The organism is Plantactinospora sp. B5E13 (assembly GCF_039871775.1).
In the GTDB taxonomy this organism is placed as follows: Bacteria; Actinomycetota; Actinomycetes; order Mycobacteriales; family Micromonosporaceae; genus Plantactinospora.
This window is the reverse complement of the sequence record NZ_JBDPLT010000037.1, coordinates 1-56,718: the sequence shown is the minus strand read 5'-3', so window position 1 is coordinate 56,718 and position 56,718 is coordinate 1. Positions and strand designations below refer to the sequence as shown.

The following is a 56,718-nucleotide window of genomic DNA, read 5'->3' as shown; positions in this document are numbered from 1 at the left end:
AGGTCGCCGGCACCGGCACCAAGATCGAGCTGATTCTGGAGAACCGGCTCATCACCGACCTGGCGATCATCAAGGTCACCAACTGATCCGGTAGTCACCGGTCGGTACCCGGGGCCGGGAGCGCCTCGCGCTCCCGGCCCCGGTCTCGTCAGAGCCGCAGATGGTGCAGAGCCGCGCTGGAGCCGGGTCAGCAGAGCCGCGGCGGGACCGGGCTCAGAACTCCAGGTCCAGCCACCCGTAGTCGTGCGCGCAGGGCGGACCGGCGGCGATCCCGAACCGCCGCTCGTCCAGGTCGAGCAGGACGGAGTAGACCGTCTCGGAACGCTCCGCCGGCGGATACCGCTCGTCGGTGTGCCGGCAGATGCTCTGCGGCCGGCTGGCGTGGTCCCGGAACAGCCTGATCAGGTCGTCCGCGCCGATCCTGCCGTCGGCCAGTTTCGCGGTCAGCAGCCGCCGGGCCCGCGCCGACCGGAACAGCGACGAGCCACCCCAGTCCTTCATCGTGTCGTAGACCGGCAGCCCGGTCTCCAGGTGATTGGCGTGGGTGATCAGCCCGTCGACCGGATGCGACCAGCCCGCGTCCCCGGGCACCAGCTCCAGGTCGACCAGTTCGCCGCCGGCCTCCGCCGCCTGCCCGACCAGCAGGTTGATCGAACTGTTCCGGGTGCCCCGGCAGGCCGCCTTCAACGCCTCCGCCAGGCTGTCGCCCTCCAACGCCGCCCGCAGCAGCACGTGGTACGGCACCCCGGGCGCGGCGCCGTCGCCGGGCAGTCCGTCCCGGTCGCAGCCGAGCATGTTCACGCAGACCCCGACCCCGGCCGAGTTCAACCCGGTCTTGGCCACCATGCCGGCCTCGGTGAGGGTCAGCACCGTCAGCCCCCGCTCGTCCCGGGTGGCGAGCAGCAGCATCACGTCCCGCTGGTCGGGGTGCCAGTCCCAGTTCTGGCCGAGCAGCAGGTGGCCGTTGGTGGTGTGGGTACCGAGCACCCCGACCGAGGTGCATCCGCCGACGTCCGGGGCCGACTCCGGCGAGGGACGCGCCGCAGTCGCCGGCCCGGCCGAGGGCTGCCCAGACGCGGTCTGACCGGTCTCCCGGTGGTTGCCGTAGATCAGTTCGGTCCGGGCGTTGAGCGCGTAGATCTCGTCGACCCGGGCGCCGGCCCCCTCCGCGACCCCGTCCAGCAGGTCGGCGACCCGGGGATGGTGCCGGACGGTGGCCTCCCGGAACGCCGCACCGGCGGACCGGACCGCCGCGCTGTCCAGCCCGCCCTCGTCGGAGAACCGGCGCAGGTAGAAGTCGAGGTTGGCGCCGACCAGGTCCCGCGCCACGGCGCCGTACCCGATGCCGCACTCCCCTGGTGGCCCCTGCACCCGGATCAGCGGTACCGGCAGGTCGGGGTGGGTGATCCGGCGGGCGGCAGTCATGGCAGCACCGTAGTCAACCGGCCCACGGGCCGTCATCCCCGTTACCTGACCGCCGGCTCAGCCCTGGAGCCGTGGTTGGTGCCCACCCGTCTTCCCTCAGCTCAGCAGTTCCCGGGCCAGCGCCCCACCCCACCACTGCTCGACACGATCCGGGGCCCAGCCGCGCTCGGCGGTCAGGACGGCGTAGACGTCCATGCTGCAGACCGCCGCGTATATGTCCACGGCGGTCGGTACGTCCAGGCCGGGGCGGAGCACCCCGGGCGACCACGACGAGAAGACCCGTACCCGGGTCTCGTCACCCCGTCTGCGGCCATCGAGGTAGGTGGTGGCCAACTCGGGCTCGGTACGACCCGCTTCGCGGACCAGCGTGATGACGTCGCCCGAACGTTCGAACAGCCGTCGGTCGTAACCGGCCATCGCGGCGAGTTGTCGCTCCGGCGTCGCCGTCGGGGCCTCCAGCTCGGCAAGCATCCGCGCCGCGTCAGCCGACAGGTCGGCCGCGTCGGCCAGCGCCCGGGCCAGGCCGGATTTGTTCCCGTACGCCGCATACACCGTCGGGACCGAGACGCCGGCCTCGCGGGCCACCTCGCGGACGGTCGTACCCGCCCAACCGTGGGCGACGAAGAGTCGACGGGCAGCCTGGGCGATTTCGGCGCGCGTCTGCTGGGCCTGCGTCGTGCGGCGTACGGACTCGTAGCGCCGCCGGCCGGGCTCGGCGGTCATGCTCGCCTCCTATCACTTTACGTTGGTTATAGTGAATACATGTCAAGTAAAGCCAAGTTCGCAGTACCGTCGAGCATCGGCTTCCACCGGCTCAGCGGCATCGCCGCGATCGGCTTCGCCACCATGATCGTGGTGGCCAACCTGATCGCCGTACCCGCGGGCCTACCACAGACCGGTGCCGGCATCGACGAGGTCGACGCGTTCTTCAGCGACCGGACCCACATCGTGGGTCTCACCACCGCCCTCACCCCCGCCGCATGGATCATGGCCACGCTCTTCGGCGCGGGTGCGGTAACCGTGCTGTGGCAGTCGGAGCGTGACCGGGGCGAGGCCTGGTCACTGCTCGGATTCGCCGGTCTGGTGCTGCAGAACGCCACCTTCGCCGCGGTTGTGGCCATCCGTCTCGCGCTGACGTCCTCGACCACCGATGACGCCGGTACGACAGGGCTGCTGTGGTCGCTACACGACTGTCTGTTCACCCTCAACGGTACGTTCCTGGCCCTCGCCCTGATCGGGCTCTCCATCGCCGGCCGGCGCGCCAACCTCATCCGGCGGTGGCACGGCACGTTGGGGCTGCTGTCCGCGGCACTGCTGTTCACGTCGGCCACCCTCGCGCCACTCGTCGTCGACCGAGCGGGTCCGCTCGGCCTTTTCGGCCTGGTCGGCTGGCTGCTGTGGGTGGTGTGGATCGTCACCTACGGCACCGTCCTGATCCGCCCGAACAAGGTCCCACGATCTCGGCGGGTGGATCCCCGACCGGCGACCGGATGACTCGGAAGTCCCTTCCGTGAACGCACCTCCAAGGACCGAACAAACAACGCCGTACCCCCGGAGAGGGTGACCTGATGGATCAATACGGACAACTGCCGTTCCCGCGCACCGATGTCGCGGCAAGCACGCTTCGCTTCGTCCGGAGCATCGAAGACCCGGCCATCTTCAACCACAGCATGCGCACCTACCTCTACGGACGATTTCTCGGCGAACAGCAGGGTCTGCGACCCGACCGCGACTACGACGACGAACTACTCTTCGTCGGCTGCCTGCTGCACGACGCCGGACTCAGCCGCGATGGCAACGGCGACCAGCCCTTCGACCTCGACGGCGCCGACCTGGCCGCCCGCTTCCTCACCGAGCAGGGGCTGGCACAAGAGAAGGTGGCAGTCGTCTGGGACGCGATCGCACTGCACACGCACTACGACATCGCCATCCGGAAGCGTCCGGAGATCGCACTGGTGAGCGCCGGCGCCGGATTCGACCTCGGCCCCGACGGGTCGTATCCCCTACCCGCCGGCTACGCCGACCGCATCCACGCCGTACTCCCCCGGCTGCACGCCGCCGCCGTCCTCCACGACACGATCGTCGGCCAGGCGCTCGACAAGCCACAGAAAGCCCCGCCGTTCAGCATGCCGGGCGAACTCGTTCGCCAAGAGACCAGGGCGATCTGGCCGAGCTGGGAAGAACTGATGACCCAGTCCCCACATTGGAACGACTACGACGGGTACCAGCGGGACGCCGATCGTCACCTGTCACGGTAGCCGCGCCGTAACCGACTTCGCGAGGACCTCGAGGTCGCGGAAATGGTCCGGCCGGGGCCGGAGGGACCCGGCCGGATCGTTCCCCCCGGCCAGGTGGCACCGATCTCGCCGGCCGGTGACCGGCGGCGCAGACATCGACGTGGGAGCCGCGCGAACCCTGGCCCGACCGCCCCGACCTGGGGTGAATTCCCCGACGATTCCCTGAACCATCGGTCACACCGGCGGCGTCGACCAGGGTTGGGCCTAGGCTGTCGAACATGAGCGAGCGGAGCACGGGTGGCCGGAAGCGGGTGGTGGACGAGTCCTGCGTACTGGTCGAGGGACCGTGGACCCACCGCTTCGTCGGGGCGAACGGCAGTCGGTTCCACGTCGTCGAGGTCGGTACCGGGCCGCTGGTGCTGTTCCTGCACGGCTTCCCGGAGCACTGGTGGGCCTGGCACGAGATGCTGCCGGCGGTCGCCGACGCCGGCTACCGGGCCGTCGCGGTCGACCTGCGGGGGTACGGCGCCAGCGACAAGCCACCCCGGGGGTACGACGGCTACACGCTCGCCGCCGACGTCGCCGGCCTGATCCGGGCCCTCGGCGAGCGGTCGGCCGTACTGGTCGGCTCGGGAGCCGGTGGCATGATCGGCTGGACCGCCGCAGCCTTCCACCCGAGCCTGGTACGGCGCCTGGTGGTGCTCGCCGCACCACATCCGCTGCGGCTGCGGGCCGGGATCTTCGCCGACCCGCGCGGTCAGTTCGCCGCCGCGACCCCGGCGCTCAAGTTCCAGATCCCCCGGTACGAACACGTGCTGACCCGGGACGACGCGGCGCTGGTCGGCTACTTCCTGCGCCGCTGGGGCGGCCCGCGCTGGGTCGACAGCCCGGGATTCGAGGCGTACGCGGAACGCTGCCGGGAGGCGATGCAGATCCCGCAGGCGGCCTTCTGTGCGATGGAGGGCTACCGGTGGGCGTTCCGTTCGGTGCTGCGGCTGCACGGCTACCGGTTCGTCAAGTTGATGCAGCAGCCGCTGGTCACCCCGACCCTGCAGCTGCACGGCGCGCTCGACCAGGCGTCGCTGCCGCGTACCGCCCAGGGTTCCAGCCGCTACGTCTCGGCGCAGTACGAGTGGCGACTGCTCGACGACGTCGGCCACTTCCCGCACGTCGAGGCGACCGACCTGGTGCTCGGCGAGGTGCTCCGCTGGGCCAAGTCGTGACCGGCCGCCCGCCGCCGGCTCAGGCGCGGTGTTCGCGCAGGTCGGTGACCTCCGCCGCCGGCGCCCAGCCCTGGTAGACGCCGAAGTCGAACTGCTCCAGACCCATCGCCTCGGCGACCGGCCACCGTCCGCCGGTGTACTCGACACGTAGCCAGTTCTCGTGTCGGGCCAGCACGATGAACGGCTGCCCCTGCCAGGTGCACCGGGTCCGGACGTACGCCAGGTCGTCGACCTCGGCGGCCGGCACCACCCGGACGAAGCGGCCCGCCCGGACCTCGCTGAACCCCTCGCCCGGCTCGGCCTGGTAGACCCGTACGTCGTCGCCGTCCGGGCTGGCCTCGTACTCCCGTCCCCGCCACTGGGCGACGTAGCCGTCCCGCATCAGTCCTCCCCGGCCCGACGCCAGCGCGGCTGGTCACAGTCGAGGGTGGCGACGAGGCGTTCGGTGCCGTCCGCGCCGACCCGCCACAGTTCGGCACCGTGCGGCAGTCGGACGCTGTCCACCTTGAACTCGGCCACCACATCGCTGCTCTCGCCGGGGGCGAAACCGTTGCCCCGGAACGGGGGCCGTTCGATGACCCAGCCCTCCATCGCCCGCATCGCCGCCTCGTTCTGCCCGCCGTACGGGATCCGGTAGAGGCTGGGCCGGTGCGCCGGCCAGCGCAGCACGTACACCTCGTCGGCGTCCCGGGAGAACGGCGAGTTGGGGTACCCGAGACCGAGCGCGGCGTACAGCTTGGTCGGGGTACGCAGGTGGGCGACCTCGTTGGCCCGGTGTACGAAGCCGGAGACCCGGTCGTAGCCCCGGTCGAGGTAGTAGGCGAGCTGGCTTGGGGCGATCGCCTTCTGCATCATGGTCGGGCGTCCCGGATCCTCCCGGGCCGGCGCGTACGTCGACCGGGGCGTCTCCTCCTCGGCCGGTGCCGTCGCCGTCGACTCGGCCGCCTCGGGGTCGTCGCCGAGCCCGACCTCGGCGGCCCAGTTCGCCAGGGCGACGATCTCGCTGCCCGGCAGCTTGGCCCCGACCGGTGTCCCCGGGTTGACGGCGAACGACCACGCCTCGTCCGGCCAACGCCGGATGAGCTGGACGAACTTCACCTCGACCGTCTGGGTCGGGGTCGGTAGGTGGTCTACGAGCCGCTCGGGCGAGGTGAAGACCACCACGTACGACTCACCGTCGAGCGTCTCGGTACGCCACTCGAACCCGTCGTCGCCGGGTCGGCTGCCGTCCGCCGACGTGTAGGCGACCGGGAGCAGCACCTTGGCGAGCAGCAGGGTGGAGAGGAACGTGTCGGTGCTGCCGCCGCCCGCCGCGTCGAGCAGGCTCCGCTCGACGTCGTTGGCAGGCACGAAGTCGACGGGCAGCCGACGGGCCGACGGCGCCTCCGGGGCGGTCGCGCCGCCGCTCGGCGGGTCCGCGGGATCCGGCCCGGCGGCTGCCGGGTGTCCGGTCTCCGACGCTGGCAGCACCGTGCCGTTCGCCGCCGGCACCAGGCTCGGTCCCGCCACCGGTCCCGCCACCGGGCTCGCCGCCGGCGCGGGGCTCGGCTCTGCCATGGGGCTCGGCGGGACCGCCGGTGGGTCGGCGGCCGACCACGGCTGCGTCGCCTGCTCGGTCTCCCCGATCGACCAGGCCTGGGTGAGCTGCTCCGACCGGGCGGTGGACCACTCCGGGACGGCCTGCTCCACGCCGCCGACCGACCAGGCCTGGGTGAGCTGCTCCGCACCGCTGGCCGGCCACGCCTGGTCGGGCTGCTCCGCACCGCTGTCCGGTCGTGCCTGGGCGGACCGGGCCGGGTCGACGTCCTCGACGGGCCGCCGGGAGACCGGAGTGAAGAGTGACAGGTCGGGCGACCGCTCCGGTGCCGCCGTCGGTTCGCCGACCTGCTCGGCGGAACCGGCGAACGTGACAGCGGGAGACGACTCGAACGGCGTCGGGGTCGGCGGGGGCGGCGTCGGTACGCCGTCTCCGGCACCTGCCGGTTCGGTGGGGTGGGGACGACGCACCGGCGTCATCCAGCCGACCGTGGGTTCCGCCGGACTCTGCGGGCTGCTCCAGTCGCCGGAATCCGTCCTCGGGGCGATCACCGGCACGGTGGTGGGCTGCTGGGTCGCGGCTGTGGAGGCCGGGTCGACCAGGGTCGGTGCCGGATCCGGCCGGCGGAACGACCGCGGCACCGCCGGTGGACCGAACGACTGCGACGGCGCCTCCGACGGCGGCGGGGCGTACAGCGACTCCGCCGGACCGAACGACTGCGGCGGCGCCTCCGACGGCGGCGGGGAGGGCGGCACCTCCGCTGGGCGGAACGGCCGCCGCGGCGCGGGCCGGGCGTGCGGCACCTCCGCCGGACGGAACGGCCGCTGCGGCTCCGACGCCCGGAGTGGCTGCGTGGACTGGGGCGGTTCCGGGAACGGGTTGGCCGGACCGACCGGGCGATCCGCGACCGTCGGCCCGCCACCGGGCGTACGCCGGGGGACCGACGCGGTGGCCCGGGCGCGGGCGACCCGCTCGACCTGCTCCAGCCGGGCCCGGGTCCGGCCCGGCAGCCGGACGTCCCCGCGGCCGAGCTGGGAGACGAACCAGGCGGGCAGGTATCCCTCGATCGGCAGCCCCGGGTTGACGGCCAGCCACCATTCCGGGTTCGGCCAACCACCCGCCAACTCCGGATATGCCAACCGTCGGAACGATCCGGCACTCTCGGCCAGACACGTCTGCAACGAGGTGGCCGAGGTGAAGGCAAGTACGTGCGTACGGCCACCGGTGGTCCAGGTCCCCCACCCCATCGGGGCCCGACCGGCGAGCGCGTCGGCGGAGACCGGCAGCAGCAGCTCGGTCCGGGCGAGCATCCGAAAGTAGAGCTCCTGGTCACCTGCCCGGAGCGCGTCCCGCATCGCGGCCTCGGTATCGGTGGCCGCCTCCCATTCCGTCACGGCCACCTCCACTTCGCCGAACAGGCCATCAGCGTCGCGTACAACCTACAAGGTAGGTACATGATCACAATGGTTGGCTGGCGGTGGATCCCGCGCTCGGCGATCCACCGATAGCATCCGGTGGGCGGACCCGAACCGACGGCGTACCGACCCAGTGGCGGACCGAACCGATTCGGAGGCAAGTGATGCCTGGCCGGAGAATACGACTCACCCTGGTGGGCGCTGTCATCGCGGTGTCGGTACCGCTGCTCTCCGCCGGGCCGGCCGTCGCGGCCCCCCTGCCCCCGACGGCGCTACGCACCCTGCCGGGCTGTGACGGCAACGAGCAGCCGCCCCGGCCGAGCAGCGTCGTGCCCTGGGCCCAGAAACGCTACTCGCCGGAACGCCTGGCCCCGCTGGCCACCGGCCGAGGGGTCACGGTCGCGGTGATGGACTCCGGGGTCGACAAGACGAATCCCCAGCTGCGGGGCAGGGTCGAGGTGGGCCGGGACTATCTGGTCCCCGGCCTCGACGGCAGCCGGGACTGTGTGGGGCACGGCACCGGCGTGGCGAGCATCATCGCGGCGAAGCCGACCGACGGGATGGGCCTGCGGGGCCTCGCTCCGGACGTCGACATCCTTCCGGTACGGGTCAGCGAACGACGCCAGGTCGACGGCGAGGAGAGAGGCGAGACGGCCACCCCGGCCGAGTTCGCCGCCGCCATCGGATGGGCGGTGCAGAACGGCGCTGACGTGATCAACCTCTCGGTCACCTTCCACCGTGACGACCCGCTGATCCGCGCCGCGATCGCGTCCGCGCTGGAGAACGACGTGGTGGTGGTGGCCGCCGCCGGCAACGACTTCGACAAGGGCAACCCCCGTCCGTATCCGGCTGCCTACGACGGGGTGATCGGCGTCGGGTCGATCGGCGAGGACGGCCAGATCTCGCCCTTCTCGCAGCGTGGTGACTGGGTCGATCTCGTCGCCCCGGGTGGCAACGTGATCGTGGCGACACCGGAACGCGGCCACAAGATCGACAACGGCACCAGCTTCGCCACCCCGTACGTGGCGGCCACCGCCGCGCTGGTCCGGGAGTACCTGCCGAACCTCACCGCCAAGCAGGTCGCCGAGCGGCTGGTGGCGACGGCGGACCCGGCGGGTGGCGACCGGGACACCTTCGGCGCGGGGGTACTGAACCCGTACCGGGCGGTCACCGACACCCCGCCGCCGGCCGCGCGACCGGTGGCCGCCGGGCTGCCTCCGCACCAAGAGGACCCGGCCGAGGTGGCCCGGGCACAGCGACGGTCGGTCGCCCAGGAGCGGGCGCTCTGGGTCGCCGGACTGGCCGGCACGGTCGCCGGATTGGCGCTGTTGCTGGCGGTGGTGGTGCCGCGGGGCATCCGCCGTGGTTGGCGGCCGGCCGACCCGGCGCAACCCGCCGACGCCGCGGCGTCGGCCGACCCTGCGTAGCTGGCCGGCATCGGCCGAACCCGCGTAGCTCGCGGAGCCCGGGGGGCCGGCCGGGGTGCCGTCCGGCCACCCGGCTTCGTCCGCCGGGTCGGTCGGCCGGTCCGGGCGTCGCTTCCGGGCCCTGGCACAAGCTTCCGGTCCGGGCGTCGCTTTCCGGCCCTGGAACAAGCTTCCGGACCCCGGAACAACAGGTGCCCCGGGGGTGCGGCGCTGGACGTGCGCCCCCGGGGCATCCTCGGACGGTTCGTACCGCCGCTGTCCCTTACTGGAACAGGCTGGTGTTCTTCTTCTCGGTGCTCAGGTAGTCCTGCGCGGACTCGTCGAGCGCCATCTTGATGTCGCGCAGCATGCTGGACAGCTCCTGCTGCGACTGGCGCCACTTGGCCTGGCGCACCTGGTACGCCTGCTGCGCCTCACCCTCCCAGGTGGAGACGAGCGGCGCCGCGTCGCTCTCCAGCTGGTCGAGCTGCGAGTCGAGCGTGTTGATCGCCTTCTGGATGTCCGCGCTTGCCTGCTGCAACGCGGGGAATTGGACGACAAGTACGCCGTCATTCATCGGAATCATCCCTCCCCAGTGAGATCAGAGCGGCAGCGTGATGCCGGAGTTGGTGGCGGACATCCGGCTGGACGCCTCGCTGTCCGACGCGTCGTACTGCTGGCCGGACGTACGGATCGCGCCCGCGGTTTCGCGAAGCGCACGGTGCATCTGTTCCTGGTGCTGCGCCCACTGCTGCTTGACCTGCTCGAACGAGCGGCCACCAGCACCGCGCCACGCGCTGTTCAGCACCTCGAGCTGGTTCATCAGACCGCTGAGCATGCTCTGCAGCGACTGGTCCACCTGCTCGAACTTCTGGGCGGTCTGCTGCATCACTGCGGCTTCTGCCTGCGTCTGGGACACCCCCGACGTCACCCCGCTCCCTTGACTCGTTTCCTCTTCCGAGGAGTCCACTGCGGACCCTCCGGCTCATGCCCACCCGGTCCGGCGTCCGGCCCGGGCACGGCACTCAGTTCTGTAGCTGACGGTAGCGGGCGGGAGCAACTCTTGGGTACCCCTTCGGGCCCACCGGGTGAACAACCCGTGCCGTCACGCTGCTCGATCCCGCCGACATCGTCGCTGAACAGCCTATTCGAGCACCATCGTTTATTGCTGCCCCGGCGTGTTACGGGCCGCCTCCGGGTTCAGCGCGGGACCGGTCGGCACCAGCGAAACCAGACTCGCCGGCATCCGCACCGGCCGGACACCGCCGTACCCCAGACTGCCCAGCACGTCCGCGTTCGCCACCGCGTGCCGCTGTCCCAGGTCGGTGACGACCGAGATGGCGCCACCGGTCGCGCCCGGCGAGGCGGCCGCCTCGACCACCACACCGCTGCCCGGCGTCACCAGGACGTGGTCGGCGAGTCCGGCGCCCTGCGGCGACCGGGCGGTGGTCTCGGTCGTGTTCGCCAGGTCCGGCAGATCGGCACCGACCCTGACCTGCTTGACCCCGCTGTCGTCCTGGACGTCGGCACAGACCACGCTGCTCTCCGACGCCACGATCTTCGGAATCGTGGCCGGTGGCGCGCCCTCGTCGGGCGGGAGCAGGTCGTCGGACTTGGTGGTGTTCGCGTACGTGCCCTGGGACATCCGCTCCGGGTCACCCTGCTGCCCGAGCCCGGCGACCAGCAGGCTGGACTGCAGCTCGGTGATGGTGGCCAGACCGTCGGCCTTGACCACCATGTACTGCCGGACACCACCCGGCGGCTCGACGTAGAAGACGTCCCCGACCCGGGCGTCCGCCACCACCTGGGACGGCTGACCGGCGCCGGCGACCGACACCTGGGCCAGGTCCGCCCCGGCGGGCAACGCGTTGAGCAGGGCCGGCGCCACCGGCACCTGCCGGTGGCCGTTCAGGCCGAGCGCACTGACGACCAACTGCTTGTCCCGGATCAGGTGCCGGCGGTTGTGCCAGACGAGATAGAGGGATCCACTGGGGTGCAGGGCCAGCAGGGCGTCGTCGCCCATCGGCGTACCGCCGGGCGCGGTCCTGCCGATCAGTAGCGCCGACTGTGCCGCCTGGGCGCCGGACCGCGGCCCGGAGCAGACCGTCCACTCCTTCGTGATCAGCCGGTTCCGGGGAGCGAGCGAGTCGGGGGCGTTGGGGATGCCGACCGGGGCACCCCGGGTCGCGCCCTCCAACGACTTGCGCGACACCGACACCGTCTTGGCCTGGCTGCCCTTGCCGACGATCAGCAGTGCGGAGGTGTAGTTGACCACCGGCCGCAGTTTGCCGTCGAGGTAGACGTACTGGGCGCCCGACTCCTTCTCGACGATGACCACGTTCGGTTCTTTCCACTTGGTGGCCCCACCGCCGACGAACAGGCCGTACAGCACGGCGCCACCGACCGCGATCAGCGCGACCAGCATGCTGGCCAGGGTGGCACCGGCCGCCCGCCGGAACGGCGACTGCGCGGGATCAGTCTCGCGCATCACCAGCGCGCCCACCACCCGCTGGACCATGAACTGGTACGAGTGCAACTGGTCCTGCCGTGACGGCATGCGGGCCCCCTCTCCGGTTGTCCGGCCCATACGATAGGCCCCTGAGCGAATCGCGGGGGGCACGCCCACCGGCGACGCCCATCCAGGGGAGGCTATCGCGGTGACGGTAACTGCGGCAGACAACAGGACCCGGCCGGCCGGCGGCAACCGGCTGGACCGGTCGGCACCGGCACCGCTACCGGCGGCGTCCACTCCGACCCGGTCCGGCCCGCTCGGCGTACGGGCCGGGCAGATCGTCACGTTGCAGGTCGCGGCGGCCCTGGTCATCGCCGCTGTCGGCCACGGGGCGCTGGCGGTCACCGGTGCTGTCCTGGTCGCCCTCGTCCTGGTGCTGCTGACCTGGATCCGGCTGCGCCGCCGCTGGCTGTTCGAGTGGATCGGCATCGGTCTGCGCTACTCCGGCCGCCAGCGCACCCTCCGGGCGTCGGCTCCGCCGGAGGCACTGCTCGACCTGGTCAGTCCCGGTGCCACGGTGGTCCCCGCCGAACTGGCCGGGGACGCCGCCGCCATCGTCAGTGACGCCTACGGCCTGACCGCCGTACTGGAGCTCGGCGACCAGGTCGGGATGCTGACCGACACCCCGCAGACGCTGCTCTCTCCGGCCAGCCTGCTGCCGGCGGCCAGCCCGGAGACCCCGCCGACCCGGATCCAGCTGCTGATCGCCGGGGCGCCCGCACCGACGCTGAGCGCCGGCGGAGGCACCCCGGCGAACTCGTACCGGCAGCTCACCGACGGACGGCTCCTCGGCCACGAGCGGGTCCTGCTGGCGGTCCGGGTGCTGCGCGCCGACGGCTGGTCCGACGAGGACCTGCGACGCGCCCTGTCCAGCGCGGTCCGCAAGGTGAGTCGCCGGCTCAAGCCGGTGCCGAGCCGGGCGCTGGGCGAACGGGCGGCACTCGACGTACTCGCCGAACTGTCCCACCACGACGGCGTGCAGGCCGGCCGGGAGAGCTGGCAGGGCGTGCAGCTCGGTGGTCTGGTGCAGACCACCTTCCGGCTGCGCCGCTGGCCCGACCTGCGGACCGAGACCGGACGCCGGTTCATTCCCCAGCTGATGGCCCTGCCGGCCACCGCGACCACGGTCTCGGTCAGCGCCGGCCCGTGGGTGGGCGGCGGCTCCGAGACGGTCCGGGTGGACGTGACGGTACGACTCGCCGCCACCACCGCCCCGGCGTTGGCGACCGCCGTCCAGGGGCTGCGTCGGCTGCTCCAGACCCAGCACGCCCGCGCCCGCCGGCTGGACGGGGAACAGCTCGACGGCGTCGCCGCCACCCTGCCGCTGGGTGTGCTCGGGGCCGGGCCGATGGCGACGAACCCGGACACCACGATGGCGGCGTCCGCTGTGGACGCCCTGGAGCTGCCGATCGGTCTGGCCGGCCTGATGATCGGTGCCAACCGGCACGGGTCGGCGGTGCTCGCCCGGCTGTTCCGCGCCGAGACCACCCGGGTGGTGCTGATCGGCGGGGTACGCGCCGCGCAGCTCATCGCGTTGCGGGCGATGGCGCTCGGTGCCCGGATCGTCGTGCAGACCGCCCGGCCGCGGGCCTGGGAGCCGTTCGTCCGGGGAGCCAGCGGACCGGGGTCGCCGATCGCGCTGATCCCGCCGGGGCGGCCGGTCGGCGGCCCGCCCGGCAGTCAACTCCAGCCACTGCTGGTCGTCGTCGACGTCGGGCCGGTCGCCGCCGACTCCCAGCCCGGGCCGGGCTGGCAGGCCAGTCTGGTGGTACGCGACGAACTGGCCCCGGTCGACGTGGACGCGGTGTCCCGGGCCGACCTGGTGGTGCTGCAACCGCTACGGCCGCACGAGGCCCAGTTGGCCGGTCTGGCGCTCGGGCTCGGCGACTCGGCGAGCTGGTTGACCCGGATCCAGGCCGACATGGTCGGGGTGATCAACCGGCGGGTGCTGCGCTGGGCGCTGCTCTCCGCCACCCCGATCGAACAGCAGCTCATCGGCCCACCCTCCCGGTTCTGAGCCGGTACGGGCCCGGGTCGCGTGACCTGCCGTTCTACCGCTCCCTGCCCAGACTGCTCTACCGGCCCGGCGACGAGCCACCGGAGGCCGGAGAGCCGGACGAGCGTGGCCGCGACTGGCTCGTACTGTGCACCACACGGGGTGCCCCGGCGGCGAGTCGAACCGCGCCCGGACGGACGGACCAGCCATTCGACCGACTCGTCCGATAGGGGGATTTCGTGACACCATCGCCCGCATGGATTTTCTGAAGGGTCCTCTGATCCGGCTGGTCAGCACCGCCGTGGCCTTCTGGCTGGCGACGCTGATCATCCCGGGCATCACCCTGGACACCGACTCGATCTCCGGCGCGGTCGGCACGCTGCTCCTGGTGGCGGTCATCTTCGGCGTCGTCAACGCGATCCTGCAGCCGATCATCAAGACCCTCGGCTGCGGCCTGTACGTGCTGACCCTGGGCCTGATCGCGCTGGTGGTGAACGCGCTGCTGTTCATGCTCACCGGGTGGATCGCCGGGCAGCTCGGGCTGCCGTTCGAGGTGGACGGGTTCTGGCCGGCGGCGGTGCTCGGCGCGCTCTTCGTCAGCCTGGTCACCTGGCTGCTCGGCCTGGTCCTCGACCGCGACTGATCCACCGGGCCGCCCGGCGGATTGGCGTGGCCAGCGCCGAGCCGCCGGGCGCCGACCACTGGTCGGGAATTGGCCCGGGGCGGCCGGGCAGGTCGACGTTACCGTCGCTGACGTGCTGAACCTGACCCGCGACGACGGTTACCAACTCTGCGACGACCCGGGCCGGCTCGACGTCGACCGGGTGCACCACTGGCTCGCCACCGACGCGTACTGGGCGATCGGCCGGCCGCGGGACGTGACGCTCAGGGCGGTCGAGGGATCCCGGGTGTACGGGGTGTACCGCCCCGGCGACGGCGTCCAGGTGGCGTTCGGCCGGGTGGTCACCGACGGCGCCACCTTCGCCTGGCTCTGCGACGTCTACGTGGACCGGGCAGAGCGGGGGCGTGGGCTGGCCCGCTGGTTGGTCGGCACGGCCCGGGACGAGTTGACCGGGCTGGGGCTGCGCCGGATCCTGCTCGCCACCAACGACGCGCACGGGGTGTACGCGCCGCTCGGCTTCCAACCGCTGGTCAACCCCGAGCGGTGGATGGAGTGTTTCCCCCAGCAGGTGACACCCCTCACCGGAAAGGGCTCCAATCCCACCGAGCCCCTTACGGTGGACCGGTGAACCAGGCACGACGCGGCTATCTCTACGGGCTCGGGGCGTACACCCTGTGGGGGTTCTTCCCGCTCTACATCCGGCTGCTCAAGCCGGCCGGCCCGATCGAGATCCTGGCCCACCGGGTCGTCTGGTCGGTGCTCTTCGTCGCCCTGCTGCTGGCCGCCGCCCGCAACTGGCGCTTCCTGCTCGGCCTGCGCCGCCGGCCGGCCGCGTTCGCCGGCATCGTGCTCGCCGCCGCCCTGATCGGGATCAACTGGGGCACCTACATCTACGGCGTCAACTCCGAGCGAGTGGTGGAGACCGCACTCGGCTACTTCATCAACCCGCTGGTCGTGGTCCTGCTCGGGGTTTTCGCCCTCGGTGAGCGGCTGCGGGCCGCACAGTGGGCCGCGCTCGGCATCGGCGGCGGCGCGGTCGTGGTGCTGACCGTCGACTACGGCCGGCCGCCGTACCTGGCGTTGACCCTGGCCGCGAGCTTCGGCGGATACAGCCTGGTGAAGAAGCGGCTCGGGCTGCCGGCCGCCGAGGGGATGTTCGTCGAGTCGGCCGTCCTGGCGCTGCCCGCGCTCGGCTACCTCGGCTGGCTGGTCTGGCACGCCGAGTCCACCTTCGGGCACGTCTCGGCCGGGCACACCGTACTGCTGATGCTGGCCGGGGCGGCGACCGCGATCCCGCTGCTGCTCTTCGCCGGGGCGGCGAACCGGCTCACCCTGACCTCGCTCGGGATCCTGCAGTACCTCGCCCCGGTCATCCAGCTGATCTTCGGCGTACTCGTCTTCCACGAGCCGATGCCACCGGCCCGGCTGGCCGGCTTCGCCCTGGTCTGGCTCGCCCTGGTGGTCTTCACGGTGGACGGGATCCGGCAGGTCCGGCGGTCCCGCGCCGCGCTGCTCGCCGCCACCCCGGAGCCGGCCGCCGCCACCGCCGCCCGCTGACCCGGCCGGCTCCGGTCCGCGCCGCTACCGCACCGGCGGGTGGACCATCCAGACGTTCGGCTCCCAGTACGACCCGACGCCGGTCTCCCGGTCGATCGACACCGGGGCCAGGCACTCCGGGAAGACGTAGTCGCCGGAGTCCGGGAAGACCAGCCCGGTCCAGGACTCCCAGTCGGCGATCGGGGCGGTGATCCCGAACGACTCCGGCAGCGGGCCGGCGACCCGGGCACCGAGCCGCTCATGCACCCGCATCCACGGGTCGAGCAGTTGCCCGTCCTCGCGACGCCACTGGACGTACCGCTCGATCGGGGTGAGCGGGTAGCGCTCCTTCCAGGAGGGGCGGACCGGTGCGACCAGGTGGGTGAGCCCCTGCCGCTGCGCGATGGTCCGCATCCCGGCCAGCAGTTCGGCCGCCAGACCACGGCTGCGGTTGCCGCGCGGGATTTCGGCGGCCAGCGCGCAGAGGGTGTTCACCGGCACGCCGGACCGGCGCTCGGCGAAGATCAGTTCAAGCGCCGGGTCGAAGCCGGCCGGCAACGTGCTGTCGTCGCCGTCCCAGCCGAACGGCCCGGTGTGCCCCTCGGCCAGCACCTCGTCGGTCTCGTCGTCGTGCAGCACGAACTGGAAGTCGGCGAGCTCCTTGTCGAGATGGTCCCAGTACACGTCGGCCACGTTGCCGTGCATGTTGTACTCCGGCCACACCTCCCGGGAGTTGATCCCACGCGCCCAGAGGTCCGGCCGCTCCACGGCGGTGTACATCCTGATCATCACATTCTCCCAGCTGAACCACGTCCACGACCCGGACCGGGCCGCAGATGCAGGTGTCTACCGGGCGCCGAGTCGACCGGTCAACCGGATAACCGCCACCGGGACGCTCAGCGCCGGTCGAGGCCGGCCGCGGAGCGGCTGCCCAGGCTGTCGTACAGCTCCTCGAGGCGGGCGGTCTGGGTGGCCAGGTCGAAGTGCGCCACCACGTGCCGGCGGGCCTGCTCGCCCAGCCGGGTCCGCAACTCGTCGTCGGCGAGCAGCCGCCGGAGGTTGGCGGCCAACGCCGGCCGGTCCCCCTCCGGCCCGAGCAGGCCGGTCTCCTCGTGCCGCACCGCCTCCGGAATCCCGCTGTGGTACGTCGACACGACCGGCACGCCGAGGCTCGCCGCCTCCAGGATCGTCGTCGGCAGTCCCTCCGACTCGCCGTTCGGTGCGGTCTTCGAGGGCGAGACGAAGATCTTCGACTCGGTCATGTGGCGGCGTACCTCCGCCGGGGTCTGGGCGCCGAGGAAGGTGGCGTCCAGCCCGAGCGCGGCGGCCCGCTCCCGGATCGGCTGCTCCAGCGGCCCGGTGCCGACGAACAACAGCCGGGGTCGGGGTACGTCGAGCCGGGCCGCCGCCTCGACCAGGTCGTCGATGCCCTTCTTCGCCACGAACCGGCCGACGAAGAGCAGGTCCCACCGCTTCGCCGTCGGTGCCGGTGGTGGCGGGACCGGAACGCCGGTGTGGTGTACCCGTACCTTCGCCGGGTCGGCGCCGAGCGCGACCGCCCGCTCCCGGATGTGTCCGGAGACGGCGAGGACGACGCTGGCCCGGTCGAACATCTGCCGCAGGTTCCGCCGGTAGCGGGCACCCCGCCAGCCGGGCTCGCCGGGCAGCCGGGTCACGTCGTACCCGTGCAGGGTGACCACCAGCGGCACGCCGAGCCGGCCGGCGGATCCGCTGACCAGCCAGCCGTCGTTGCCGAAGTGGGCGTGCACCACGGCGGGACGCAGCGCGGCCAGCCGGTGCCGCAGTCGCGGCGACTCACCGGTCAGCTTGAGCTGGAGAAAAGCCCCCCGGTCCCGCACCCGGTCCGGGTAGACGAGAACGTCGCTGTCGGCGGCGACCGCCGAGTCGACCCGGACCGCGCCCAGGTAGACCGGGCGCCACCGGGTCAACGCGGCACCGTGGTTGCGGACGAAGGTCTCGGAGCCGGCGAGCAGGTGACTCCGCCAGATCACCAGGGTCCGGTCAGCGGACATCACGCTCCGCTCCGCCCACCGGACGCCAGTCACCCGCCCTCGGTTCCGTGCCGGCGGTCGAGGTGCCGACCGCGGCGGTCTCCCCGGCGGTGCGACGACGGTCGAGCACCAGGTCCCGCAGGGTACGCCGCAGCTGCGGCGGGATCATCCAGATCTGCGCGAAGGTCAGGTAGTCGATGAGCCCCGGGCGGCCGTGCCGGCGGGCCTCGCCGAGCAGGGTCCGGAACGCCTTCGGGCTGCGGGTCGGCGCCGCCATCGAACTGATCACGCTCATCGTGAGCGCAGCGTACGCCTTCGGCGTCAGCAGTGGCCGGGTGCGGCGCAGCCACTCCAGCTGGTGCTCCCAGGAGAGTCCGTCGCTGATCCGTGGCCGGTTCTCGTCCTGGTACCAGACGACCAGCGGTTCGGCGGCGATGACCAGGTCGACGTCGGGGTGGCTGAGCGCCCGCAGCGTCCAGTCGAGTTCCTGCAGACGCCGCAGTCCGACGGTGAACGGCACCCGGCGCAGCAGCTCGGTCGGGGCCAGGATCGTCGAGGTCTGGATGAAGCCGTCGCCGTGGAACAGGCCGCGCCGGACCGTCAGGTACTCGCTCAGCGGCTCGTCGGCGGCCGGCAGCCGACGCGGGATGACAAACTCGGCCCGCGGCGTACGGTTGACCAGTCGGCTGGCCACGATCGGCGTCGGCACCCGGGCGCCCTTGGCGAGTTCGAGCTGCACAGCGAGCTTCTCCGGCAGCCACTCGTCGTCGTCGTCGAGCAGCGCCGTCCACGGCGCCCGCGCCTCGGCCACGCCCACGTTGCGGGCGTTCGGCGCGCCCTGCGACTCGGGCAGTTCGACCACCCGCACCCGGGGGTCGTCGAGGGCCACCAGTGCCGCCCGGGTCAGGTCGTCGGGTCCGTCGACCACGACGATGACCTCGATGTCGTCGACGGTCTGGGCGAGCACGCTGCGGACCGCACGGGTCACCAGCTCCGGCCGGGACCGGGTGGGGATCACCACGCTGACGGTGGGTGTAGCGGACATGAAGACCTGCCAACTCCGACATGAATTCGAGGGGTGCATTTCCTGACCGGCCCCGTACGACGACCGGCGCAGTCCGTTACGCGTCGAGAGAGAGGGCTGCGTAATGCTGCCGAAACACTATTGGCCGGCCGCGACGTGAAGGTTGATTCTGTGCGGCGAATAGCCGTACATCGCGGAAGCAGAAGCCTGCCGGAGGGTGTCCATTCGGTGACGTGAGCGGCGCTGGGCTGCGGATATTGTCCACAGCGAACATGTCGCCCGGACGACCGGTGCACGGCTCCACGATGACGTGTCGGAGTTGTCCGCCGGACCGGCGCACCCGGGTTCACCGCTCAATGGGTTGCCGTACACTCGCCGGAGATTTCGGTCGGTATCCCGGGAATCGGAGAATCATGGGAACCAATGACGGTACGGCGGCGGTGCGCGGCGCCCGTGGCCGCGTCGTCATGCTCGTCGACAACGGTGTGGAGGGCGACTCCCGGGTCCAGAAGACCGCCCGTTCGGCGGCCGAGGCCGGTTGGGACGTGACACTGCTCGGCTGCTCCCCGACCGACCGGGAACAGCGCTGGCAGCTCGGCCCGGCGCTGGTCCGGCTGCTGCCGATGCCCGGCGCCCGCCCGGCCCCCGCCACCACCCCGACGAGCGACGGCCCGACGAGCGACGGCGTCCCGGCCGGTGGGGCGGCGGCCAGCCGGCCGGTTCGGCGTACGCCGCGCGAGTGGCTGCTCGCCCGGGGCGGCCTGCCGCTGCGGGCCGCCCGGCTGGCCCGTCGACCGCTGGAACACGCCCAGGTCCGGCTCTGGCGGGCGGTGCAGGGGGACGGGGCGTGGCGGCGCCTCGAACCGGGGCTGTGGAACTACGAGCGGGCCTTCGGCCCGGTCGTCGACGCCCTCGCCCCGGACCTGATCCACGCCCACGACTTCCGGATGCTCGGTGTCGGCGCCCGGGCGCGGGAGCGGGCCCGGGGCGCGGGCCGGCCGGTCCGGCTGGTCTGGGACGCCCACGAGTTCCTGCCGGGGGCGCGGCCCCGCCGGGACAACGCCCGCTGGCTCCCCGCCCACCTCGGCTACGAACGCGAGTACGCCCCGTACGCCGACGCGGTGGTGACCGTCTCCGAGGGCCTCGCCGACCTCCTGCACCGGGAGTACCACCTGCCCGCCCGCCCCGGCGTCATCCTCAACGCCCCCGCCGTCGACGGCGAGGGTGACCCGTCCACCGGCGAGCCGACCGGGGATGAGCCGGGGGCGGCGGCACCGGACCTGCGGCGGCTCTGCGGGCTCGACGGATCCACCCCACTGCTGGTCTACGCCGGTTCGGCGGCGGTCCAACGCGGCCTGGACACCGTCGTCGAGGCGCTGCCCCGACTGGGCGGGGTGCACCTGGCCCTGGTCGTCGGCGACCCGCAGGCGCCGTACGTCCGCCAGCTGACCGCCGCCGCCGGCCGGCTCGGCGTCGCGGACCGGGTACACGTCCAGCGGTACGTGTCGCCGTGGCAGGTGGTGCCGTTCCTCTCCTCCGCCGACGTCGGGCTGATCCCGCTGCACCACTGGCCCAACCACGAGATCGCCCTGATCACCAAGTTCTTCGAGTACGCGCACGCCCGACTGCCGATCGTGGTCAGCGACGTACGGACGATGGCGGAGACGGTCCGGGCCACCGGCCAGGGTGAGGTCTTCCGGGCCCGGGACGTGGCCGACCTGGTCCGGGCGGTCCGAGCGGTGCTCGCCGACCCGGGGCGCTACCGGGCGGCCTACGACGGGCCGGACTCGCCGCTGCCCGGCTGGACCTGGGCGGCCCAGGCCCGCCGGCTCGACACGCTCTACCGCGACCTGCTCGCGACGGAGCCGGTCACGCCGACGCCCGCCGGGCAGGCGAACCTCCGATGAGGACACCGGACGTCAGCGTCGTGGTGGCGGTCTACAACACCATGCCGTACCTGACCCGCTGCCTGGAATCGCTGGTGGGGCAGACGATCGGTCTGGACCGGCTGCAGGTCGTCGCGGTCGACGACGGGTCGACCGACCGCGGCGGCCGGGAACTCGACCGGTTCGCCGCCCGCTACCCGGACGTCTTCACCGTCATCCACCAGGAGAACTCCGGCGGCCCGGCCCGCCCGTTCAACCGGGGACTCGACGCCGCCACCGGCCGGTACGTCTTCTTCGTCGGCGCCGACGACCACCTCGGCCCGGAAGCGTTGGCACGGTTGGTGACCGCCGCCGACGAGTACGGCTCGGACGTCGTGCTCGGCAAGGTCGTCGGGGTCAACAGCCGGCACATCTACCAGGACATCTTCGCCCGTAACGAGCCCGACCTCAGCCTCTTCGACTCTCCGCTGCCGCGGTCGCTGGCCAACACCAAGCTGTTCCGTCGGGAGCTGCTGGACCGGCACGGCATCCGCTACCGGGAGGACCTGCGGATCGCCAGCGACCTGCCGTTCACCCTGGAGGCCTGCTACCGGGCCAACCGCATCTCGGTCCTCGCCGACTACGAGTTCTACTACGCGGTACGCCGGTTCAGCGCCACCAACATCACCTACCTGAGTCGGCACCTCGATCGGTTGGGCACCGTCGAGACCCTGATGGAGTTCATCGCCGACCTGATCGGTCCGGGCAGCCAGCGGGACGCGGTGATGGCCCGCCGGTTCGACCACGAGATCGCCCGACTCGTCGAGGACGACCTGCTCCGCCTGGACCGGGACACCCAGCAGGCCATCCACACCCGGATCGGGCGACTGGTCGGGGCGTACCTCACCGACGACATCAACCAGCAGCTCGGCGCGGAGACCCGGATCCGGCTGGCGCTGACCCGGGACGGCCAGCTCGACGACCTGCTCGCGGTGATCCGGCAGGACGCCGAGGTCGGCGTGCCGTCGACGGTGGTCGAGGGGGACCGCCGGTACGCGGCGTACCCCGGTTTCCGGGATCCGGCGCGGGGCCTGCCGGACAGCTGCTTCGAGGTGACCGCCGTGCCGGAGTGGCCGGCGAAACTCGACGTCACCCAACTGGGCTGGGAGAGCGACGAGCGGGGCGAGCGGGTGCTGACGCTGCACGCGTACACCCCGCTGCCGGAACTGGCGACCGGCGGGACCGGCGGTCTGACGGTGAGCGCCGAGGAGATCCCGGCGCAGACCGTGGTCACCGCCGGCGGCCCGGCCGGCACCCGGCTACGGATCCGGTTCCGCGCCGCGGACCTGCTCGACGGCACCGGCCCGACCGGACGGCGACGGATCGTCTCCGCCCAGATCGGCACCTTCGACCCGGCGCGGGCGCTCGGCGCGAACAGCGCGAACGGTGCCGGCGGCGCCGCCGCGCTGCGGGCGACCCGGCTCGCCGGGGCGGTACCGCTGGTACGCCGACGCGGCGCCCGTCTCTACGTGCTGACCCCGGTCCGGGACGAGTCCGGCCGGCTGATGATCTCCGTCGTGCCGGTGACCCCCGGCCGGGTCACCGCCCGGCTCAACCAAAAGCTCCGCCATACGCTCCGCCGCCGCTGACCGGCGTGCGTGCCGACGGACGGCGCCCGACGTCGTCGGTCCGATCAGCGGACGGAAACCCGCTGGTCAACCGCTCCGGTCCGGGGTAGAAAACCGGGTGACCACCTGGACCCTGACCCCGGAAGCCGTCGACACTCCCGACGCGACCCGACTGCGCCGCGACTACTACGCCGACGTGGCCGGCAGCTACTGGCTGCGGCCCGCCACCGAGGCCGAGGTCGAGCAGGGCCTGGCCGGTGACGACGCCCCACTGCTCACCCCGCCGACCGGCCAGTTCGTCGTCGGCCGGTACGCCGGCCAACCCGCCGCCTGCGGCGGGTTCCTGATGCTGGACGCCGAACGCGCCGAACTGACCCGGGTCTACGTCCGTCCCGCCTTCCGCGGCCGGGGCGGCGGTGCGCTGCTGCTGGCGGTGCTGGAGGAGCAGGCCCGACTCGCCGGTGCCCGCCGGATGGTGCTCAACACCCGACTCGACCTGACCGACGCCCGCGCCCTCTACCTCCGGCACGGCTACGTCGAGATCCCGGCCTACCGCACCGGCCCCTACGTCGAGGTCTGCTACGGCCGCGAACTCAGCGGCGCCCCGGCCCGGTAGTCCGTCCGCTGACCGTGCCCGAGCCAGCTGTCCCGTCCGCTGACCGTGCCCGAGCCAGCCTGTTCCGTCCGCTGACCGTGCCCGAGCCAGCTGTCCCGTCCGCTGACCGTGCCCCGGCAGGACCGGAGGTCCCGGCCCGGGACGGGACCTTGGTCCCGGACACAGGGGCGCTGCGCCCCGGGTGCCACGGCGTCGACCGGCGGAGAGTAGGTGGTGTCAGAACGACGGTGACCCGGAGGCAACGATGACCACCCGACACAGCACCCACCCCCCGACCGACACGGTGTCGACCCCGCTGGAGCGGGCCGTCTCCCCCGGCGCGATGCTCAGCCACACCGGCGCCCGGGCCCTCGCCGTGCTCCGCATCTCGACCGGCTTCGTCTTCCTCTGGGCCTTCCTCGACAAGACGTTCGGCCTCGGCTACTCGACCCCGGCCGCGAAGGCGTGGATCAACGGCGGATCACCGACCAAGGGCTTCCTCGCCTCGGTCTCGGTCGGACCGTTCGAGTCGGTCGCGCACGCCGTCGCCGGCACCTGGTGGGCCAACACGCTGTTCATGGTCGGCATGCTCGCGGTCGGCGTCGCGCTGATCGCCGGCATCGGGCTGCGGGTCGCCGCCGTCTCCGGCGCGCTGATCATGGTGCTGATGTGGTTCGCCGAGTTCCCGCTCGCCCAGCACACCAGCACCGGCGAGCCGACCGGCTCCACCAACCCGCTGGTCGACTACCACATCGTCTACGCGGTCGCGGCGATCGTCCTCGCCGCGACGTACTCCGGACACACCTGGGGACTGGGTCGAGTGTGGGCGCGACTGCCCTTCGTACAGCGGCACCGCTGGATGATCTGAACACGGCCGGGCCGCCCAGGTGGCCGGCCCGCGACTCCCCAGCCGCTTCGGCGGACCGCAACCCCCCGCGGTCCGCCGAAACTCTGTGTTCGGCCAGTTCGCCGGCTCAGCCGAGCGCGGTGGCGAGTTCGTCGTACGTCGGGGCGAGCCGGTGCAGCGTGTCGGCCGTAGAGGCCGGGGCACCGGCCATCACGTCGTACTGGAGGCTGCCGACCATGACAGCCGGGTGGCGGCCCCGAACTCGCCGGGCAGCAGCAACTCCGGATCGTCCACCGGAGCAGCCCGGTCCCTTCCCCAGGGGCGAGGTCGACCCGCTGGTACGACGTCCCGGCTAGGGCACGTCGTAGGCGAGCAGCGGGGTGTTGTCGTACCGGAGCAGTTCCAGCCGGACCAGTTCGGAGCGGGTGAACCGGGTCACCCCGGTGAAGGTGGCGTCGTCGCCGGGGGCGGCGAGCCAGGAGCCGACCTGCTCGGTCTCGCCGTTCGGTCCGTGCGCCACCAGCCGGAAGGTGTACGCCTTCGTGTAGTCGGCCGTCTCGGCGTACTGGCAGCGCATCGTCACCACGGTGCCCCACCGGGTCCCGTCGAAGCCGATCTCGGCGGTGACCGGAACCCCGCCCCGCACCGGTTCCATCGCCACCATCCGCACCTCGACGCCGGTGCCGGAGCCACCGCCGGTCAGCGGCCCGGCCGCACCGAACCCGGCCAGCGCGGCCAGTGCGGCTGCGGCCGCCACCACCCCGGCGACCCGGAACCGGGTGAGACGTCGGTCCCGACGGCGCCGCTCCCGGGCCGCGTCGAGCAGCTTCGGCAGCTGCTCCTCCTGGTTCGGCGGGGTGGCGATCCGGTCGAGGTTGGCCGGGTCCAACCGACCCAGCAACCCCGGCAGGACGGCGATCTCGGCGACCGCCTCCCGGCAGGGCGGGCAGACGGCGAGATGCCGTTCGTAGGCGGCGCGTTCGGTGGGCGAGAGGGCACCGAGCACGTACGCGCCATCGTCATGGGCGTGTTCGCACCGCATCACCCGGTCACCCCCATCTCGGCCAGTATCAAACGTAGAGATCGCAGCGCGTAGTGCGTCCGCGACTTGACGGTGCCGGGCGGGATGCCCAGCCGGGCGGCCGCCTCGGTCACCGAACGGCCCTGGTAGAAGCACTCCACCAGCACCTCCCGGTGCGACGCGGAGAGTCGGTTGAGCGCCTCCGCGACCGTCCAGGCCTCCACCGCGCGGTCGGCCTCGTCGACCACCGGCGGCGGCTCGGGAAGATCGTCGGTGACCACCTCGCCGACCCGGGAGCCGCGTTTGCGCCAGGCGTCGATGGCGAGGTTGCGGGCGATGGTGAACAGCCAGGCCCGGACCGGGCCACGGCCGGGGTCCATCGCCTCCGGATGGCGCCAGGCCCGGAGCAGGGTCTCCTGCACCAGGTCCTCGGCCCGCTGGCGGTCACCGTTCATCAGCCGCAGCGCGTGCCCGAGCAGCGCCTCGGCGTGCTCGGAGTGCATGGCGCGCAGCAACTCCGCGTCCTGGTCGCCGATGGTGTCACCTCGCCTCCGCGCCGCCCGGCAGAACCGGCCCCGGCTGTTGTGCCCCGAACCGACGCCGGCCCGGGCACAACCCGCCCCCGCCCGTTCCCACGGACCCTACGGCCGAGCGGTTCAACACCGAACGGCCGAACCTGCGCGGACTGGGACCTTGTTCACTTCCGCTTCACCCGCGGGCCGGGCTGCGATCACGCCGCCCTCCTAGCGTCCGGCTGACATCCGCCCGCGTTTCCCCGACTCCGGCCGGGTGGATTCCCCCCGATCAGCAGAGAGGCTCGAAAACGATGAGCGAGAGACCCCGCCTGCTTCCCCTGCTCGGCCCGGCCGGCCACGGCAGCCGCAGCGCCATGACCTGCATGTACCGCTGCGGCAACGCCTGCGACCACCCGGTGCCGAACGAGTCGGACAACCCGTACTTCGGGGACGTCGTGAACGGTGAGGTGACCCGGCGGGGCGTGGTCCGGGCCGGCGCGGTCGGTGCCCTGGTGCTCGGCTTCGGCGGTGCCGCCGCCGGCGCGCTGGCCGGCTCGCCCGCGCTGGCCGCCCCCGGCAACGCCACCCCGGGCGGCGCCACCCCGGGCGGCGCCATCCCGGTGGTGCCGGAGGTGGACAGCTTCACCCCGTCCCGGCACGGCTCCGGCAACGGGGCGCTCACCTTCAAGCCGATCCCGCCGAACAAGCTCGACACCCTGGTCGTGCCGAACGGGTACGACCACTCGGTGGTGATCCGCTGGGGTGACCCGGTGCTGCCCGGCGCACCCCGCCTCGACGTGCACCGGCAGAGCCCGTCCCGGCAGTCGCAGCAGTTCGGCTACAACAACGACTTCGTCGGCGTACTGCCGCTGGACCGTCGGGGCGAGCGGGCGCTGCTGGTGGTGAACCACGAGTACACCAACGAGAACCTGATGTTCCCGAACTTCACCACCTTCGACGCGATGAGCGTCGAGCAGATCCGGACCGCGATGGCGGCGCACGGGCTCAGCGTGGTGGAGCTGGAGCGGGTCGACGACACCGGGCAGTGGAAGCCGGTCCGGAAGGGCCGACTGCCGTACAACCGGCGGATCACCGCGCACGAGACGCGCTTCGGATTCACCGGCCCGGCAGCCGGCTCGGCGTGGCTGCGGACCAAGGCCGACCCGCAGGGCCGGACCGCGATCGGCACCCTGAACAACTGCGCCGGCGGGATCACCCCGTGGGGCACGGTCCTGTCCGGTGAGGAGAACTTCAACCAGTACTTCGTCGGCGGCGACGGCGTCCCGGAGACACTGAAGCCGAAGCTGGCCCGGTACGGGATCAGCACCACCGCCCGGTACCCCGCCGACAGCCGGAAGTGGGAGCGGGCCGACGAGCGCTTCGACCTGGCGAAGCACCCGAACGAGGCGCACCGGTTCGGCTGGATCGTCGAGGTCGACCCGTTCGACCCGGAGAGCACCCCGCGCAAGCACACCGCGCTGGGCCGGTTCAAGCACGAGGGCGCGAACGTCATCGTGGCGCGCGACGGGCACGTCGTGGCGTACATGGGCGACGACGAGCGGTTCGACTACCTGTACAAGTTCGTCTCGGACCGCAAGTTCATGAAGGGCGACTCCCGGGCCGCCCGACAGAACAACCTGAGCCTGCTCGAGTCCGGCACCCTGTACGTCGCCAAACTCGACCAGACCAGCGCCGACGAGATCGACGGTTCGGGCAAGGTGCCGGCCGACGGCGCCTTCAACGGCCGCGGCAGGTGGATCAAGCTGGTCCGGGGCAGCACGTCGTACGTCCCGGGGATGACCGCGGCGGACGTGCTCACCTTCACCCGGCTCGCCGGTGACGCGGTCGGGGCCACCAAGATGGACCGCCCGGAGGACGTCGAGCCGAGCCACCTGACCGGCAAGGTGTACGTGGCGCTGACCAACAACACCAACCGGGGTGTCGGCAGCAACCCGAAGCCGGACGAGGCGAACCCGCGGACCAACAACAAGCACGGGCACGTGCTGGAGCTGGTCGAGGACCGGGGCGACAACACCGCGGAGACGTTCGCCTGGTCGGTGCCGATCGTCTGCGGCGACCCGACCGACCCGTCGACGTTCTTCGCCGGCTACGACAAGACGAAGGTGTCGCCGATCTCGTGCCCGGACAACGTGGCGTTCGACGGCTCCGGCAACCTCTGGATCTCCACCGACGGCAACGCGTTGGGCAGCAACGACGGGCTCTTCGCCACCGCGGTCGAGGGTCCGGAGCGCGGCCACCTGAAGCAGTTCCTCACCGTGCCGGTCGGTGCCGAGACGTGCGGACCGTTCATCACCACGGACAACCGTTCGGTCTTCGTGGCGGTCCAGCACCCGGGTGAGATCACCGGCGCCTCGCTGGAGAACCCCGCCTCGAACTGGCCGGACGGGGACTTCGCCAAGCCGGGCGTGGTGGTCACCTGGCGGCTCGACGGCGGTGTGGTCGGCAGCTGACCCACCCCGACCCGTACCTCCGGCCTCCGGTCACCCCGTCGCGGCGGGTGGCCGGAGGCCGTTGTCGTACCCGGATCCGGCCCACTCCGGTCGCGCCGGCCGGTGCCCGGGTTCGAGGCCCGGTGCCGGGTCGTGACCGGCCGCCGGCGGGTCAGAGCTCGGTGGCGAGGCCGTCGGCGACGGCGCGGGCCACCGCGAGCAGCTTCGCCCGGACCACCCGGGCCGAGGTCATCATCTCGGCCGCCGGTAGCGCGCAGGCCAACACCGTCCGCCGCTCCATGTCCTTGTCCGGCGCCACCAGTACGGCCGCACAGGCGACCCCGGACCGGAACTGGCCCAGCTCCAGCTGCATCCCCCGGCGTTCCCCGGCGGCCAGGTCGGCCTCGAAGGCGTCGGCGGCGGTCAGGGTCTGCTGGGTGAACGGCCGCATCCCGTACTCCCGCAGGTAGCGGAACCGCTGTTCGGGGGTGAGGGTGGCGAGCAGCGCCTTGCCGAGCGCGGTCGCGTGGGCGCCCTCGTCGAAGCCGGGCACCAGGTCCTCCAGGTACGGCGACCGGGGCCCTTCGGCGAGTGCGGTGACCGCCACCTGCCCGCCGACGAACCGACCCAGGTAGTGGCTGTACCCGGTCTCCGAGGCGGCCCGCCGGAGCGACTCGCCGACCGCCGGTGGCCCCCGGAACGCGGTCACCAGTTCGCGGTACCGGTCGGCCACCTCCAATCCGACGATGTACGTGCCGTCCTCGCGTCTGATCACGTAGCCCTCGTACGCGAGTGTGCGCACCAGGTGGTACGTGGTCGCGACCGTCAACTCGCAACGCCGGGCAATCTGCTTCACGGTCAGACCCTTCGGTGCCCGTCCGACCGCCTCAAGCACGCGCAGGGCGCGCGACACGCTGCGGATCAGGTCCGAAGGTTCCGCCAAGGGGTCGCGCACAACCACCTCCGCCGCCGGGGACTTACAGAATATGAAAAACCGGGCGCCAACGAAATGCCCGTTCGGATCGAGGATGCCAGATCTACAGCGACCGTGCGTGCACCGACCGACACGATCGGTTCATACGGGCGGCTCGCGTAGGCTCGTCGCAAATGGCCGAATTACCTCTCACTTCTCCGCCTCCCGCCCCCTTCGCCCACCCCACCCGCACCGTCCTCGGCGCCACCGCCACCACCATCGCCTGCGTCCTGCCGGTCTTCCTGGTCGGTGGGCTCGCCGTACAACTCGGTGCCGAACTCAGGTTCTCGCCGGCCGGGCTCGGCCTCGCCGTCGCCGTCTACTTCGGCGTCAGCGCGCTCGCCTCCGTCCCGTCCGGCGCCCTCGTCGAGCGGTACGGCCCGGTCCTGGTCGCCCGGGCCGGCATCCTGCTCGCCGCGACCACCACCCTCGCGATCGCCGTCCTGGCCCGCTCCTACGCCACCCTGGTCGGCCTGCTCGCGATCGGCGCCGGCGCGAACGCGCTCGGCCAACTCGCCAGCAACACGGCACTGGCCCGGGGCGTACCGCCCGGCCGGCAGGGCCTCTCCTTCGGCATCAAACAGTCCGCCATCCCGACCGCCACCCTGCTCGCCGGTGCCGCCGTACCAGCCGTGGCGCTGACCGTCGGCTGGCGCTGGGCGTTTGTCCTGGCCGCCGGGCTGGCCGTGGCCACCCTGCCGCTGGTACCCGTCGACCGGAGGCCGGTCGCCCGGGCGACCCGGCAGCGGGGCGGTCGGCCCACCGGGGCGCTGGTCCTCCTCGGCGCCGCCGCCACCCTCGCCGCCGCCTCCGCCAACGCCCTCGGCACCTTTGTCGTCGACTCGGCGGTGGCCCGGGGCCTCTCCCCCGCGGTCGCCGGCCTGGTGCTCACCCTCGGCGGCGCGCTCTGCCTGCTCGGCCGGGTCGGCACCGGCTGGTGGGCCGACCGCCGCGCCGGCGGCCACGTCGCGGTCATCGCCGGCATGCTGGTCGTCGGCGCCGGCGGGCTGGCCCTGCTCACCCTCGCCGGAACCGTGCCGCTCGTCGTCGGCGTCACCCTCGGCTTCGGCATCGGCTGGGCCTGGCCCGGACTGCTGAACTTCGCGGTGGTCCGGCTCCACCCGCAGGCACCGGCCGCCGCCACCTCGATCACCCAGACCGGGGTGTACGCCGGCGGCTGCCTCGGCCCGCTCGGGCTCGGCACGATCGCCGGCCACCTCGACTACCCGACGATGTGGCTCACCGCCGCGGCGGCGATGCTGCTGGCCGCCACCCTCATGCTGCTCGGCCGGCGAACGGGAGGGAGGGTCAATACACCTCCTGCGTCACCACCGCCCGGCTGAAGTCACCCGCCCGGAACGCCTCGGTGGGGATCGAGAAGTACAGCGTCGGGATCTCGGACGGACCGTCGCAGAGCTTCAACAGATGGGTGTGGTCGTCCTGCCAGCTCCCGACCGAGCCGAGTTCGCCGACCGGCCACCCGAACGTCGAGGCGCCCGACGCCTCGCCCAGCTCCGGACAGGAGGTGTAGAACTCCTCGATCGCGTCGGCCACCGCGACCGGGTGTTCGTCGCCGAAGTCGATGCGCTGTACCGCCTCGCCCCACACGTCCGGCATGGTCAGCAGCGGTACCGCGCGGATCGGCACCCGGTCGAAGAGGGCGGCGTCCCCCGCCGGGGTCGGCACCGGCACGGCCCGCGCCGGGTCGGCCGGCACGACCCGCAGCCAGCGCGGATCGTCGAAGTCCATCCCCGGCGGGTACGGCACACCCTTCGCCGGTTCGAGCCCGAAGATGTTCAGCAGCCCGACCCGTCGGGGCAGGTGTTCGCCGAGCCAGTCCGCCAACGCGTCGGTGTCCAGCACGGCGAGCAGGCTCAACGGGAAGCCGTCGTACTCCGGCCACGGGGCGCCCGGGTCGAGCAGCGCCGGCCCGCCGAACGCGCACCGACCGGTGGTGTTGTCGCCGGTCGCCGGCCGCAGGTCGAATCCGGGCCGGGCCAGCGCGGCCAGCCGTACGCCCGCCGGTTCGCCGAACCGTGCGACGCAGGCGTTCCGGAGCCGGTCCAGTGCGCTTCGGAGATCCACGCCGACATCCCAGCACGGCGCTCCCGCCCCGGCGTCGGCAGGGGGCCCGTCCTCACACCTCAGCTGGTGCGGTCGGCCATGTAGTCACAGAGGCTTTCCAGGGCCCGCCGTGGGGCACCGTCCGGCAGCGGGGCGAGCCGGGCGCGGGCTTCCTCGGTGTAGCTGCGGACCGTCTCCCAGGAGCGTTTCATCGCCGGCGACTCCCGCAGCAGGCCGAGCGCCTCGGCGTGCAGCGCGTCGTCGGTGACCGGGCCCTGGGCGAGGATCTCCCGCAGCCGCACCGAGGCGGCGTCGCCGTCGTCGGCGGCGAGCGCGTACAACACCGGCAGGGTGGGCACCCCCTCCCGCAGGTCGGTGCCGGGGGTCTTGCCCGACTGCACCGACTCGGAGGCGATGTCCAGCAGGTCGTCGGAGAGCTGGAAGGCCATGCCGATGGTCTCGCCGTACCCGGCCAGCGCCTCGGTGTACGCCGCCGGGGCGCCGCCGAACATGCCGCCGAAGCGTACCGAGGTGGCGATCAGCGAGCCGGTCTTCTCGGCGATGACGTCCAGGTAGTGCGCGACCGGGTCGACGCCGGCCCGCGGCCCGACCGTCTCGGCGATCTGGCCGTGCACCAGCCGGGCGAAGGCCCGGGCCTGCAACCGGACCGCCTCGGTGCCGAGATCGGCGGCGATGTCCGCGGCCCGGGCGAAGAGGAAGTCGCCGACCAGGATCGCGACGGAGTTCGTCCACCGCGAGTTGGCGCTCGGCGTGCCCCGCCGCACCGCGGCCTCGTCCATCACGTCGTCGTGGTAGAGGGTCGCCAGGTGGGTGAGCTCCATCACCACCGCCGCCGGCACCACCTGGGCGGCGTCCGGATCCCCGAACTGCGCGCCGAGCGCGACCAGCAGCGGCCGGAACCGCTTGCCGCCGGCGTCCAGCAGATGCCGGGCGGCCTCGGTCACCAACGGGTCGGCGCTGGTGACATTGGCGCGCAGCGAGGTCTCCACCGCACCGAGCACCCGGGTCACCGAAGCCTCGACCTGTGCGTCGACGAGGTCGATCCCGAGCGCCGTCAAACCGTCAGCCGTTCCCCCCACGCCCTCAACCATGCCACACGGTTCGGCGATCACCTGGTGCGGGGATGCCGGCGGTGACGTCGCGGGCGCGGGGGAACCGGTCATCGACCCACGAACTCCGCGGCGCCGTTGGCAAGGTCCAGCAGCGGCGCCGGGGCGACCCCGAGCACCAGGGTGGCGAGCACACCGATCATCAGCGCCGCGGTGGTCAGCCCGCCCGGCAGCGAGACGGTCGGGGTGTTGTCACCCGGCTCGGAGAGCCACATCATCACGACCACCCGCAGGTACGGGAAGGCGAGGATCATGCTGGTCAGCACACCGGCGATCACCAGCCAGGACTGTCCGGCGTCCAGCGCCGCCCCGAACACCGCGAACTTGCTGGTGAAGCCGCTGGTCAGCGGAATACCGGCGAAGGCCAGCAGGACAAAGGTGAACAGGCCGGCGTAGAGCGGCGAGCGGCGGCCCAGCCCGGCCCACCGGGACAGGTGGGTGGCCTCGCCGTCGGCGTCCCGGACCAGGGTCACCACACCGAACGCGGCGAGCACCGAGAAGCCGTACGCGACCAGGTAGAACATCGTGCTGGATAGCCCGTCCCGGGACAGCGCCAGAACGCCGACCAGCAGGTAGCCGGCGTTCGCCACCGACGAGTACGCGAGCAACCGCTTGATGTCGGTCTGGGTGACCGCCAGCACCGCGCCGACCAGCATGGTCAGTACGGCGATCACGCCGAGGATCGGCTTGAAGTCCCAGTTCGCGCCGAAGAACGCGACGTAGAGGACCCGGAGCAGACCGCCGAACGCGGCGACCTTGGTGCAGGCCGCCATGAAGGCGGTGATCGGGGTCGGCGCGCCCTGGTAGACGTCCGGGGTCCAGACGTGGAACGGCGCCGCCGCGATCTTGAACAGCAGGCCGATGGCGAGCAGCGACAGCCCGGCGAGCAGCAGGATCGGGCTGGCCGACGAGTTGCCGACCGCGTCCCGGATGGTCTGGAAGTCGACCCCGCCGCCCTGGTTGCCGGACCCGACCGTGTAGCCGTAGACCAGCGCCATGCCGAACAGGAAGAACGCCGAGGCGTACGAGCCGAGCAGGAAGTACTTCAGCGCCGCCTCCTGGCTCAGCAGCCGCCGGCGGCGGGCCAGCGCGCAGAGCAGGTAGAGCGGCAGCGAGAACGCCTCCAGGGCGATGAACATCGTCAGCAGGTCGTTCGCCGCGACGAAGAGCAGCATGCCGGAGACGGCGAACAGGGTCAGCGGGTAGACCTCGGTCAGCCCGCCCTCCTTTTCGGCCTGCCGGCTGTCCTCCGGCGACCCGACGGTGACCGCGGCGTGCGCCACGAAGGCACCGCCCCGCTGCACCGTACGTTCCCCGATGAGCAGCAGCGAGATGCCGGCCAGCACCAGGATCGCGCCCTGCAGGAAGAGCGTCGGCCCGTCGACCGCGACCGCGCCGCCGATGGTGACCTGCCGCTTGTCGGCGTTCAGTACCACCATCACCACCGCGGCGACCACGGCGAGCAGGCCGAGGACAAGCTGCACCAGATGCCGCCGGGCCCGCGGGACGAACGCCTCGACGAGGACGCCGAGCAGGGACGCCCCGAAGAGGATCAGCATCGGCGCGAGTGCCGCGTAGTCGATCGCCGGAAGCTTGAAGTCCATTATCGGACCTTCCTTACGTTCGCGACTGGGAGCCGTACGACAGCACCCGACGTGCGGAGGCGGCTCACCGGTGTGCCTCCTGGACGGTGCCCACGGTCGGAGCCGGGTCCTGGGTGTTGAGGTCCTGCTCCATGGTGGCCTGGACGGCGGGGTTGATGACGTCGGTGACCGGCTTCGGGTAGAAGCCGAGGACCAGCAGGAGCGCGATCAGCGGGGCGACCACGACCTTCTCCCGTACCGACAGGTCCCGGCGCATCCCCTCGACCCCGGTCAACGCCGGGTTCAGGGTGCCCTGGGTGGTGCGCTGCACCATCCACAGCACGTACGCGGCGGCCAGGATGATGCCGGCGGTGGCGATGATCGCCACCGGCTTGTTCACCGTGTACGTCCCGATCAGCACCAGGAACTCGGAGACAAACGGCGCCGTACCGGGCAGCGCCAGCGAGGCGAGACCGGCGAAGAAGAACACCCCGGCCAGCACCGGGACGAGCTTGCCCGCACCACCGAAGTCGCTGATCAGCGCGGACCCGCGCCGGGCGACCAGCATGCCGACCACCAGGAAGAGCAGGCCGGTGGCCAGACCGTGGTTGACCATGTAGAGGACCGCGCCGCTGCCGGCCTGGCTGGTGAAGGCGAAGATGCCGACGCCGATGAACCCGAAGTGCGCGATCGAGGTGTACGACACCAGCCGCTTCAGGTCGTTCTGGCCGACCGCGAGCAGTGCCGCGTAGATGATCCCGACCAGCGCCAGGGCGATCGCCCACGGGGCGAACCACTTCGACGCCTCGGGGAACAGCGGCAGGCAGTACCGCAGGATGCCGAAGGTGCCGACCTTGTCCATCACGCCGACCAGCAGCGCGGCCGAGCCGGCCGGGGCGGCGCCACCGGCGTCCGGCAGCCAGGTGTGGAACGGGAAGAACGGCGCCTTGATCGCGAACGCCACGAAGAAGCCGAGGAAGAGCCAGCGCTCGGTGCCGGTGGAGATGTCGATCTGGGTCAGCGCCTGCCAGTCGAAGGTCTTGCCCCCGACCGCCCAGAGGCCGATCACCGCGGCCAGCATGAACAGACCGCCGACCAGCGAGTAGAGGAAGAACTTCACTGCGGCGTACTGGCGCTGGTGGCCGCCGTAGCTGCCGATGAGGAAGTACATCGGCACCAGCATGACCTCGAAGAACACGTAGAACAGGAAGACGTCGGCGGCGGCGAAGACGCCGATCATCGTGCTCTCCAGGAAGAGCAGCAGCGCGAAGTAGACCGGAACCGACCGCTTCAGGTTGTCCGCGTCGTGCCAGGAGGCCAGGATCACCAGCGGTACGAGCAGCGCGATCAGCGCCAGCATCACCAGGGCGATGCCGTCCGCGGCGAAGGTGAAGTTCACCCCCCAGCGCGGAATCCAGGAGTACGACTCGCGCAACTGCATCCGGTCGCCGCCGGCGTCGAACGCGAACCACATGAAGACCGCGAGCACCAGGACGGCGAGCGACCAGCCGAGCGCGATGCGCTTGGCGAGTTCACCCCGGCTGGCCGGCAGGAACACCAGCACCAGACCGCCGACCAGCGGTGCGACGGTGAGCACCGAGAGGAAGGGGAAGTCGGACATTATTCGGCCTTACCTCCGTCGTCAGTGCCCGGCCGGAAAACTCCGGCCGGCCGGATCGGCGTAGCCGGTCGGGTCAGGTGGGTCACGCGAACCACCCCGCCTGCACGGCCAGGAACGCCGCCACCACCAGCAGGGCGCCGGTCAGAATGGACGTCGCGTACGACCGGACGAAACCGGTCTGCAGCCGGCGCAGTCGGCCGGATCCGCCACCGACCGCGGCGGCGAGCCCGTTGACCAGCCCGTCGACGCCCCGATTGTCGAGGAAGACAAGCGCCCGGGTGAGGAAGATGCCCGGCTTCTCGAAGACCGCGACGTTGAACGCGTCGGTGTACAGGTTGCGCCGGGCCGCGGTCACCAGTACGCCGGCCGGCTGCTCCTGCGGGGCGGTGCCGTTGCGGAACAACACCCAGGCCAGTCCGGCACCGAGCACGGTGAGGGCGAGCGACAGCACGGTGATCACGGTGTGCGAAAGCACCGGCTCGTGGTGCTCACCGTGTCCGAGCACCGGCGTCAGCCACTGGGCGACCGGGCTCTTCATCAGGAAGCCGGCGACCACCGAGCCGAGACCGAGCAGGATCAGCGGCACGGTCATCAACAGCGGGGATTCGTGCGGGTGGTGGATGTCCTCGGTCCACCGCTTCGGGCCGTGGAAGGTGAGGACGAAGAGCCGGGTCATGTAGAAGGCGGTCAGTCCGGCGCCGAGCAGTGCGGCACCGCCGTAGAGCCAGGCGGTCCAGCCCTCGCGGGCGAACGCCTCGACGATGATCGGCTCCTTGGTGAAGTAGCCGGAGAACGGGAACATGCCGATGATCGCCAGCCAGCCGAGGCCGAAGGTGACCCAGGTGATCCGCATGTACTTCGCCAACCCGCCGAAGCGGCGGATGTCGACCTGGTCGTTCATGCCGTGCATGACCGAGCCGGCGCCGAGGAACATGTTGGCCTTGAAGAAGCCGTGCGCCAGCAGGTGGATGATGGCCAGCGCGTACGCCCCGCCGCCGAGCCCGACGCCGAGGAACATGTAGCCGATCTGGCTCACCGTCGACCAGGCCAGGACCCGCTTGATGTCGTCCTTGGCGGCGCCGATGATGCAGCCCATCAGCAGGGTCAGCGCGCCGACGCTGACCACCACGGTCTGCAGCGTCGGGTCGAGCGAGAAGATCGGGTTGGACCGGGCGATCAGGTAGACGCCGGCGGTCACCATCGTCGCGGCGTGGATCAGCGCGGAGACCGGGGTGGGGCCCTCCATCGCGTCCGGCAACCAGGCCTGCAGCGGGAACTGGCCGGACTTGCCGGCCGCACCGAGCAGCAGCAGCAGGCCCATCACCAGGACGGTGCCGCCGGCCAGCGCGCCCGCGCCGTTGAAGACGTCGGCGTACTGGGTGCTGCCCAGGGTGGCGAACATGATGAAGATGGCGATCGCCAGGCCGGCGTCACCGACCCGGTTCATCAGGAAAGCCTTCTTGCCGGCGGTGGCCGCGCTCGGCCGGTCCTGCCAGAACGAGATCAGCAGGTACGACGCGACACCGACGCCCTCCCAGCCGACGTAGAGCATCACGTAGTTGTTGCCGAGCACCAGCAGCAGCATCGCGGCGACGAAGAGGTTGAAGAACCCGAAGAACCGTCGCCGGCCGGCGTCGTGGCGCATGTACTCGACCGCGTACAGGTGGATCAGGAAGCCCACCCCGGTGATCAGCAGGACGAAGACCGCGGCCAGCGGGTCGAAGAGCAGGCCGAAGTCGACGTGCAGGTCGCCGACGGTGATGAACTCCCAGAGGCTGCGCTCGACCGAGCGGTTCTCCAGGCCGCGCAGCTGGAAGAAGTAGGTCAGGCCGAGCACGAAGGCGACACCGACGCTGGCGACGCCGAGCCAGTGCCCCCACCGGTCCGCCCGCCGGCCGAGCAGCAGGAGGATCGCCGCGCTGACCAGCGGGATCGCCACCAGCAGCCACACGCTGCCCAACAACCCCGTGGCCTGGGCGTACTCCACAGTATGTTCCACTGGTGGGCCCCTCTTAGTACTTCAACAGGTTGGCGTCGTCGACGCTCGCCGAGCGCCGAGTCCGGAAGATCGTCATGATGATGGCCAGCCCGACCACAACCTCGGCGGCGGCCACCACCATGACGAAGAACGCCATGATCTGACCGTTCAGGTCGCCGTTGATCCGGCTGAACGTGACCAGCGCCAGGTTGGCCGCGTTGAGCATCAGCTCGATGCACATGAAGAGGACGATCGCGTTGCGCCGGACCAGCACCCCGAGCGCGCCGATGGTGAAGAGCACCGAGGCGAGGATCAGGTAGTGGGTCGGCGAAACCGAGAAGAAGTCCGACATGTTATTTCTCCGTCCCCTTCAGCGCGATCTCCTCGTCGGCCAGTTCACGCTGCGGCAGGATCTGCGGAACGCTCCGCTCGGTCACCGCGCCGTCGGGCAGCCGGGCCGGGGTGGCGACCGAGGACGAGGTGGCGTAGACGCCGGGGCCGGGCTTCGGGCCGGGGTAGTTGCCGGGCCGGAACCGGGCCTTCATCGTCGCCACCTGGTCCATCCGGTCCTGGCGGCGCCGCTCGACGTGGGCCAGCACCATCGCGCCGACCGCGGCGGTGATCAGCAGCGCCGAGGTGATCTCGAACGCGAAGACGTACTTCGTGAAGAGCAGCGTCGCGATTCCCTGCACGTTGCCGTTCGCGTTCGCCTGCTCCAGGCCGACGGCGTCGGACTGGCCGATGGCCCGCCACAGGCCGGTGGCGACCAGGGTGCCGAAGCCGAGGCCGAGCACGATCGCCGCGACCCGCTGCCCGCGCAGCGTCTCGATCAGCGAGTCCGTGGCGTCCCGGCCGACCAGCATCAGCACGAACAGGAAGAGCATCATGATCGCGCCGGTGTAGACGATGATCTGCACCATGCCGATGAACGGTCCGGCCTGCAGCACGTAGAAGACGCCGAGGCAGAGCATCGTCAGCACCAGCCAGAGCGCCGAGTGCACCGCGTTGCGCGCCCAGACCATGCCGAGCGCGCCGATCAGGGCGAGCGGGGCGAGGATCCAGAAGGTCACCTGTTCCCCGCCGGTCACCCCGCCGGCGGCGGCGAGCACCGTCTGTGTCGTCATGACGCCTTCTCTCCGGCGGCAGCCGTACCGGCGGCCGGTCCCGAGCCGTCCACGGCGGTGTTGTCCGCCCAGGGTGCGCGCTCCGCGCCGGCCGAGGTGCCCGGGTTGGTGAGTGCGCCGATGTAGTAGTCCTTCTCGGTGTCACCGAGTCGCATCGGGTGCGGCGGCTGCTCCATCCCGGGCAGCAGCGGCGCCAGCAGCTGCTCCTTGGTGAAGATCAGGTCCTGCCGGCTGTCCCGGGCCAGTTCGTACTCGTTGCTCATGGTGAGCGAGCGGGTCGGGCAGGCCTCGATGCAGAGTCCGCAGAAGATGCACCGGGCGTAGTTGATCTGGTACGTCTTCGCGTACCGCTCGCCCGGGGAGAAGCGCTGCTCCTCGGTGTTGTCGCCACCCTCGACGTAGATCGCGTCCGCCGGGCAGGCCCAGGCGCACAGCTCACAGCCGATGCACTTCTCCAGCCCGTCCGGGTGCCGGTTGAGGATGTGCCGCCCGTGGTAGCGCGGCGCCGAGACCGGCGGCTTGAACGGATAGTCGGTGGTGACGACCTTCTTGAACATGTGCGAGAAGGTGACCCCGAAGCCCTTGAACGTTCCGGTGATCGCGCCCACGTCACACCTCCTTCTCGTCGGAGCCGGTACCGGCGCCCACGCTCGCGGGCTCGCCCTCGACCGCGTTCGCCGGCTCGCGTTCGGCGACCGCACGCTTCATCCGAGGACTCGGCGGCACCTGCAGATCCATCGGCGGCAGCGGGAAGCTGCCCGTCGGGCGCCGGTTCACCTGTTCCTGCAGCGTCCGCTTCGGCGGCTGCGGCCTGCTCGGCCAGAGCAGCGAGACCAGCAGCACGGTCAGCACCGTCCCGGCGGCGATCAGGGCCTTGGTGGTGGTGCCGAGGTCTTCCTTCTGCAGGGTGCGGATGCCGGCCAGGACCAGGATCCAGACCAGGTTGATCGGCAGCAGCACCTTCCAGCCGAGCCGCATGAACTGGTCGTACCGGAGCCGGGGCAGGGTGCCGCGCAGCCAGATGAACACGAAGACCAGCGCGATGACCTTGCCCATGAACCAGAGCAGCGGCCACCAGCCGGAGTTCGCCCCCTCCCAGAGGGTGATCGGGTACGGCGCCCGCCAGCCGCCGAGGAAGAGCGTCACGGTGACCGCCGACATGGTCACCATGGCGACGTACTCGGAGAGCATGAAGAGCGCGAACTTCAGCGAGCTGTACTCGGTCATGAAGCCCGCGACCAGCTCCGACTCCGCCTCGGGCAGGTCGAACGGCGCCCGGTTCGTCTCACCGACGGTGGAGATGAAGAAGATGACGAAGCTCGGCAGCAGCAGGATGGCGTACCAGCCGGGGGCGGGCAGGTCGACGCCGGCGATGTTCAGCCGGGTGCCGTCCCCCTGGGCCGCGACGATCCCGCTTGTCGACATGGTGCCGGCGGTCATGAAGACCGCGACGATGGACAGACCCATCGCCACCTCGTACGAGATCATCTGCGCCGTCGACCGGAGACCACCGAGCAGCGGGTACGTCGAACCGGACGCCCACCCGCCGAGCACGATGCCGTAGACGCCCATCGAGGAGCAGGCCAGCAGCACCAGCACCGCCACCGAGACGTCGGTGACCTGCAGTGGCGTCCGCTCACCGAAGATGCTCACCATCGGGCCGAACGGCACCACCGACAGCGCGGTGACCGCGCTGATCACCGAGATGGTCGGGGCGAAGAAGTAGACGACCTTGTCCGCCGCCTTCGGGAGGATGTCCTCCTTGAAGGCCATCTTGAGACCGTCGGCGAGGGTCTGCAGCAGGCCGAACGGGCCGATCTGGTTCAGACCGGGACGCTGGGCCATCCGGGCCACCACGCGCCGCTCGAACCAGACGCCGAGCAGGGTCGCCAGCACCGCGAAGACAAACGCCCCGACGACCTTGATCAGGACCAGCCACCACGGATCCCTGCCGAAGTCCTGCAGCGTCGGATCCTGGGCGAGGTAGGTGAGTCCGCTCACCGGGCTTCCCCTCTGTTCGCGACTACACGTCTCACTGGAGGCCTCCAGCAGCGTTCAGCAGCGGTGCCGTATCGGTGGCGACCGGGCCGGCGGCACCGGCGGTCAGCCGGACAACCGCACCGGAGGTCACCCCGAGGCTGCGCCGTACGGTCGCGCCGGGCGAGTTGGTGGGCAGCCAGACCACCCCGTCCGGCATATCGGTGATCGCCACCGGCAGGGTGAGCGCGCCCCGGTCCGTGCCGACCGTGACCGCGTCGCCGTCGGCGACACCGAGCGCCTCCGCGGTGCCCTTGCCGAGCCGGACCAGCGACGGCCGGGCCGTACCGCCGAGGTGCGGATCGCCCTCGATCAGCGTGCCGTTGTCGACCAGCTGGTGCCAGGTGGCCAGGACCGCCTCGCCGGCACCGGGCCGGACCGGTTCGGCCGGCGCCACCGCCGGGGCAGCGGTCCGGGTGGCCCGGGTCGGCGGCAACGCGCCGAGTTCCCGGCGGACGCTGAACACGTCGCCGGTGCCGAGCCGCACGTCGAGCTGGGCGGCGATCGCGTCCAGCACCCGGGCGTCGGTCATCGCCGCGGTGTTCAGGACCGCGTCGAAGGTACGCAGCCGGCCCTCCCAGTCCAGGAAGCTGCCGGGCTTCTCCACCACCGGGGCGACCGGGAAGACCACGTCCGCGCGACGGGTCACCGCGGTGTGCCGCAGCTCCAGGCTGACCAGGAACGGCACCGTCTCCAGCGCCTCGTCGGCCAGTCTCGGGTCGGCCAGGTCGGCTGGGTCGACCCCGGCCACCACCAGCGCGCCGAGGCCGCCGGACGCGGCGGCGGCGAGGATGCCGTCGGTGTCCCGGCCGGGCGCGCTCGGGATGACCCCGGCCGCCAGGTCCCAGAGCTCGGCCAGCTCGGCCCGGGCCGCCGGGTCGGTGACCGGCCGGCCGCCGGGGAGCAGGTTCGGCAGCAGACCCGCGTCGACCGCGCCGCGGTCGCCGGCCCGCCGGGGCACCCAGGCCAGCTTGGCCCCGGTGGTCTCGGCCAGCTCGGCGGCGGCGGAGAGCCCACCGGCCACCGTGCCGAGCCGCTCGCCGACCAGCAGCACCGCGCCCGGCTGGCGCAGCGCCTCGGCGACCGTCGGATCCTCGGCCAGCAGCCGGGCCTCGTCGCCGGGGACCGCGGTCAGCACCGTCGCACCGAGCTTGACCAGGCCCCGGCTGGCGAACGGCGCCAGCGCCAGCACCTTGAGACGCTTGTTGGTGTACGCCTTGCGCAGCCGCAGGAAGAGGATCGGGCACTCCTCCTCCGGCTCCAGTCCGGCGATCACCACGACCGGCGCGTTCTCCACGTCGGCGTAGCTGACATCGGTGGTGCCGGCGACCGTGCTGGCCAGGAACTGGGCCTCCTCGGCGGAGACCGGCCGGGCCCGGAAGTCGACGTCGTTGCTGTGCAGCGCCACCCGGGCGAACTTGGCGTAGGCGTACGCGTCCTCGACGGTGAGCCGGCCGCCGGTCAGTACGCCGACACCGGAACCCGCGTCCCGGGCGTCGCGCAGCTTCTCGGCGGTGTACGCCAGCGCCTCGCTCCAGGAGGCCTCGCGCAGCTCACCGGTACGGCGGTCACGCAGCAGCGGCGTGGTGACCCGCTCGTTGGCGGTGGCGTACCGGAAGCCCCAGCGGCCCTTGTCGCAGTTCCACTCCTCGTTCACCGCCGGGTCGTCGCCGGCCAGCCGGCGCATCACCTTGCCGCGCCGGTGGTCGGTGCGCTGGGCGCAGCCGGCCGAGCAGTGCTCGCAGACGCTCGGGGTGGAGACCAGGTCGAACGGGCGGGCCCGGAACCGGTACTGGGCACCGGTCAGCGCGCCGACCGGGCAGATCTGCACCGTGTTGCCGGAGAAGTAGGAGTTGAACGGGACGTCGCCCTCGTCGCCCTCCTCGCCGCCGTAGACCTCGTCCCGGTAGACGTTGATCTCCTCGGCGCTCGACCGGTTCATCAGGTCGATGAACTTGTCACCGGCGATCTCCTCGGAGAACCGGGTGCAGCGCTGGCAGAGCACGCAGCGCTCGCGGTCCAGCAGCACCTGGGTGGAGATCGGGAGCGGCTTCGGGTACTCCCGCTTCTGCTCCTGGAACCGGCTGTCGGTGCGGCCGGTCGACATCGCCTGGTTCTGCAGCGGGCACTCACCGCCCTTGTCACACATCGGGCAGTCGAGCGGGTGGTTGATCAGCAGCAGCTCCATGATGCCCTGCTGCGCCTTCGCGGCGACCGGGGAGCTGAGCTGGGTCCGGACCACCATGCCCTCGGCCACCGTCTGGGTGCAGGAGGCGACCGGCTTGCGCTGCCCCTCCACCTCGACCAGACACTGCCGGCAGGCGCCGGCCGGCGCGAGCAGCGGGTGGTCGCAGAACCGCGGGATCTCGATGCCCAACTGCTCGGCGACCCGGATCAGCAGCGCGCCCTTCGGCGCGGTGACCTCGATGCCGTCGATGGTGAGCGTGACGGTGTCGGCCTTCTTAGCAACGTCCGTCATGAGGGCCGCCCCTCCTTCGCGAGTGCGGGCATCAGTGCGCCCCTACCAGGGTCTTCTCCGACAGCTTCGGCGCCGTCCGGCCCTCGATGTAGTCGAGGTAGTCCTGCTTGAAGTACTGCAGCGAGGAGGTCACCGGGCTGGTCGCGCCGTCACCGAGACCGCAGAACGAGCGGCCGAGGATGTTGTCGCAGGTGTCCAGCAGGGTGTCCAGGTCCTGGTGGGTGCCCTGGCCGGCCAGGATCCGCCGGTAGGTGCGGACCATCCAGTAGTTGCCCTCCCGGCACGGCGTGCACTTTCCGCACGACTCGTGGTGGTAGAACTCCAGCCACCGGTAGGTGGCGTAGACCGGGCAGTCCTGGTCGGAGAAGATCTGCGTGGCGGTGGTGCCGAGGATCGACCCGGCCGCCGCCACCCCCTCGAAGTCCAGCGGCACGTCGAGGTGGTCCGCGGTCAGCAGCGGGGTCGACGAGCCACCCGGTGTCCAGAACCGCAGGTTGTGGCCGGGCTGCATGCCACCGGCCAGCTCGATCAGCTCCCGCAGCGTGATGCCGAGGCCGCACTCGTACTGGCCGGGGTTGTTGATCCGGCCGGAGAGCGAGTAGATCATCGGGCCGGAGGACTTCTCCGTGCCCATGGTCTTCCACCAGGCGGCGCCACCGAGCACGATGTACGGCACGCTGGCGATCGTCCCGACGTTGTTGACCACCGTCGGGGAGGCGTACAGGCCGGCGACCGCCGGGAACGGCGGACGGAGCCGGGGCTGACCCCGGAAGCCCTCCAGCGAGTCGAGCAGCGCCGTCTCCTCGCCGCAGATGTACGCCCCGGCGCCGCTGTGCACCACCAGCTCCAGGTCGAAACCGGAGCCGAGGATGTTGCGGCCGAGGTAGCCCTTGGCGTACGCCTCGTCGACCGCGTTGCGCAGCCGGCGGGCGGCGTGCACCGCCTCGCCCCGGATGTAGATGTAGGCGCGGTTGGCCCGGATCGCGTACGACGCGATGATGACCCCCTCGACCAGCGAGTGCGGGTCGTGGGTCATCAACGGCAGGTCCTTGCAGGTGCCCGGCTCGCCCTCGTCGGCGTTGACCACCAGATAATGAGGTTTGCCGTCACCCTGCGGGATGAAGCCCCACTTCAGACCGGTCGGGAAGCCGGCGCCTCCCCGGCCGCGCAGGCCGGAGTCCTTGACCAGCTGGATCAGGTCGTCCGGGTGCGCGGCGAGCGCCTTGCGCAGCGCCGCGTAGCCGTCGAGCCGCTCGTAGACGTCGAGCCGCCAGGCGTCCGGCGACAGCCAGCGCTTGGTGAGGACCGGGGTCAGCTTCTCCAGCGTCTCCCGGCGCGGCGTGGTGCTCATTTGGCCTCCTTGAGCGCCTGCTCCTGGGGCTTCGGTGCGTCACCGGCGGGCTTGCGGTCGCTGGCCGGCCTGTTGGCCCCGGCACCGGCCGCCTCGGCCGGTGCGCTGTCGGCCGGGGCCTTGATCGGGGTGTTCGGGTCGAAGCCGGCCACCGAGATGCCGTGCTGCTGGGCCAGGCGCAGGCCGCGCAGCGTCGGGTCACCGGCGGCGCCGTCGGCCACCGCCTCCGGGCGCGGGTCGGCGAAGCCGGCGAGCTGCAGCGACATCTCCTTGAGGGTGCAGAGCCGACCGCCCCGGGCCGGTTGCGGCCGGCCACCGGCCCGCAGCTCGTTGACCAGCGCGACCGCGGTGTCCGGGTCGACCTGGTCGAAGAAGTCGTAGTTGACGGTCAGCACCGGGCCGTAGTCGCAGGCCGCCAGACACTCGGCGTGCTCCAGGGTGACCTTGCCGTCCGGGGTGGTCTCGTCGTGCCCGACCCCGAGGTGCTCGCTGAGCGTGTCGTAGACCTGCTGGCCGCCGAGCACGTTGCACATCGTGTTGGTGCAGACACTGACCAGCCAGTCACCGGTGGGCCGGCGCTTGTACATGGTGTAGAAGCTGGCCACCGCGCCGACCTGCGCCTTGTTCAGGCTGAGGACCTGGGCGCAGAACTCGACGCCGGCCGGGGAGACGTACCCCTCCTCGGACTGGACCAGGTGCAGCAGCGGCAGCAGCGCCGAGCGGGACCGGTCCGCCGGATAGCGGGCGATGATCTCCTTCGCCCGTTCCGACAGCTTCTCCACCAGGTCCTCGGCACGGTCCACACTGCTCCGCGGCGCCGGCACGTTGCCGGGCCCGGACGCCGACGCGCCGTTGAGCTGAGTCTCGGTCATTAGCGATCACACCCACCCATCACCGGGTCCAGCGACGCGCCGCCCGCGATCACGTCGGCGATCAGGCCGCCCTCGGCCATCGCCGGCAGGGCCTGCAGGTTGACGAAGCTGGGCTCGCGGTAGTGCACCCGGTACGGCCGGGTGCCCCCGTCGGAGACGGCGTGCACGCCCAGCTCGCCGCGGGGCGACTCGATGCCGACGTAGACCTGGCCCGGTGGCACCCGGAAGCCCTCGGTGACCAGCTTGAAGTGGTGGATCAGCGACTCCATCGACTGACCCATGATCTTGGCGACGTGCTCCAGCGAGTTGCCCATGCCGTCGACCCCGATGGCGAGCTGCGCCGGCCAGGAGATCTTCTTGTCGGCGACCATGATCGGGCCGGGGCGGAGCCGGTCCAGCGCCTGCTCGACGATCTTCAGCGACTCCCGCATCTCGGCCATCCGGACCAGGTAGCGGCCCCAGACGTCACCGGACTCGGTGGTCGGCACGTCGAACTCGTAGTTCTCGTAGCCGCAGTACGGCATCGTCTTGCGGATGTCCCAGGCGAGCCCGGCGGAGCGCAGCACCGGCCCGGTGACGCCGAGCGCCACGCAGCCGGTCACGTCCAGCACCGCCACGTTCTGCGTCCGCTCCAGCCAGATCGGCTGGCCGGAGAGCATGTCCTCGTATTCCTTCAGCTTCTTCGGCAGCAGCTTCAGGAACTCGCGGATCTTGACGATCGCCTCGTCCGGGACGTCCTGCGCGACGCCGCCCGGGCGGACGTACGCCATGTTCATCCGCAGGCCGGTGATCAGCTCGAAGATCTCCAGGACGTACTCACGCTCGCGGAAGCCGTAGAGCATGACGTTGACCGCGCCGAGCTCCATCGCCGTGGTGGCGATCCAGACCAGGTGCGAGGAGATCCGGTTCAGCTCCATCATCAGCACCCGGATGGTGGTCGCCCGCTCGGTCACCTCGTCGGTGATGCCGAGCAGCTTCTCCACCGCCAGCGCGTACGCCGTCTCGTTGAACAGCGGCGACAGGTAGTCCATCCGGGTGACGAAGGTGCTGCCCTGCACCCAGTTGCGGTACTCGAGGTTCTTCTCGATCCCGGTGTGCAGGTAGCCGACCACCGCCCGCGCCTCGCGGACGGTCTCGCCCTCCAGCTCCAGGATCAGCCGGAGCACGCCGTGCGTCGACGGGTGCTGCGGACCCATGTTGACGACGAGCCGCTCGTCGTTGATCGGGTCGTGCCCGCTGACCACCTGGTCCCAGTCCCCACCGGTGACGGTGAAGACCCGGCCCTCGGTGGTCTCCCGGGACTCGGCGTAGCTCGGGTTCGGTGCGCTGCTCACTGGTACGACCTCCGCTGGTCCGGCGGTGGAATCTGGGCGCCCTTGTACTCGACCGGGACGCCGCCGAGCGGGTAGTCCTTGCGCTGCGGGTGACCCTCCCAGTCGTCCGGCATCAGGATCCGGGTCAGGCTGGGGTGGCCGTCGAAGACCACGCCGAACATGTCGTAGGCCTCCCGCTCCTGCCAGTCGGCGGTCGGGTAGACGGCGGTGACACTCGGCACGTGCGGCGCGTCGGCCGGCACCGCGACCTCCAGCCGGACCTGACGCCGGAAGGTCATCGAGGTCAGCTGGTAGACGACGTGCAGCCGTCGGGCGTCGCTGCCGAGGTAGTCCACCCCGGAGACCGAGGAGCAGAGTTCGAACCGCAGCGCGGCGTCGTCCCGCATCACCTGGCAGACCTCGGCGATCCGCTCCGGGCGTACGTGCAGGGTCAGCTCGCCCCGGTCGACCACGACCTTCTCGATCGCGTCCGCGAAGCCCGGGTACGCCTCCTCCAGCGCGTCGTGGACCTCGTCGAAGTAGCCGCCGAACGGCCGGGGGCTGTCCTCGACGGTGACCCGCTGCCGGACGAGTCCGCCGAAGCCGGAGGTGTCGCCGGAGCCGTGGATGCCGAACATGCCGCGGCCGGCCCGGCTGGCCGGCGGGTACTCCGCCGGGGCGCCGCTGGTCGCGCCGACCGGCGGCCGGGCCACCGGCACGCCGCCGCCCGGCTGCTCGCTGGGCCGGTTCGGCGTGGCGCCGTTCTTACCGGAGTCACTCACCGACCCGACCCCCCTACCAGGTGGTTCTGCGCCTTCATCCAGTTCTCGATCCGCAGCTGCTCCTCACGGCCCTCGGCGACGGCCCGGGTCCACTCGGCCCGCCGGGCCTTGTCGTTGCGGTACGACGAGGGCATCGAGCCCGGCGCCACCAGCGGTACGTCACCACGGGCCCGACGCGCCTCGAGCATCTTGCGGCCGTTCGGGCCGAGCGGCTCGTGGCCGATCTTCTCGCGCAGCTTGAGAACGGCGTCGATCAGCATCTCGGGCCGGGGCGGGCAGCCGGGCAGGTACATGTCGACCGGTACGACGTGGTCGACGCCCTGCACGATGGCGTAGTTGTTGAACATGCCGCCGCTGCTGGCGCAGACGCCCATCGAGAGCACCCAGCGCGGTTCCGCCATCTGGTCGTAGATCTGCCGGAGCACCGGGGCCATCTTCTGGCTGACCCGGCCGGCGACGATCATCAGGTCGGCCTGCCGGGGCGAGGCGCGGAAGACCTCCATGCCCCACCGACCCATGTCGTAGTGCGAGCCGCCGGCGGCCATCATCTCGATGGCGCAGCAGGCCAGGCCGAAGGTGGCGCCCCAGAACGACGACTTGCGGGACCAGTTGACCAGTTTCTCCACCGAGGTCAGCAGGATGCCGGCCGGGAGTTTTTCCTCGATACCCATCTGACGACCTCCCTCAGTCCCAGTCCAGGCCGCCGCGGCGCCAGACGTAGGCGTACGCGACGAAGACCGCGACGATGAACAGCACCATCTCCACGAAGGCGAAGGTCCCCAGCACGTCGAAGGAGACCGCCCACGGATACAGGAAGATGATCTCGATGTCGAAGACGATGAACAGCATCGCCGTCAGGTAGAACTTGATCGGGAACCGGCCGCCGCCGACCGGCTGCGGGCTCGGCTCGATGCCGCACTCGTACGCTTCGAGCTTGGCCTTGTTGTAGCGCCGGGGGCCGGCGAGGCGCGCGGACGCGACGGAGAAGAGCGCGAAGCCCGCGGCGAGGGCGAACAGCCCGATGATGGGTACGTACGGCGAGAGCGACATCGTTTTCCCCTGCTCGTCCTTCCCGGCCCTCGGTCAATGCCAAATTCACACTATTCACAGTCCTCCGGGCGACGCTGCCCGGGGTGCCGCTGACACCCGCGAGGTGCGGGTCCGGCGGCGGTCTACACGGCCGGAGCCGCCTTTGCCATCGCGTTGATGACCCGGTCCATGGCGTCCCCGCCACGCGGGTCGGTCAGGTTGGCCATCAACTTGAGTACGAACCGCATCAGGGTCGGATGCGGCATGCCGTGCCTGGTCGCGAGCCGCATGACCTGCGGGTTGCCGATCAGCTTCACGAAGATGTTGCCGAGCCGGTAGTAGCCGCCGTAGCGCAGCTTCAGTTCGGTCGGGTACCCGGCCAGCGCCCGTTCCCGCTCGGCGCCGACCGGTCGGGCCAGCGCCTGCACCGCCACCTCGGCGGCGAGTTCACCGGACTCCATCGCGTACGCGATGCCCTCGCCGTTGAACGGGTTGACCATGCCGCCGGAGTCGCCGACCAGCAGCACGCCCCGGGTGTAGTGCGGTACCCGGTTGAAGCCCATCGGCAGCGCGGCGCCGAGGATCGGGCCGTCCGCGTTCGCCTCGTCGGCGAGGCCCCAGTCCTCCGGGGTGTTGCCGAGCCAGTCGGTCAGCAGGCGGCGGTAGTTCGTCTTGCCGAAGCTCGGCGACGAGTTCAGCGCGCCGAGGCCGACGTTGACCCGGCCGTCGCCCATGCCGAAGATCCAGCCGTAGCCGGGCAGCAGCTTGTCCGGGTGTTCCCGGCTGCGCAGCTCCAGCCAGGACTCCAGGTAGTCGTCCTGGTGCTTGACCGGCGACCGGTAGTAGCGGCGGACCGCGACGCCCATCGGCCGGTCGTCCCGCTTGGTCAGACCGAGCGCGAGCGGCAGCCGCCCGGAGACCCCGTCGGCGGCGACGACCAGCGGCGCGTGGAACGTCGCCGGGGCCTTGTCCGGGCCGACCTCGGCGGTGACCCCGATCGACCGGCCGGTCTCGTCGAGGACCGGGCCGGTGACGGTGACCCCGGTGCGCAGCGTCGCGCCGGCCTCGACGGCACGCTTGGCGAGCAGGTCGTCGAAGTCGAGTCGAGTTCGGACCAGACCGTAGTTGGGGAAGCTGGCCAGGTCGGGCCAGTCCAGTTCGAGCCGGATCCCGCCGCCGATCACCCGCAGGCCGCGGTTGCGCAGCCAGCCGGCCTCGGTCGAGGTGTCGATGCCGAGTTTGACGAGTTGCTTGACCGCGCGTGGGGTGAGCCCGTCGCCGCAGACCTTCTCGCGGGGGAACTCGGTCTTCTCCAGCAGCAGCACCCTGACCCCGTGCCGGGCCAGGTGGTAGGCGGTGGTGGAACCACCGGGACCGGCGCCGACGACGATGACATCCGCGTCGTGTTCGACTGCGGCCATCTGCGCCTCCCCTGCCGGTCGCTCGTGAAATGCTTCACAAGCTTGTTTCGGGGAGGAGTCTAAGACCGCGACAAGGTCGGCGCCCGGTTAGGTGACCCTAACCTGTCGAGGTAGGCGTGGTGGCTACCTTCCGACGTACCCGACAGTCTCGGTCCGCGTCACGTCGCGTCGTCCACTGTGGCCGCCGGAGGGCCGGCATCACGTGCGACGACCGGTCCGGGTCAGGTGCGGTCGTCGCCGTCGCGCTGCTGCGGCCGGCTCCGCTGGGTGGGCCCACGGCGCAGCGGACCCGGGGTGACCGGCCCCGGTTCCGCCGGATGCGGGTCGGTCGGCCCGGGCTCCACCGGATGCGGATCGGCGGGTCGGGGCTCGACCGGATGTGGACCGGCGGGCGCGGGGCGCTCGGGATGCGGATCCGCCGGGCCGGGACGGCCGGGCTGTGGATCGGTCGGGCGCGGTTCGACCGGGTGCGGCGACGGCGGGTACGGCTGGGCCGGGTGCGGTTCGACGGGATGCCCGTTGGTCGTCGCCGCCGGACGGATGTCGGCGCCCCGGTCCAGGTCACCACCGTCTGCCGCCGGACCCCGACCACGGCGCAGTTCGCTGTCGTACGGCAACTGTTCCCGCAGCGCGCCGCCGCTGACCCGGTCCAGTGCGGCGAGCACGTCGGAGACGACGGTGCGCACAGTGGCCGGATCCGGCCCGGCCAGCTCCCGCAGCTGGGCGATCAGCTCGGCGGCCTCCGCCTCGGCTTCCGCGCCCGTGGTCGCCGGCCCCACCGGTGACCCGCCGCGGTCGTTCGGCTCCGTGCCGTCGGTCCGCCGGTCTGCCCCCGTCATGGGCGCAGCCTACGGGGTCAAACCCGGCTATGCGGATCAAACTGGCCAAAGACCTTTACCACCGGAAGGCCACAATCGACCGACAGTCGCTGTGGTGACGACGCCAGGAAAGATGAATCCGAGAACGTCTTCCGGTCACGGCCGGACGGCACGGTGCAGGGCGACCACCCCGCCGGTCAGGTTCCGCCAGGCCACCCGCTCCCAGCCGGCGTCGACGATCCGGGCCGCCAGGCCGGCCTGGTCCGGCCAGGCCCGGATCGACTCGGCGAGGTAGACGTACGCGTCGGGGTTGCTGGCCACCGCCCGGGCCACCGTCGGCAACGAACGCATCAGGTAGGACAGGTAGACGGTCCGGAAGGCCGGGTTGGTCGGCGTACTGAACTCGCAGACCACGAGCCGGCCGCCGGGCCGGGTCACCCGGGCCATCTCCCGCAGCGCCGCCGTCGGGTCGACCACGTTACGCAGCGCGAACGAGATGGTCACCGCGTCGAAGGACCGGTCGGGGAAGGGCAGCCGCAGCGCGTCCCCGGCCAGCAGCGGCACCTCGGGGCGTACCCGTCGGCCGGCCCGGAGCATGCCGATCGACAGGTCCATGCCGACCGCGTACGCCCCGGAGGTGGCGAGTTCGGCGGTGGAGACACCGGTACCCGCGCCCACGTCGAGCACCCGGTCACCGGGGTTCAGCTCCAGGGCGGCCAGGGTCAGTCGACGCCAACGCCGGTCCTGGCCGAACGAGATGACGGTGTTGGTCAGGTCGTACCGGGACGCCACCTGGTCGAACATCGCCGCGACCTCGTGCGGCTGCTTGTCCAGGCTGGCGCGCCGTCCAGACGGAGTACGGGTCACGTCGCGAGTCTGCCAGCCCCGGACACACCGAGGGCGAGGTGGTCACCCACCCCGCCCTCGATGCCGTGCGTTATGTGAACGGTCCTCGCGGACCGGTAAGGAACGACCGTCAGGCGTCCGACTTCTCGTCGCCCGGGGTCACCAGGACCACCCGGCGCCGCCGGCTGGCCACGAACATCAGCGCTCCGGCGAGCACCACGGCGGCTCCGATCCCGCCGAGCAGGCCGGCCTGCACACCGGTGACCGGCAGGCCACCGCCGTCACCCTCGCCGGCACCGCCACCACCGCCGTTGCCGGCGCCGTTGGAGACAACGACCGCGAAGCCGTCCGAGTTGTCGCTCGCGTCGACCTCGGTCACCCCGGCCGCCTTGGCGCTGACCATGGTGACGAGGTGTCGACGAAGATCGTCAACGACTCCGGGGTCCCGGTGTCGTTGTTGGTGACCTTGACCCACCCTTCCTTGTCCGGAGCGTTGGCGGCCAGCCGGGTTCCGGCGACCGAGAGTTCCAGGTCTGTCCCGGCACCGGCGGCGTACGACGGCGCCCCGGCCACGGCCACGGCGCCGACCTCGAGCAGCGCGGCGCCACCGGCCCTGAGCAGGGCAGCACGTACTGGCTTCACGAAGATGACGCTCTCCCCCGCAGAAAGATCGGAAGTACGAGCCGGGACGTTATCCCGTCCCACGGACGAGGCGCGACACTCTTGACGGAACCGTTATCGCCCGCCATACAAGGCGGAACTCAAGGAATGTCCGGAATTAATGGGCTTCGCGGCGACCCTTTCCCCGGGGCTCCCAGGACAACGGACAGAAATTCCATTCGCATCGACAGGGCGTGATCCACCATTCGGATGATCACCGGCAGCCGTCGCCGGCACCCAGCGCTCGCCTCCGGTCAACCGTTCGACGCGGAACCGGGCCGGATTCGGTGATCCTCAGCTGGCCGGCTGCGCCTCGACCAGCGGCAGCGCCCGGCCGACCCCGCCGCCGGGCAGGGCGATCGAGGAGAAGTGCGACACCACCCGGTCGTCGGTCGGGTCGTCGGCCGGGGTGTGGTGCACCCGCAGGTGTCGGTAGAGGGTGTCCCGCTGGGCCGGGATCCGGTCGGCGGACCGGATCATCCAGATCAGTTCGTGCAGGTTGGAGCGGTGCCGGGCACCGGCCGACGAGATGACGTTCTCCTCCAGCATGATCGAACCCAGGTCGTCGACCCCCATGTGCAGGGCGAGCTGGCCGACGTCCTTGCCGGTGGTGAGCCAGGATGCCTGCAGGTGCGGCACCGTCTCGAAGAAGAGCCGGGCCACCGCGATCAGCCGCAGGTACTCCGTGGTGGTCGCCTGGGTCCGGCCCTTGAGGTGGTTGTTCTCCGGCTGGTACGTCCACGGGATGAACGCCCGGAATCCCCGGGTACGGTCCTGCACGTCACGGATCATCCGCAGGTGCTCGATCCGCTCGGCGTTGGTCTCGCCGGTCCCCATCATCATGGTGGCGGTGGACTCGACGCCCTGCCGGTGCGCGAGTTCCATCACCTCCAGCCATCGGGCGCCGGACTCCTTCAACGGGGCGATCGCCTTGCGCGGCCGGTCCGGCAGCATCTCGGCGCCGGCGCCGGCGATCGAGTCCAGCCCGGCGGCCTTGATCCGGCTGATCGCCTCGTCCAGGCTGACCCCGGAGACCTTCGCCATGTGCAGGATCTCGCTCGGCCCGATCGAGTGGATCGCCAGCTGCGGGTACGCCCGCTTCACCGAGGAGAAGAGTTCCTCGTAGTACTCGACGCCGTACTCGGGGTGGTGGCCGCCCTGCAGCATCACCTGGGTCGCGCCCAGCTCGACCGCCTCGCCGCACCGGCGGAGGATCTCCTCGGTCGGGTGCGTCCAGCCCTCCTTGTGCTTCGGCGCCCGGAAGAAGGCGCAGAACTTGCAGGCGGTGACGCAGACGTTTGTGTAGTTGATGTTGCGGTCGATCAGGTACGTGACGATGTTGTCCGGGTACCGGCGCCGGCGTACCGCGTCGGCCGCCTCACCGAGGGCGTGGAAGGGCGCCTCGGTGTAGAGGAGCAGCGCCTCCTCGGGCGTGATCCGTCCGCCGTCCGCGCCGCGTTGCAGGATGTCGTCGATTTCCCGGCTCACCGTCACAATCCGAGCCTACGTCCCAGCCCCGGCCCGAACCCACCCTCACCCCCGCCGGTGTGACCCGCGCCGATCCCGCGCCGCGCCGAACACAGCCATGAGTCCGATACCCGATTCTCCGTAGACATTTATCGACGTCACCGAAAAGTGAGGCGGATCCATCGACACCCGGGGGCGGCGTCGTCATGCGCCGTCACGCGCTCATGGGCCGTGCGTTCCTGACCACCGCGGTCGCCGTGCTCCTGGTGGCCGGGCCAACTCGCCGTACCGGATCCGGGTCGGGCCGAACCCGCTCCGGCCGCCCCGAACCCCGGCCCGCGACCTCGCCACCTGGTTCGGCGACCCCGGACGAGGCAACGCAGGACGAGGCGGCGCAGGACCGGGCCGCGCAGCCGTCCCCGCGTACCGCGGTGATACCGCGGCTCGCCCAGGTGCCGCCGGTCGACCCGGCACCGGACTCGGTACAGGTCGCCCGGCGGCTGTCCGGCTGCCCCCGGACCGCACCTCCGATCTGGACATCCGCAAACTCCAGCCCCAGGTCACCTTGGCCCAGTTCGTCGACCCGGCGAACCCGGTTCGATGCGGCGACCATGTCGATGGCCGGCGTCCACCTCGATCTCGACATCGACCTGCTGCTCCGGATCGACAAGATCGTCGGGCCGGACTTCTTCACGCAGGACCTGACGCTGACCCGGTTGCATGACAGCGTCTACTACCATCGATACGATCTGCGCCAGCCCAGCATGGTGATGCTCGAGGTCAGCACCTGGGGCATCCCGCTGGCCGAGATCGTCCTGGCGATCTGGCCCGGCCAGGCGGAGAAGCCCCGCAACGGGGTGACAGTGCCCGGTGGCCGGCCGAGCGTGGTGACCATGCTCGACCCGGGAGACGACGTGGACGACGACAGCTTCGACCTGCTGGCGTACGCCGCCTGGCCCTTCGCCGGTGAGCACGCGCCGAGGCAGGAGAACACCGGCGACGGCGGGGCATGCTGACCGGCGGGCCGGCGACGGGCCGTCGGTGGGGCACCAGGCTGCTGGCCCTGGTGCTCGCCGGCGGCCTCGTCACGCCGCTCGGGGGCTGTTCCGGCGGCTGCACCGAGACCGTGCTTCAGGTGTCGCCGATCGAGGTCGACGACGTGGCCGCCCCGCTCACGGTCAGCGCCCGGCTGACCCGGGACGGCGAGCCGTTCGCCGGGGTCACGGTGAAGCTGGCAATGACGGTGGTGGGGCCGGGCAACGCGCACAGCGAGGCGCTGTTCCGCGCCACCACCGACGCCGACGGCCGGGCAAGCGTGACCCGGCCGGGCGGCGTTGCCCGGCTGTCGCCCACCAACCACCGGGTGACCGGATTCGCCGCCTACTTCGAGCCGATGAACAAGATCAAGGGGGTGCGCTACTGCTGGTCGAGCGTGTCGGCACCGATCACCTGCCGGACCGGTGCCGGTTCCGGCCCGTGCCCGGCCCGGACGCCGGCCTGAGGTCGCGCCACCCAGAGGGCGAGTTGTCCGGTGGTGCAGGGCGAACGGCGCGGTGACGGTGCGCCGATGCCCGTGCCGCCAGAGCCCGCCGAACCCAGCCGCTCGCTGCTCTGCGCCGACTACGGCGCACCCCTCGCCCGGCTCCGGCTCCGCGACGACGACCTCACTACATCGCGGAGGCTCGCGGCACGCCGATCAGCATGGTCGAGCACCACTCCGACATGCTGTACTGGCCTGCTGAACCAGCGCTTCCGTCCCGCCAGGGGAAAGATCGCACTACATCGGGGAAGTAGTGGCTTTCCTGGCGGGAGGATGCCACTTCTTCCCCGAAGTTGCGTCTGCCTGGCGGGTACGAACTCAGGTGGTACAGCTGCCGTTGTCCGGGTTGACACACTTCGCCCGGCTCCACAGCGTCTCGAAGTTGGCGTGGAAGTCGTCCCAGACGGTCGGGTGCTCGATCTTCACCAGCGTCTCGTCATGGTCCTGCAGCGCCGGCCCGGTGATGTTGTGCGAACCGGTGAAGACGACGCTGCGCCCGGGCACCCCGACGAAGGTGCCCCGGATGATGATGTTCTTGGAGTGCACGGTGACCACCCGGCCGTCGTAGTTGCTGGCCTCGGCGTCGTGGTACTTCTTCAGCGAGATGTTCGGCTGACCGTTGAGGGTGGCGTACGTGGTGCTGCCCATCGAGCCGTACACCACCCGGACCCGGCAGCCCATCCGGCCGATCCGACGCAGTTCGGTGGCGACCTCGGGGCGGGCGTTGGTGATCTGGGCGTGCGCCACGTCCACCGAGCAGCCCGGCTCGTACGCGGACACCTCGGCCAGCCGGTTCGCCAGGGTGTCACTGTCGGAGCGGGGCGAGTGGTAGACCGTGACCGCCGTGGTCGGTGACTTGTAGTAGCCGTTCGTGGCGTTGAAGTAGTTGTTGTTCTTGCGCTGGGCCCGCATGTCGTTGAAGTACGCGGTGAAGTGGTCGTACAGCTCGTAGTCCTCGTGCACGACCAGCGCGGTGTTGAAGAGGTTGTTCTGGGAGAAGGTCAGATTCTGCGAACTGACCACGACCACCCGCTTCATGGTGCCGCTGGTCGAGAACGTGAAGACCTTGTTGTGGTTGATCGAGTTGCTCTGGTTGCCGATACAGGCCGTCGACCCGGCCACCGTTGACGAGGTCCTGCCGCAGATCACCAGGTCGTCGAGGTTGGCCGCCCGGAGCACCTGCATCGCGGCGTTGTCCGCGCCGGTGTTCACCCCGCCGCCGGTCTCGTCCAGCACCACCCGGACGACCGCGCCCCGGGCCGCCGCCCGGGCCAGCGCCTCGGCCACCACCGGAGAACTCCAGCTGTACATCAGCCCCCGGACGTAGCCGCCCGACGGCACGCCGTCGGCGAGCCGGACCAGCTCGTCCTCGATCGCCCGGTCCCGGGTGCCGTCCTCGGCCGGCACGTTGAAGACCGTGTACGCCGGGAACGGGTCGGCGGCGGTGACGAACGCCCTGGCAGCGGTGCCGGCCGGAGTCGCCGCCGAGGCGGGCGGTCCACCCACCGCCACGCCCACCGCCAGGCACCCCGCCAGGACGACCCGGATCGGAGTACGCCGTGCCCGCAGACTCTCCATCCGCTCTTATTAGTCCAGATATGTCGATCAGGCAACATGCTCTCGAAGGTCTTTTTCATCTAGATGATTGAGTCCTAAATCTTTGCTGGTCAATGGTCGTACGCGATGAGTGATCGTGGGTTGGGTGCGCCGATGTTGGTGTTGTGCCAGATCACAGCGGCCAGAGCGAGGAGGCGCTGACCGACG

General features: G+C 71.4%; 52 protein-coding genes and 2 pseudogenes (1 of these 54 only partly in view). 17 read left to right on the top strand and 37 right to left on the bottom strand.

The genetic code is table 11. From position 1 onward, the window contains the following. Positions 1–86 carry the end of an immune inhibitor A domain-containing protein gene (locus tag ABGB05_RS26785; protein ID WP_347656549.1) on the top strand. It extends 2,227 nt beyond the left edge of the window, so only the last 86 of its 2,313 coding nucleotides appear in the window; its start codon lies beyond the left edge, outside the window; its stop codon occupies positions 84–86. A gap of 127 nt (positions 87–213) precedes the next feature. On the opposite strand, the gene ABGB05_RS26780 is transcribed toward ABGB05_RS26785, so the two are convergent. Further along, entirely contained in the window at positions 214–1,425 is a 1,212-nt protein-coding gene (locus ABGB05_RS26780) for a C45 family peptidase (RefSeq protein WP_347656547.1), read from the bottom strand. Positions 1,426–1,521: 96 nt separating this feature from the next. After that, a complete protein-coding gene (locus ABGB05_RS26775; RefSeq protein ID WP_347656546.1) occupies positions 1,522–2,148 on the bottom strand; it encodes a helix-turn-helix domain-containing protein in 627 nt (208 codons plus the stop codon). A 39-nt stretch (positions 2,149–2,187) separates the two neighbouring features. Here ABGB05_RS26775 and ABGB05_RS26770 point away from each other — a divergent pair, with 39 nt between their 5' ends. The 3 genes from ABGB05_RS26770 (at position 2,188) to ABGB05_RS26760 (ending at position 4,885) form a co-directional block, all read left to right on the top strand. Continuing rightward, the gene (locus ABGB05_RS26770; RefSeq protein ID WP_347656545.1) at positions 2,188–2,919 is read left to right on the top strand and encodes a hypothetical protein; all 732 of its coding nucleotides are present in this window, start codon (positions 2,188–2,190) and stop codon (positions 2,917–2,919) included. A 74-nt stretch (positions 2,920–2,993) separates the two neighbouring features. Next, entirely contained in the window at positions 2,994–3,683 is a 690-nt protein-coding gene (locus ABGB05_RS26765; protein ID WP_347656544.1) for an HD domain-containing protein, read from the top strand. 257 nt (positions 3,684–3,940) lie between these two features. Then, positions 3,941–4,885 (top strand): alpha/beta hydrolase, encoded by a 945-nt coding sequence (locus ABGB05_RS26760; protein ID WP_347656543.1) that lies wholly within the window; start codon positions 3,941–3,943, stop codon positions 4,883–4,885. A 19-nt stretch (positions 4,886–4,904) separates the two neighbouring features. Here ABGB05_RS26760 and ABGB05_RS26755 read toward each other — a convergent pair whose 3' ends face one another. Further along, positions 4,905–5,270 carry a hypothetical protein gene (locus ABGB05_RS26755; protein ID WP_347656586.1) on the bottom strand — a complete coding sequence of 122 codons (366 nt, stop codon included), beginning with the start codon at positions 5,268–5,270 and terminating at the stop codon, positions 4,905–4,907. Then, positions 5,267–7,816 (bottom strand): SseB family protein, encoded by a 2,550-nt coding sequence (locus ABGB05_RS26750; protein WP_347656542.1) that lies wholly within the window; start codon positions 7,814–7,816, stop codon positions 5,267–5,269. The genes ABGB05_RS26755 and ABGB05_RS26750 overlap by 4 nt, the downstream gene beginning before the upstream one ends. Positions 7,817–8,031: 215 nt before the next feature. On the opposite strand from ABGB05_RS26750, the gene mycP reads away from it, so the two are divergent. Further along, the gene (gene mycP / locus ABGB05_RS26745) at positions 8,032–9,264 is read left to right on the top strand and encodes a type VII secretion-associated serine protease mycosin (RefSeq protein WP_347656541.1); all 1,233 of its coding nucleotides are present in this window, start codon (positions 8,032–8,034) and stop codon (positions 9,262–9,264) included. A gap of 262 nt (positions 9,265–9,526) precedes the next feature. On the opposite strand, the gene ABGB05_RS26740 is transcribed toward mycP, so the two are convergent. The 3 genes from ABGB05_RS26740 to eccB form a co-directional block, all read right to left on the bottom strand. After that, on the bottom strand, positions 9,527–9,820 hold the full coding sequence (locus ABGB05_RS26740) for a WXG100 family type VII secretion target (protein ID WP_347656540.1): 294 nt from the start codon (positions 9,818–9,820) through the stop codon (positions 9,527–9,529). A 24-nt stretch (positions 9,821–9,844) separates the two neighbouring features. Beyond that, positions 9,845–10,162: a WXG100 family type VII secretion target gene (locus ABGB05_RS26735; protein WP_347656539.1), complete on the bottom strand. Its 318-nt coding sequence runs from the start codon at positions 10,160–10,162 to the stop codon at positions 9,845–9,847. A gap of 243 nt (positions 10,163–10,405) precedes the next feature. Beyond that, the gene (gene eccB, locus ABGB05_RS26730; protein WP_347656538.1) at positions 10,406–11,800 is read right to left on the bottom strand and encodes a type VII secretion protein EccB; all 1,395 of its coding nucleotides are present in this window, start codon (positions 11,798–11,800) and stop codon (positions 10,406–10,408) included. A gap of 100 nt (positions 11,801–11,900) precedes the next feature. On the opposite strand from eccB, the gene eccE reads away from it, so the two are divergent. The 4 genes from eccE (at position 11,901) to rarD (ending at position 15,930) form a co-directional block, all read left to right on the top strand. Further along, positions 11,901–13,772, top strand: coding sequence for a type VII secretion protein EccE (gene eccE, locus ABGB05_RS26725; protein ID WP_347656537.1), 1,872 nt, complete (start codon positions 11,901–11,903; stop codon positions 13,770–13,772). A 235-nt stretch (positions 13,773–14,007) separates the two neighbouring features. Then, positions 14,008–14,394, top strand: coding sequence for a phage holin family protein (locus tag ABGB05_RS26720; protein ID WP_347656536.1), 387 nt, complete (start codon positions 14,008–14,010; stop codon positions 14,392–14,394). Positions 14,395–14,506: 112 nt separating this feature from the next. Further along, positions 14,507–15,001, top strand: a complete 495-nt coding sequence (locus tag ABGB05_RS26715; RefSeq protein ID WP_347656535.1) for a GNAT family N-acetyltransferase — start codon at positions 14,507–14,509, stop codon at positions 14,999–15,001. After that, on the top strand, positions 14,998–15,930 hold the full coding sequence (gene rarD / locus ABGB05_RS26710; protein ID WP_347656534.1) for an EamA family transporter RarD: 933 nt from the start codon (positions 14,998–15,000) through the stop codon (positions 15,928–15,930). Before ABGB05_RS26715 ends, rarD begins: the two co-directional genes overlap by 4 nt. A gap of 24 nt (positions 15,931–15,954) precedes the next feature. Here the strand turns inward: rarD and ABGB05_RS26705 are convergent, their stop codons facing one another. The 3 genes from ABGB05_RS26705 to ABGB05_RS26695 all read right to left on the bottom strand — a co-directional run bounded on the left by ABGB05_RS26705 (position 15,955) and on the right by ABGB05_RS26695 (position 18,966). Further along, a complete protein-coding gene (locus ABGB05_RS26705) occupies positions 15,955–16,698 on the bottom strand; it encodes a hypothetical protein (RefSeq protein ID WP_347656533.1) in 744 nt (247 codons plus the stop codon). 107 nt (positions 16,699–16,805) lie between these two features. Next, a complete protein-coding gene (locus ABGB05_RS26700; RefSeq protein WP_347656532.1) occupies positions 16,806–17,942 on the bottom strand; it encodes a glycosyltransferase in 1,137 nt (378 codons plus the stop codon). Beyond that, entirely contained in the window at positions 17,932–18,966 is a 1,035-nt protein-coding gene (locus tag ABGB05_RS26695) for a glycosyltransferase family 2 protein (RefSeq protein WP_347656531.1), read from the bottom strand. The genes ABGB05_RS26700 and ABGB05_RS26695 overlap by 11 nt, the downstream gene beginning before the upstream one ends. A 392-nt stretch (positions 18,967–19,358) precedes the next feature. On the opposite strand from ABGB05_RS26695, the gene ABGB05_RS26690 reads away from it, so the two are divergent. From ABGB05_RS26690 to ABGB05_RS26675, 4 genes are all read left to right on the top strand, one after another. Next, on the top strand, positions 19,359–20,852 hold the full coding sequence (locus ABGB05_RS26690; protein ID WP_347656529.1) for a glycosyltransferase family 4 protein: 1,494 nt from the start codon (positions 19,359–19,361) through the stop codon (positions 20,850–20,852). After that, the gene (locus ABGB05_RS26685; protein WP_347656527.1) at positions 20,849–22,459 is read left to right on the top strand and encodes a glycosyltransferase; all 1,611 of its coding nucleotides are present in this window, start codon (positions 20,849–20,851) and stop codon (positions 22,457–22,459) included. The genes ABGB05_RS26690 and ABGB05_RS26685 overlap by 4 nt, the downstream gene beginning before the upstream one ends. 97 nt (positions 22,460–22,556) lie before the next feature. Continuing rightward, positions 22,557–23,054: a GNAT family N-acetyltransferase gene (locus tag ABGB05_RS26680; RefSeq protein ID WP_347656525.1), complete on the top strand. Its 498-nt coding sequence runs from the start codon at positions 22,557–22,559 to the stop codon at positions 23,052–23,054. 244 nt (positions 23,055–23,298) lie between these two features. Beyond that, entirely contained in the window at positions 23,299–23,901 is a 603-nt protein-coding gene (locus ABGB05_RS26675) for a DoxX family protein (RefSeq protein WP_347656523.1), read from the top strand. Positions 23,902–24,232: 331 nt separating this feature from the next. Here ABGB05_RS26675 and ABGB05_RS26670 read toward each other — a convergent pair whose 3' ends face one another. Further along, a complete protein-coding gene (locus ABGB05_RS26670; RefSeq protein ID WP_347656521.1) occupies positions 24,233–24,925 on the bottom strand; it encodes a zf-HC2 domain-containing protein in 693 nt (230 codons plus the stop codon). Beyond that, positions 24,922–25,437, bottom strand: coding sequence for a sigma-70 family RNA polymerase sigma factor (locus tag ABGB05_RS26665; RefSeq protein WP_347656584.1), 516 nt, complete (start codon positions 25,435–25,437; stop codon positions 24,922–24,924). Before ABGB05_RS26665 ends, ABGB05_RS26670 begins: the two co-directional genes overlap by 4 nt. A 290-nt stretch (positions 25,438–25,727) precedes the next feature. Here ABGB05_RS26665 and ABGB05_RS26660 point away from each other — a divergent pair, with 290 nt between their 5' ends. Further along, entirely contained in the window at positions 25,728–27,887 is a 2,160-nt protein-coding gene (locus tag ABGB05_RS26660) for a PhoX family phosphatase (protein WP_347656519.1), read from the top strand. 151 nt (positions 27,888–28,038) lie between these two features. On the opposite strand, the gene ABGB05_RS26655 is transcribed toward ABGB05_RS26660, so the two are convergent. Next, positions 28,039–28,821, bottom strand: a complete 783-nt coding sequence (locus tag ABGB05_RS26655; protein WP_347656517.1) for a helix-turn-helix domain-containing protein — start codon at positions 28,819–28,821, stop codon at positions 28,039–28,041. A 152-nt stretch (positions 28,822–28,973) separates the two neighbouring features. Here ABGB05_RS26655 and ABGB05_RS26650 point away from each other — a divergent pair, with 152 nt between their 5' ends. After that, the gene (locus tag ABGB05_RS26650; RefSeq protein ID WP_347656515.1) at positions 28,974–30,182 is read left to right on the top strand and encodes an MFS transporter; all 1,209 of its coding nucleotides are present in this window, start codon (positions 28,974–28,976) and stop codon (positions 30,180–30,182) included. Here ABGB05_RS26650 and ABGB05_RS26645 read toward each other — a convergent pair. The 22 genes and pseudogenes from ABGB05_RS26645 to mqnC all read right to left on the bottom strand — a co-directional run bounded on the left by ABGB05_RS26645 (position 30,148) and on the right by mqnC (position 53,441). After that, entirely contained in the window at positions 30,148–30,924 is a 777-nt protein-coding gene (locus tag ABGB05_RS26645) for a DUF1963 domain-containing protein (protein ID WP_347656514.1), read from the bottom strand. The two genes, ABGB05_RS26650 and ABGB05_RS26645, sit on opposite strands and share 35 nt — an antisense overlap. A gap of 59 nt (positions 30,925–30,983) precedes the next feature. Continuing rightward, positions 30,984–32,015 (bottom strand): polyprenyl synthetase family protein, encoded by a 1,032-nt coding sequence (locus ABGB05_RS26640; protein ID WP_347656512.1) that lies wholly within the window; start codon positions 32,013–32,015, stop codon positions 30,984–30,986. Between the two features lie 68 nt (positions 32,016–32,083). Further along, complete coding sequence (gene nuoN, locus ABGB05_RS26635; RefSeq protein ID WP_347656582.1) at positions 32,084–33,640, bottom strand: NADH-quinone oxidoreductase subunit NuoN; 1,557 nt, start codon at positions 33,638–33,640, stop codon at positions 32,084–32,086. Positions 33,641–33,701: 61 nt separating this feature from the next. Next, a complete protein-coding gene (locus ABGB05_RS26630; protein ID WP_347656510.1) occupies positions 33,702–35,237 on the bottom strand; it encodes an NADH-quinone oxidoreductase subunit M in 1,536 nt (511 codons plus the stop codon). Positions 35,238–35,319: 82 nt separating this feature from the next. Beyond that, positions 35,320–37,236 carry an NADH-quinone oxidoreductase subunit L gene (gene nuoL / locus ABGB05_RS26625; protein WP_347656508.1) on the bottom strand — a complete coding sequence of 639 codons (1,917 nt, stop codon included), beginning with the start codon at positions 37,234–37,236 and terminating at the stop codon, positions 35,320–35,322. A gap of 13 nt (positions 37,237–37,249) precedes the next feature. Next, a complete protein-coding gene (nuoK, locus tag ABGB05_RS26620) occupies positions 37,250–37,567 on the bottom strand; it encodes an NADH-quinone oxidoreductase subunit NuoK (protein ID WP_347656506.1) in 318 nt (105 codons plus the stop codon). A 1-nt stretch (position 37,568) separates the two neighbouring features. Beyond that, positions 37,569–38,339: an NADH-quinone oxidoreductase subunit J gene (locus ABGB05_RS26615; protein WP_347656504.1), complete on the bottom strand. Its 771-nt coding sequence runs from the start codon at positions 38,337–38,339 to the stop codon at positions 37,569–37,571. Next, positions 38,336–38,947 carry an NADH-quinone oxidoreductase subunit NuoI gene (gene nuoI, locus ABGB05_RS26610; RefSeq protein WP_347656502.1) on the bottom strand — a complete coding sequence of 204 codons (612 nt, stop codon included), beginning with the start codon at positions 38,945–38,947 and terminating at the stop codon, positions 38,336–38,338. The genes ABGB05_RS26615 and nuoI overlap by 4 nt, the downstream gene beginning before the upstream one ends. Before the next feature lies 1 nt (position 38,948). Then, entirely contained in the window at positions 38,949–40,340 is a 1,392-nt protein-coding gene (gene nuoH / locus ABGB05_RS26605) for an NADH-quinone oxidoreductase subunit NuoH (protein WP_347656500.1), read from the bottom strand. A 31-nt stretch (positions 40,341–40,371) separates the two neighbouring features. Next, complete coding sequence (locus ABGB05_RS26600; protein WP_347656498.1) at positions 40,372–42,855, bottom strand: NADH-quinone oxidoreductase subunit G; 2,484 nt, start codon at positions 42,853–42,855, stop codon at positions 40,372–40,374. A gap of 31 nt (positions 42,856–42,886) precedes the next feature. Further along, positions 42,887–44,206: an NADH-quinone oxidoreductase subunit NuoF gene (gene nuoF, locus ABGB05_RS26595; protein ID WP_347656496.1), complete on the bottom strand. Its 1,320-nt coding sequence runs from the start codon at positions 44,204–44,206 to the stop codon at positions 42,887–42,889. Further along, on the bottom strand, positions 44,203–45,078 hold the full coding sequence (gene nuoE, locus ABGB05_RS26590) for an NADH-quinone oxidoreductase subunit NuoE (RefSeq protein WP_347656494.1): 876 nt from the start codon (positions 45,076–45,078) through the stop codon (positions 44,203–44,205). Before nuoE ends, nuoF begins: the two co-directional genes overlap by 4 nt. Continuing rightward, complete coding sequence (locus ABGB05_RS26585; protein WP_347656492.1) at positions 45,078–46,412, bottom strand: NADH-quinone oxidoreductase subunit D; 1,335 nt, start codon at positions 46,410–46,412, stop codon at positions 45,078–45,080. The genes nuoE and ABGB05_RS26585 overlap by 1 nt, the downstream gene beginning before the upstream one ends. Next, complete coding sequence (locus ABGB05_RS26580; protein WP_347656490.1) at positions 46,409–47,173, bottom strand: NADH-quinone oxidoreductase subunit C; 765 nt, start codon at positions 47,171–47,173, stop codon at positions 46,409–46,411. The genes ABGB05_RS26585 and ABGB05_RS26580 overlap by 4 nt, the downstream gene beginning before the upstream one ends. Then, the gene (locus tag ABGB05_RS26575; protein ID WP_347656488.1) at positions 47,170–47,844 is read right to left on the bottom strand and encodes an NADH-quinone oxidoreductase subunit B family protein; all 675 of its coding nucleotides are present in this window, start codon (positions 47,842–47,844) and stop codon (positions 47,170–47,172) included. Before ABGB05_RS26575 ends, ABGB05_RS26580 begins: the two co-directional genes overlap by 4 nt. Before the next feature lie 13 nt (positions 47,845–47,857). Next, positions 47,858–48,223, bottom strand: a complete 366-nt coding sequence (locus ABGB05_RS26570) for an NADH-quinone oxidoreductase subunit A (RefSeq protein WP_196200262.1) — start codon at positions 48,221–48,223, stop codon at positions 47,858–47,860. Between the two features lie 122 nt (positions 48,224–48,345). Continuing rightward, positions 48,346–49,623 carry a geranylgeranyl reductase family protein gene (locus tag ABGB05_RS26565; RefSeq protein WP_347656486.1) on the bottom strand — a complete coding sequence of 426 codons (1,278 nt, stop codon included), beginning with the start codon at positions 49,621–49,623 and terminating at the stop codon, positions 48,346–48,348. A 221-nt stretch (positions 49,624–49,844) separates the two neighbouring features. After that, positions 49,845–50,462 carry a hypothetical protein gene (locus ABGB05_RS26560; RefSeq protein WP_347656484.1) on the bottom strand — a complete coding sequence of 206 codons (618 nt, stop codon included), beginning with the start codon at positions 50,460–50,462 and terminating at the stop codon, positions 49,845–49,847. Positions 50,463–50,597: 135 nt separating this feature from the next. Next, positions 50,598–51,308, bottom strand: a complete 711-nt coding sequence (locus ABGB05_RS26555) for a demethylmenaquinone methyltransferase (RefSeq protein ID WP_347656482.1) — start codon at positions 51,306–51,308, stop codon at positions 50,598–50,600. A 109-nt stretch (positions 51,309–51,417) separates the two neighbouring features. Next, positions 51,418–51,666, bottom strand: a pseudogene (locus ABGB05_RS26550) (LPXTG cell wall anchor domain-containing protein); the annotation flags it as partial. Beyond that, complete coding sequence (locus ABGB05_RS26545; RefSeq protein WP_347656480.1) at positions 51,663–51,929, bottom strand: hypothetical protein; 267 nt, start codon at positions 51,927–51,929, stop codon at positions 51,663–51,665. The pseudogene ABGB05_RS26550 and the gene ABGB05_RS26545, both read right to left, overlap by 4 nt. Before the next feature lie 312 nt (positions 51,930–52,241). Beyond that, positions 52,242–53,441 carry a cyclic dehypoxanthinyl futalosine synthase gene (mqnC, locus tag ABGB05_RS26540; RefSeq protein ID WP_347656478.1) on the bottom strand — a complete coding sequence of 400 codons (1,200 nt, stop codon included), beginning with the start codon at positions 53,439–53,441 and terminating at the stop codon, positions 52,242–52,244. A gap of 590 nt (positions 53,442–54,031) precedes the next feature. On the opposite strand from mqnC, the gene ABGB05_RS26535 reads away from it, so the two are divergent. After that, entirely contained in the window at positions 54,032–54,430 is a 399-nt protein-coding gene (locus ABGB05_RS26535) for a hypothetical protein (RefSeq protein WP_347656476.1), read from the top strand. Beyond that, the gene (locus ABGB05_RS26530; protein WP_347656474.1) at positions 54,424–54,915 is read left to right on the top strand and encodes a hypothetical protein; all 492 of its coding nucleotides are present in this window, start codon (positions 54,424–54,426) and stop codon (positions 54,913–54,915) included. Before ABGB05_RS26535 ends, ABGB05_RS26530 begins: the two co-directional genes overlap by 7 nt. Before the next feature lie 357 nt (positions 54,916–55,272). Here ABGB05_RS26530 and ABGB05_RS26525 read toward each other — a convergent pair whose 3' ends face one another. Then, positions 55,273–56,532, bottom strand: coding sequence for a phospholipase D-like domain-containing protein (locus tag ABGB05_RS26525; RefSeq protein ID WP_347656472.1), 1,260 nt, complete (start codon positions 56,530–56,532; stop codon positions 55,273–55,275). Between the two features lie 89 nt (positions 56,533–56,621). Beyond that, positions 56,622–56,718, bottom strand: a pseudogene (locus ABGB05_RS26520) (IS982 family transposase); the annotation flags it as partial.

Excerpts from the sequence above, each read along its gene's own strand:
- ABGB05_RS26650 (WP_347656515.1), top strand. The coding sequence starts at position 28,974 with ATGGCCGAATTACCTCTCACTTCTCCGCCTCCCGCCCCCTTCGCCCAC.
- ABGB05_RS26525 (WP_347656472.1), bottom strand. The coding sequence starts at position 56,532 with ATGGAGAGTCTGCGGGCACGGCGTACTCCGATCCGGGTCGTCCTGGCG.
- ABGB05_RS26760 (WP_347656543.1), top strand. The coding sequence starts at position 3,941 with ATGAGCGAGCGGAGCACGGGTGGCCGGAAGCGGGTGGTGGACGAGTCC.
- ABGB05_RS26705 (WP_347656533.1), bottom strand. The coding sequence starts at position 16,698 with ATGATCAGGATGTACACCGCCGTGGAGCGGCCGGACCTCTGGGCGCGT.
- ABGB05_RS26765 (WP_347656544.1), top strand. The coding sequence starts at position 2,994 with ATGGATCAATACGGACAACTGCCGTTCCCGCGCACCGATGTCGCGGCA.
- ABGB05_RS26690 (WP_347656529.1), top strand. The coding sequence starts at position 19,359 with ATGGGAACCAATGACGGTACGGCGGCGGTGCGCGGCGCCCGTGGCCGC.
- ABGB05_RS26720 (WP_347656536.1), top strand. The coding sequence starts at position 14,008 with ATGGATTTTCTGAAGGGTCCTCTGATCCGGCTGGTCAGCACCGCCGTG.
- nuoK (WP_347656506.1), bottom strand. The coding sequence starts at position 37,567 with ATGTCGGACTTCTTCTCGGTTTCGCCGACCCACTACCTGATCCTCGCC.
- ABGB05_RS26695 (WP_347656531.1), bottom strand. The coding sequence starts at position 18,966 with ATGTCCGCTACACCCACCGTCAGCGTGGTGATCCCCACCCGGTCCCGG.
- ABGB05_RS26570 (WP_196200262.1), bottom strand. The coding sequence starts at position 48,223 with ATGTCGCTCTCGCCGTACGTACCCATCATCGGGCTGTTCGCCCTCGCC.
- ABGB05_RS26660 (WP_347656519.1), top strand. The coding sequence starts at position 25,728 with ATGAGCGAGAGACCCCGCCTGCTTCCCCTGCTCGGCCCGGCCGGCCAC.
- ABGB05_RS26700 (WP_347656532.1), bottom strand. The coding sequence starts at position 17,942 with ATGTCCGCTGACCGGACCCTGGTGATCTGGCGGAGTCACCTGCTCGCC.
- eccB (WP_347656538.1), bottom strand. The coding sequence starts at position 11,800 with ATGCCGTCACGGCAGGACCAGTTGCACTCGTACCAGTTCATGGTCCAG.
- ABGB05_RS26780 (WP_347656547.1), bottom strand. The coding sequence starts at position 1,425 with ATGACTGCCGCCCGCCGGATCACCCACCCCGACCTGCCGGTACCGCTG.
- ABGB05_RS26770 (WP_347656545.1), top strand. The coding sequence starts at position 2,188 with ATGTCAAGTAAAGCCAAGTTCGCAGTACCGTCGAGCATCGGCTTCCAC.
- nuoF (WP_347656496.1), bottom strand. The coding sequence starts at position 44,206 with ATGAGCACCACGCCGCGCCGGGAGACGCTGGAGAAGCTGACCCCGGTC.
- ABGB05_RS26775 (WP_347656546.1), bottom strand. The coding sequence starts at position 2,148 with ATGACCGCCGAGCCCGGCCGGCGGCGCTACGAGTCCGTACGCCGCACG.
- ABGB05_RS26615 (WP_347656504.1), bottom strand. The coding sequence starts at position 38,339 with ATGACGACACAGACGGTGCTCGCCGCCGCCGGCGGGGTGACCGGCGGG.
- ABGB05_RS26740 (WP_347656540.1), bottom strand. The coding sequence starts at position 9,820 with ATGAATGACGGCGTACTTGTCGTCCAATTCCCCGCGTTGCAGCAGGCA.
- ABGB05_RS26560 (WP_347656484.1), bottom strand. The coding sequence starts at position 50,462 with ATGACGGGGGCAGACCGGCGGACCGACGGCACGGAGCCGAACGACCGC.
- ABGB05_RS26600 (WP_347656498.1), bottom strand. The coding sequence starts at position 42,855 with ATGACGGACGTTGCTAAGAAGGCCGACACCGTCACGCTCACCATCGAC.
- ABGB05_RS26685 (WP_347656527.1), top strand. The coding sequence starts at position 20,849 with ATGAGGACACCGGACGTCAGCGTCGTGGTGGCGGTCTACAACACCATG.
- ABGB05_RS26535 (WP_347656476.1), top strand. The coding sequence starts at position 54,032 with ATGGCCGGCGTCCACCTCGATCTCGACATCGACCTGCTGCTCCGGATC.
- ABGB05_RS26565 (WP_347656486.1), bottom strand. The coding sequence starts at position 49,623 with ATGGCCGCAGTCGAACACGACGCGGATGTCATCGTCGTCGGCGCCGGT.
- ABGB05_RS26530 (WP_347656474.1), top strand. The coding sequence starts at position 54,424 with ATGCTGACCGGCGGGCCGGCGACGGGCCGTCGGTGGGGCACCAGGCTG.
- ABGB05_RS26630 (WP_347656510.1), bottom strand. The coding sequence starts at position 35,237 with ATGTCCGACTTCCCCTTCCTCTCGGTGCTCACCGTCGCACCGCTGGTC.
- ABGB05_RS26575 (WP_347656488.1), bottom strand. The coding sequence starts at position 47,844 with ATGGGTATCGAGGAAAAACTCCCGGCCGGCATCCTGCTGACCTCGGTG.
- ABGB05_RS26675 (WP_347656523.1), top strand. The coding sequence starts at position 23,299 with ATGACCACCCGACACAGCACCCACCCCCCGACCGACACGGTGTCGACC.
- ABGB05_RS26640 (WP_347656512.1), bottom strand. The coding sequence starts at position 32,015 with ATGGTTGAGGGCGTGGGGGGAACGGCTGACGGTTTGACGGCGCTCGGG.
- nuoE (WP_347656494.1), bottom strand. The coding sequence starts at position 45,078 with ATGACCGAGACTCAGCTCAACGGCGCGTCGGCGTCCGGGCCCGGCAAC.